The 57,671-nt window shown below is 62.1% G+C and carries 45 protein-coding genes and 1 riboswitch (2 of these 46 running past the window's edge); of the genes, 23 read left to right on the forward strand and 22 right to left on the reverse strand.

Annotated elements, in window-relative coordinates:
- From WH265_RS13715 to WH265_RS13745, 7 genes are all read left to right on the forward strand, one after another.
- Window positions 1-1,906, forward strand: the 3' portion of a protein-coding gene (locus WH265_RS13715) for a TonB-dependent siderophore receptor (protein ID WP_339558637.1). The gene continues 581 nt to the left of window position 1, outside the view; 1,906 of the gene's 2,487 nt are visible here — the last part of the coding sequence; the start codon falls outside the window, past its left edge; the stop codon is at window positions 1,904-1,906.
- A gap of 204 nt (window positions 1,907-2,110) precedes the next feature.
- Window positions 2,111-2,404 (forward strand): DUF3649 domain-containing protein, encoded by a 294-nt coding sequence (locus WH265_RS13720; RefSeq protein WP_339558638.1) that lies wholly within the window; start codon window positions 2,111-2,113, stop codon window positions 2,402-2,404.
- Between the two features lies 1 nt (window position 2,405).
- Entirely contained in the window at window positions 2,406-4,106 is a 1,701-nt protein-coding gene (locus WH265_RS13725; protein WP_339558639.1) for a PepSY-associated TM helix domain-containing protein, read from the forward strand.
- Entirely contained in the window at window positions 4,103-4,453 is a 351-nt protein-coding gene (locus WH265_RS13730; RefSeq protein ID WP_339558640.1) for a DUF3325 family protein, read from the forward strand. The genes WH265_RS13725 and WH265_RS13730 overlap by 4 nt, the downstream gene beginning before the upstream one ends.
- A gap of 232 nt (window positions 4,454-4,685) precedes the next feature.
- Window positions 4,686-5,864 (forward strand): efflux RND transporter periplasmic adaptor subunit, encoded by a 1,179-nt coding sequence (locus tag WH265_RS13735; RefSeq protein WP_339558641.1) that lies wholly within the window; start codon window positions 4,686-4,688, stop codon window positions 5,862-5,864.
- Window positions 5,858-7,879, forward strand: coding sequence for an ABC transporter permease (locus WH265_RS13740; protein WP_339558743.1), 2,022 nt, complete (start codon window positions 5,858-5,860; stop codon window positions 7,877-7,879). The genes WH265_RS13735 and WH265_RS13740 overlap by 7 nt, the downstream gene beginning before the upstream one ends.
- A 2-nt stretch (window positions 7,880-7,881) precedes the next feature.
- Window positions 7,882-9,285, forward strand: a complete 1,404-nt coding sequence (locus tag WH265_RS13745) for an efflux transporter outer membrane subunit (protein ID WP_339558642.1) — start codon at window positions 7,882-7,884, stop codon at window positions 9,283-9,285.
- A 4-nt stretch (window positions 9,286-9,289) separates the two neighbouring features.
- On the opposite strand, the gene WH265_RS13750 is transcribed toward WH265_RS13745, so the two are convergent.
- Window positions 9,290-10,096 carry a carboxymuconolactone decarboxylase family protein gene (locus WH265_RS13750; protein ID WP_339558643.1) on the reverse strand — a complete coding sequence of 269 codons (807 nt, stop codon included), beginning with the start codon at window positions 10,094-10,096 and terminating at the stop codon, window positions 9,290-9,292.
- A complete protein-coding gene (locus tag WH265_RS13755; protein ID WP_339558644.1) occupies window positions 10,074-10,541 on the reverse strand; it encodes a (R)-mandelonitrile lyase in 468 nt (155 codons plus the stop codon). Before WH265_RS13755 ends, WH265_RS13750 begins: the two co-directional genes overlap by 23 nt.
- Window positions 10,542-10,904: 363 nt before the next feature.
- Here WH265_RS13755 and WH265_RS13760 point away from each other — a divergent pair, with 363 nt between their 5' ends.
- On the forward strand, window positions 10,905-11,528 hold the full coding sequence (locus WH265_RS13760) for an HAD family hydrolase (RefSeq protein WP_339537415.1): 624 nt from the start codon (window positions 10,905-10,907) through the stop codon (window positions 11,526-11,528).
- Window positions 11,529-11,647: 119 nt separating this feature from the next.
- Here WH265_RS13760 and WH265_RS13765 read toward each other — a convergent pair whose 3' ends face one another.
- Genes WH265_RS13765 through leuC form a run of 3 tightly spaced genes read right to left on the reverse strand, consistent with a single transcriptional unit; the run spans window position 11,648 to window position 14,617 of the window.
- Window positions 11,648-12,526, reverse strand: a complete 879-nt coding sequence (locus tag WH265_RS13765; protein WP_339558645.1) for an alpha/beta fold hydrolase — start codon at window positions 12,524-12,526, stop codon at window positions 11,648-11,650.
- Window positions 12,526-13,209, reverse strand: coding sequence for a 3-isopropylmalate dehydratase small subunit (leuD, locus tag WH265_RS13770; protein ID WP_339558646.1), 684 nt, complete (start codon window positions 13,207-13,209; stop codon window positions 12,526-12,528). The genes WH265_RS13765 and leuD overlap by 1 nt, the downstream gene beginning before the upstream one ends.
- On the reverse strand, window positions 13,202-14,617 hold the full coding sequence (leuC, locus tag WH265_RS13775; protein ID WP_339558647.1) for a 3-isopropylmalate dehydratase large subunit: 1,416 nt from the start codon (window positions 14,615-14,617) through the stop codon (window positions 13,202-13,204). The genes leuD and leuC overlap by 8 nt, the downstream gene beginning before the upstream one ends.
- Before the next feature lie 97 nt (window positions 14,618-14,714).
- Between leuC and WH265_RS13780 the strand changes: the two genes are divergently transcribed.
- Window positions 14,715-15,635, forward strand: a complete 921-nt coding sequence (locus WH265_RS13780; RefSeq protein WP_339558648.1) for a LysR family transcriptional regulator — start codon at window positions 14,715-14,717, stop codon at window positions 15,633-15,635.
- Window positions 15,636-15,719: 84 nt separating this feature from the next.
- Here WH265_RS13780 and WH265_RS13785 read toward each other — a convergent pair whose 3' ends face one another.
- The 4 genes from WH265_RS13785 to WH265_RS13800 form a co-directional block, all read right to left on the reverse strand.
- The gene (locus WH265_RS13785) at window positions 15,720-16,511 is read right to left on the reverse strand and encodes a DUF4198 domain-containing protein (RefSeq protein ID WP_021025468.1); all 792 of its coding nucleotides are present in this window, start codon (window positions 16,509-16,511) and stop codon (window positions 15,720-15,722) included.
- A gap of 3 nt (window positions 16,512-16,514) precedes the next feature.
- The gene (locus WH265_RS13790) at window positions 16,515-17,033 is read right to left on the reverse strand and encodes a hypothetical protein (protein ID WP_339558649.1); all 519 of its coding nucleotides are present in this window, start codon (window positions 17,031-17,033) and stop codon (window positions 16,515-16,517) included.
- Window positions 17,034-17,063: 30 nt separating this feature from the next.
- Window positions 17,064-19,436: a TonB-dependent hemoglobin/transferrin/lactoferrin family receptor gene (locus tag WH265_RS13795; protein WP_339558650.1), complete on the reverse strand. Its 2,373-nt coding sequence runs from the start codon at window positions 19,434-19,436 to the stop codon at window positions 17,064-17,066.
- 203 nt (window positions 19,437-19,639) lie between these two features.
- Window positions 19,640-20,581, reverse strand: a complete 942-nt coding sequence (locus tag WH265_RS13800) for a LysR family transcriptional regulator (protein ID WP_021025471.1) — start codon at window positions 20,579-20,581, stop codon at window positions 19,640-19,642.
- Between the two features lie 199 nt (window positions 20,582-20,780).
- On the opposite strand from WH265_RS13800, the gene WH265_RS13805 reads away from it, so the two are divergent.
- The gene (locus WH265_RS13805; protein WP_052329756.1) at window positions 20,781-21,179 is read left to right on the forward strand and encodes a hypothetical protein; all 399 of its coding nucleotides are present in this window, start codon (window positions 20,781-20,783) and stop codon (window positions 21,177-21,179) included.
- 179 nt (window positions 21,180-21,358) lie between these two features.
- Window positions 21,359-22,351, forward strand: a complete 993-nt coding sequence (locus tag WH265_RS13810; RefSeq protein WP_312987804.1) for a linear amide C-N hydrolase — start codon at window positions 21,359-21,361, stop codon at window positions 22,349-22,351.
- A 51-nt stretch (window positions 22,352-22,402) separates the two neighbouring features.
- On the opposite strand, the gene WH265_RS13815 is transcribed toward WH265_RS13810, so the two are convergent.
- On the reverse strand, window positions 22,403-23,392 hold the full coding sequence (locus WH265_RS13815; RefSeq protein WP_339558651.1) for a LysR family transcriptional regulator: 990 nt from the start codon (window positions 23,390-23,392) through the stop codon (window positions 22,403-22,405).
- 42 nt (window positions 23,393-23,434) lie between these two features.
- Between WH265_RS13815 and WH265_RS13820 the strand changes: the two genes are divergently transcribed.
- Complete coding sequence (locus tag WH265_RS13820) at window positions 23,435-24,448, forward strand: NAD(P)H-quinone oxidoreductase (RefSeq protein WP_339558652.1); 1,014 nt, start codon at window positions 23,435-23,437, stop codon at window positions 24,446-24,448.
- Window positions 24,449-24,463: 15 nt separating this feature from the next.
- The gene (locus WH265_RS13825; RefSeq protein WP_021025475.1) at window positions 24,464-25,672 is read left to right on the forward strand and encodes an MFS transporter; all 1,209 of its coding nucleotides are present in this window, start codon (window positions 24,464-24,466) and stop codon (window positions 25,670-25,672) included.
- 13 nt (window positions 25,673-25,685) lie between these two features.
- Here WH265_RS13825 and WH265_RS13830 read toward each other — a convergent pair whose 3' ends face one another.
- On the reverse strand, window positions 25,686-26,051 hold the full coding sequence (locus WH265_RS13830; protein ID WP_021025476.1) for a VOC family protein: 366 nt from the start codon (window positions 26,049-26,051) through the stop codon (window positions 25,686-25,688).
- A gap of 386 nt (window positions 26,052-26,437) precedes the next feature.
- Between WH265_RS13830 and WH265_RS13835 the strand changes: the two genes are divergently transcribed.
- Window positions 26,438-28,864 carry a TonB-dependent siderophore receptor gene (locus WH265_RS13835; protein ID WP_339558653.1) on the forward strand — a complete coding sequence of 809 codons (2,427 nt, stop codon included), beginning with the start codon at window positions 26,438-26,440 and terminating at the stop codon, window positions 28,862-28,864.
- A 357-nt stretch (window positions 28,865-29,221) separates the two neighbouring features.
- Window positions 29,222-30,535: an Ig-like domain-containing protein gene (locus tag WH265_RS13840; protein ID WP_339558654.1), complete on the forward strand. Its 1,314-nt coding sequence runs from the start codon at window positions 29,222-29,224 to the stop codon at window positions 30,533-30,535.
- A gap of 101 nt (window positions 30,536-30,636) precedes the next feature.
- On the opposite strand, the gene WH265_RS13845 is transcribed toward WH265_RS13840, so the two are convergent.
- Window positions 30,637-31,383, reverse strand: a complete 747-nt coding sequence (locus WH265_RS13845; RefSeq protein ID WP_021025478.1) for a GntR family transcriptional regulator — start codon at window positions 31,381-31,383, stop codon at window positions 30,637-30,639.
- Between the two features lie 117 nt (window positions 31,384-31,500).
- On the opposite strand from WH265_RS13845, the gene WH265_RS13850 reads away from it, so the two are divergent.
- From WH265_RS13850 to WH265_RS13865, 4 genes are read left to right on the forward strand one after another with little or no spacing between them, the layout of a single operon-like run.
- Window positions 31,501-32,877, forward strand: coding sequence for a class-II fumarase/aspartase family protein (locus tag WH265_RS13850; protein ID WP_339558655.1), 1,377 nt, complete (start codon window positions 31,501-31,503; stop codon window positions 32,875-32,877).
- Window positions 32,878-32,899: 22 nt separating this feature from the next.
- Window positions 32,900-34,288: a cation:dicarboxylate symporter family transporter gene (locus tag WH265_RS13855; RefSeq protein ID WP_339558656.1), complete on the forward strand. Its 1,389-nt coding sequence runs from the start codon at window positions 32,900-32,902 to the stop codon at window positions 34,286-34,288.
- A 53-nt stretch (window positions 34,289-34,341) separates the two neighbouring features.
- The gene (locus WH265_RS13860) at window positions 34,342-35,742 is read left to right on the forward strand and encodes a class II fumarate hydratase (RefSeq protein ID WP_339558657.1); all 1,401 of its coding nucleotides are present in this window, start codon (window positions 34,342-34,344) and stop codon (window positions 35,740-35,742) included.
- Between the two features lie 25 nt (window positions 35,743-35,767).
- On the forward strand, window positions 35,768-36,748 hold the full coding sequence (locus WH265_RS13865) for a tripartite tricarboxylate transporter substrate binding protein BugD (protein WP_339558658.1): 981 nt from the start codon (window positions 35,768-35,770) through the stop codon (window positions 36,746-36,748).
- Between the two features lie 729 nt (window positions 36,749-37,477).
- Here the strand turns inward: WH265_RS13865 and WH265_RS13870 are convergent.
- The 6 genes from WH265_RS13870 to WH265_RS13895 are packed head-to-tail and all read right to left on the reverse strand — an operon-like array spanning window position 37,478 to window position 47,521.
- Complete coding sequence (locus tag WH265_RS13870; protein WP_339558659.1) at window positions 37,478-38,626, reverse strand: Wadjet anti-phage system protein JetD domain-containing protein; 1,149 nt, start codon at window positions 38,624-38,626, stop codon at window positions 37,478-37,480.
- On the reverse strand, window positions 38,623-42,276 hold the full coding sequence (locus tag WH265_RS13875; protein WP_339558660.1) for an SbcC/MukB-like Walker B domain-containing protein: 3,654 nt from the start codon (window positions 42,274-42,276) through the stop codon (window positions 38,623-38,625). Before WH265_RS13875 ends, WH265_RS13870 begins: the two co-directional genes overlap by 4 nt.
- Window positions 42,273-42,959, reverse strand: coding sequence for a DUF4194 domain-containing protein (locus tag WH265_RS13880; protein ID WP_339558661.1), 687 nt, complete (start codon window positions 42,957-42,959; stop codon window positions 42,273-42,275). Before WH265_RS13880 ends, WH265_RS13875 begins: the two co-directional genes overlap by 4 nt.
- A complete protein-coding gene (locus WH265_RS13885; RefSeq protein WP_339558662.1) occupies window positions 42,956-44,395 on the reverse strand; it encodes a Wadjet anti-phage system protein JetA family protein in 1,440 nt (479 codons plus the stop codon). Before WH265_RS13885 ends, WH265_RS13880 begins: the two co-directional genes overlap by 4 nt.
- A gap of 34 nt (window positions 44,396-44,429) precedes the next feature.
- The gene (locus WH265_RS13890; protein ID WP_339558663.1) at window positions 44,430-45,692 is read right to left on the reverse strand and encodes an ATP-dependent helicase; all 1,263 of its coding nucleotides are present in this window, start codon (window positions 45,690-45,692) and stop codon (window positions 44,430-44,432) included.
- Entirely contained in the window at window positions 45,689-47,521 is a 1,833-nt protein-coding gene (locus tag WH265_RS13895) for an ATP-dependent nuclease (RefSeq protein ID WP_339558664.1), read from the reverse strand. The genes WH265_RS13890 and WH265_RS13895 overlap by 4 nt, the downstream gene beginning before the upstream one ends.
- A 1,130-nt stretch (window positions 47,522-48,651) precedes the next feature.
- Here WH265_RS13895 and WH265_RS13900 point away from each other — a divergent pair.
- From WH265_RS13900 to WH265_RS13910, 3 genes are all read left to right on the forward strand, one after another.
- Window positions 48,652-49,461: a restriction endonuclease gene (locus WH265_RS13900; protein WP_339558665.1), complete on the forward strand. Its 810-nt coding sequence runs from the start codon at window positions 48,652-48,654 to the stop codon at window positions 49,459-49,461.
- A gap of 97 nt (window positions 49,462-49,558) precedes the next feature.
- Window positions 49,559-50,395, forward strand: coding sequence for an abortive infection family protein (locus tag WH265_RS13905; RefSeq protein WP_339558666.1), 837 nt, complete (start codon window positions 49,559-49,561; stop codon window positions 50,393-50,395).
- A gap of 291 nt (window positions 50,396-50,686) precedes the next feature.
- The gene (locus WH265_RS13910) at window positions 50,687-51,661 is read left to right on the forward strand and encodes a phage exclusion protein Lit family protein (protein ID WP_339558667.1); all 975 of its coding nucleotides are present in this window, start codon (window positions 50,687-50,689) and stop codon (window positions 51,659-51,661) included.
- Between the two features lie 169 nt (window positions 51,662-51,830).
- On the opposite strand, the gene WH265_RS13915 is transcribed toward WH265_RS13910, so the two are convergent.
- Window positions 51,831-52,391 carry a hypothetical protein gene (locus WH265_RS13915; RefSeq protein ID WP_339537388.1) on the reverse strand — a complete coding sequence of 187 codons (561 nt, stop codon included), beginning with the start codon at window positions 52,389-52,391 and terminating at the stop codon, window positions 51,831-51,833.
- Between the two features lie 24 nt (window positions 52,392-52,415).
- A riboswitch (ZMP/ZTP riboswitch) is annotated at window positions 52,416-52,494 on the reverse strand.
- Window positions 52,495-52,570: 76 nt separating this feature from the next.
- Window positions 52,571-53,494: a LysR family transcriptional regulator gene (locus WH265_RS13920; RefSeq protein ID WP_339558668.1), complete on the reverse strand. Its 924-nt coding sequence runs from the start codon at window positions 53,492-53,494 to the stop codon at window positions 52,571-52,573.
- A 103-nt stretch (window positions 53,495-53,597) separates the two neighbouring features.
- On the opposite strand from WH265_RS13920, the gene WH265_RS13925 reads away from it, so the two are divergent.
- Window positions 53,598-54,332 carry an SDR family oxidoreductase gene (locus tag WH265_RS13925; protein WP_339558669.1) on the forward strand — a complete coding sequence of 245 codons (735 nt, stop codon included), beginning with the start codon at window positions 53,598-53,600 and terminating at the stop codon, window positions 54,330-54,332.
- An 89-nt stretch (window positions 54,333-54,421) separates the two neighbouring features.
- Here the strand turns inward: WH265_RS13925 and WH265_RS13930 are convergent, their stop codons facing one another.
- Both WH265_RS13930 and WH265_RS13935 read right to left on the reverse strand, forming a co-directional pair.
- Window positions 54,422-55,843: an IPTL-CTERM sorting domain-containing protein gene (locus WH265_RS13930; RefSeq protein ID WP_339558670.1), complete on the reverse strand. Its 1,422-nt coding sequence runs from the start codon at window positions 55,841-55,843 to the stop codon at window positions 54,422-54,424.
- A gap of 127 nt (window positions 55,844-55,970) precedes the next feature.
- Window positions 55,971-57,671: the 3' portion of an error-prone DNA polymerase gene (locus WH265_RS13935; protein ID WP_339558671.1), read on the reverse strand. It continues 1,428 nt past the right edge of the window; only the last 1,701 of its 3,129 coding nucleotides appear in the window; its start codon lies beyond the right edge, outside the window — the gene reads right to left on this strand; it ends in the stop codon at window positions 55,971-55,973.

Consider the following 57,671-nt stretch of genomic DNA (forward strand, 5'->3'; position numbering starts at 1 on the left):
TTTCGAGTCGACCAATTTCTTCTCGCGGGGCTTTCAGATCGACAGCATGCAGGTGGACGGCGGCGCGCCGCTGAACATTGCCAGCTATACCTACAGTGCCACCCAGAACATGGACTTCTATGACCGGGTCGAGGTGATGCGGGGGGCCTCCGGCCTGCTGGGCGGCGTGGGTGATCCGGGCGGCATCATCAATGTGGTGCGCAAAAAGCCTTTGGCCGAACCGCGCGTCACGGTGCAGCAGTCGCTGGGCAGCTGGAGCAACTACCGCAGCATGCTCGATGTGACCGGTCCGCTGGCGCTCGACGGCCGGGTGCGGGGCCGTGCGGTGCTGTCCTATATCGACAGCGACTCCTACATCGACATCAAGCACAAGCGCTCGCCCCAGTTCTACGCCATCATCGAGGCCGATCTGACGCCCGACACCTTGCTGAGCGCCGGCATGAGCCGCGCCAACACCCGCACGCGCGGCGAGGGCGGGGGCGATGTGCCGCGCTACAGCGATGGCAGCGACATTGGCCTGCCGCGCAACGCCAGCCTGACCCAGCCCTGGGCCACGGGCCGCACCCAGAAAAATGAGCTGTTTGCCGCGCTGGAACACCGGTTGAACCCGAACTGGCGCGCCAAGCTGAATGTGACACGCAGCACCTCGGACTATGACGGCACCACCGCCTTTGGCTATGGCGCGCTGGACCGCGAAACGGGCAGTGGTGTGACCTGGAACGGCGGCGGCCACTATCTGTACAAGAACACCCAGACGGTGGCTGATGCCAGCCTGTCGGGCAACTTCTCGCTGCTGGGCCGCACGCATGAGCTGGTGCTGGGCGTCGATCGCCAAAGCGTGGAGAGCTTCTGGAATGTGGGCTACTCCAGCGATCCATCAGGCGTGGTACCGATTGATGTGTTCAACCCTGGCTACTGGCAGCCGGCGGCGGCTGGCCCGGTCTCGCGCCGCTACAACCCCTGGGGCCAAAAGCAGCTGGGCGGCTACGGCGTGCTGCGCCTGCACCCCACGGACCGGCTGCATGTCATCCTGGGTGGGCGCTACGCCAAGTACAAGTTCAACCAGGTGTATGAGGCTATGGATGCGGCCGGCAACTGGGAGCTGGCATCGGGCAGCCGCTTTAGCGAGCCTGGCAAGTTCAGCCCCTATGGCGGTGTGATCTATGACCTCAATGGCCAGTGGTCTGCCTACCTGAGCTATGCGTCGATTCTCAAGCCGCAGGCCTTGTCCAAGTCCGGCCCGCCGCCCGGCGATTCGCTGGCGCCTGTCAAGGGCAAAAGCTATGAGGCGGGCCTCAAGGGCGAGCTGATGGAGGGCAAGCTCAACGCGACCTTCAGCCTCTTCCATGTGGAGCGCAGCGGCACGGCCGTGCTTGACACGCGCTACCCCAACAACCACGAGGAATGGTCGGGCAACTGCTGCTACCTGCCACAGGGCCGGGTCACCAGCCGGGGCTTTGATGTGGAGGTGGGCGGCGAGCTGCGTCCGGGCTGGCAGGCGTCTGCGGGCTACACCTATGTTTCCACCCGCGATGAGACCGAGGGTGCGCCTTTCAGCAGCATCACGCCGCGCCATCTGCTCAAGCTGAGTACGGCGTATACCTTGCCGGGTGAGCTGTCTGCCTGGCGCGTGGGGACCAGCGCCCACATCCAGAGCAAGCACTATGTGAAAGACACCTTGTACGACGCCAACTGGAACCCGGTGCGCAACTACGACTTCAGCCAAGGCGGCTACGCCGTGTGGAATGCGATGCTGCAGTACCGGGTCGACCCGCGCTGGACCGTGACCTTGAACCTCAACAACCTGTTCGACAAGACCTACTACCAGTCGGTGGGTTATGCGAGCGGCAGCAACTACTACGGCAGCCCGCGCAGCGCGATGCTGACCTTGCGGGGGACCTTCTAAACAAAAAACCGCCGGGCCACTGGCTTGAACCCGTACCGTTTGAGGGCCCAGCCGCTGCCACAGGCGGGTGGATCCTCGACAGGTGCTTACAAACCAGCTGGCCCTTTTTTGCATCTCGTTTGTCATGTAAGAGGAGGGGCCTGAAAAGGCCCATTGGCGACTTAAAAAATTGTTTATCCCGCAACCACCACGATGCCCCTATCCATGAACCCCATTCCTAACGCCCCCAGCGCCCACCCGGGCCTGTCTGTCCTGAGCCGCTTGCTGGCCGCCGTGTTCGGCGGCTACCTGCTGGCCAGCGCCTTGGCCGTCTTTTTGGCGGCCGTGCTGCCCGCTGCCCGGGCCGAGGCAGTGCTGGCCGGCATGCAGTGGAGCTTTGCGCTGCATGCGCTGGCGGCGGTGTGGGCGTTCTCGCCGGTCTCGCCGGGTAAGGTCTGGCTGGGTATTGCGCTGCCCGCGCTGCTGCTGGCTGCGGGCGCTTGGGTGCTGGGGCGCTGACATGGGCAAGACCGTGATCGACAAGCGGCCGGGCAGCGGCGCAGGGCGGGGCGGGTTTCGCCAGGCGCAGGCCTGGCTGCACACCTGGTGCGGGCTGTGGTTCTCCTGGCTGCTGTATGCGGTGTTCCTGACCGGCACCCTGGCGGTGTTCCAGGAGGCGATTGGCCACTGGATGACGCCTGAGCACCATGCCGAAGAAGCGGCGCATGAGGCCGAGCAGGCGGCTGCCGAGGCCGCTGGCCTGGCCTCCAGCCGGGGCCAGCGCCTGGCCTGGGGCGCGGCCTTTATGGAAAAGCACCACCAGGGCGCCGAGATGTGGGAGATCTGGCCGACCGATGCCAAGGGTGGCGGCGACCTGAAGGTCTACTGGTTTGACCAGCAGCGCCAGTACGCCGATGCCGAGCTGGACACCCGCACGGGCGAGCCTCTGGATGAGCACCACCATGGCGCGATGCGGGCCACGATGGGTGGCGAGCATTTTGTGCATTTCCATTACGAGCTGCATGCCGGCCAGGCCGGGCTGTGGGTGATCGGTGTTGCCGGCATGGCCATGCTGGTGGCGCTGATCAGCGGCGTGATTACGCACAAGCGGATCTTTCAGGACTTTTTCACCTTCCGCGCCCGCAAGGGCCAGCGCAGCTGGCTGGATGCGCACAATGCCGTGGCGGTGTTGACCCTGCCGTTTCAGCTGATGATTGCCTACACCGGCATTGCGATATCGGCCCTGACCTTTATGCCCGCTGGCATCTGGAGCCAGTACGGCACGGCGCCCGGCGCCGTCCAGACTTTTGCGGCCGAGCTGGGCGAGCCGGGCAAGCCGCCGCGCTCGGGCGAGGCCATGGCGGTGCCCGATCTGGAGAGCTTTGCCGCACGTGGCCAGGCGCTGATCGGCCAGCCTGTGCGCGCCGTGGTCGTGAACCACCCTGGCGATGCAGCTGCGCGCGTTGGCATCTACGGCTGGAACAGCGATGCCAACGCCGACAAGCGCCTGAGCCCCAATACCGGCATGGCCATGTTCTCGGCCGCCAGCGGCGAGCTGCTGCAGCTGCGCATGCCCGGCGAGGCCGAAGGCGGCGGCGCATCGCTCGCCCAGTCGGTGATGGGCGGGCTGCACATGGTCAAGTTTGGTGGCTGGGTGATGAAGTGGCTGTACTTTGTCTGCGGCCTGGCAGGCACCGCGATGATGGCCACTGGCGCCATCCTGTTTGTTGTCAAGCGCCGCAGCAAGCACATGGGCGAGTTTGGCAGCGCCACGGCCGCCGTCTACCGCCTGATCGAGGGGCTGAATGTGGCGGCGATTGCCGGCCTGGGCGTGGCCTGCATTGGCTACCTCTGGGCCAACCGCTTGCTGCCGGTGGAGCTGCCGCAGCGCGCGCAGTGGGAGCTGGGTGTCTTCTTTGGGCTGTGGTTGGCCGCGTTGCTGCATAGCCTGCTGCGCGCCCCGGCCAAGGCCTGGCTGGAGCAGATGGCGCTGCTGGCTGCGCTGTGCCTGCTGCTGCCGGTGCTGAATGCGGTGACCGTGGGCGACCACTGGCCCGCGCAGCTGATGCGCGGCGATTGGGAAAGCGCCGGCGTGGAGCTGGGCGCCTGGGCCTTTGGCCTGGCCGCCGTCTGGGCCTGCAGCGTGCTGTGGCGCCGCCGCGCGCTGGTCACGGGCAAGGCGGCATCTTCAACCGCTAACAAGGTACAGGTGGGCGCATGAACAGTTGGCAAGCATCCGCGTATGCACTGGCGCTGGCCTTTGCGGGCATGACGGCCCTGGCCTTTGCGATGGAACGCCACCATGAGCAGTTGACGGGCGAGCGAGAGATACCCAGGCGGCGCAGCCAGCTGCTGCGCCTGCTGGGCAGCTTGCTGCTGGCGGCCGCCGTGCTGCCCAGCGTGGGAGGCTGGGGTGTCACCGTGGGGGTGGTCGCCTGGCTGGGTTGGATATCGGCCGGCGCCTTGGTCGCCGTGCTGTGGATTGCGGCTGCGCCGCGCTGGGCAGCGCGTGCAGCGGCTGCGCTGGCGCCGCTGGCCTTGTTGGGTTTGATGTGGCGGTGGGCCTGATGGCTTGCTGATGAATGAGAGTCGCTAGCACGGCCCAGCAAACCGAAGGTTTGCGGTTGAGACTAGGCGCCAAGCCGCAGGCAGTACAGACGTACGACAAGGCTTGGTGCGGCCGGCCAGGTAATGACGTATCAAGGGTTGTGTTAGTGACTCTAAGTGAGGGAGCTATGGTGGGGGAAGAAATGATGGGTGTGCAGAAGCAATGGCTGGGCGTGGCTGAGGGAGACATCTCATGAAGGTCTCGCGTGTGGGAGTGGCAGCAGTCGCCGCTGCGGCGGTGGTGGCCGGGGCGTTGCTGTGGTGGTCGGGCCGCCCGGCCATGGCCTACCAGAGCGAGCCGGTGGCGCGCCAGGATATCGAGGCCACGGTGACGGCGATTGGCACCTTGCAGCCGCGCAGCTATGTGGATGTGGGCGCGCAGGTATCGGGCCAGATTCTGAAGCTGCGCGTGCAGCCCGGTGCCGAGGTGGCCAAGGGCGATCTGCTGGTGGAGATTGACCCCAGCGTGCAGCGTGCCACGGTGGATGCGGGCCGTGCCTCGTTGGCGGGCCTGCGCGCCCAGCTGGCCGAGCAGCAGGCCCAGCACCGGCTGGCGGGCCAGCAGCTGCAGCGCCAGCAGCAGCTGAGCGCGCATGAGGCCACGCGCGAGGAAGACCTGCAGACGGCGCAGGCCAACTTGGCGATGGCCGTGGCGCGCATGGATCACTTGAAGGCCCAGATCAGCCAGACCCAGGCATCGCTCAAGGCCGACGAGGCGCGCCTGGGCTACACCCGCATCTATGCACCGATGGCGGGCACCGTGGTGTCGGTCGAGGCGCGCGAAGGCCAGACGCTGAACGCGACCTACCAGACGCCCAATATCCTGCGCATTGCCGATCTGTCGGCGATGACGGTCTGGACCGAGGTGTCCGAGGCCGATGTGCGCCGCGTCAAGGAGGGCATGCCGGTCTACTTCACCACCTTGGGCGGTGCCGGCCAGACCAAGCCGCGGCGCTGGAAGGGCCAGGTGCGCCAGGTGCTGCCCGCGCCCGCCGCCAGCCAGGCCCAGCCGGCCGGCAATGCGCAAACGCCGGCACCCGCCACCAAGGCCGTGGCCTATACCGTGCTGTTTGATGTGGGCAATGAGGACGCCGAGCTGATGCCGCAGATGACGGCGCAGGTGGTGTTTGTCAGCGCCAGTGCCAGCCAGGCGCTGGCCGTGGCGCTGACGGCGGTGGAAGAAGACAAGACCCGCGAAGGCGCCCATGTGGCCCGGGTGCTGGATGCCAACGGCCAGCCCCAGACGCGCAGCGTGAAGCTGGGCATACGCAGCCGCCACCAGGTGGAGGTGCTCGAGGGCCTGGCCGAAGGCGAGAAGGTCGTCATCGGCGAGACCGCGCTGGAGCGGGGCCCCAGGTGGCTGCAATGGTGAGCGGCCCGGTTGACGCAAACCAGCCACTAATCGCACTGCGCGGCATTCGCAAACACTATGGCGACCCGGCCAGCGGCCAGCCGCTGGTGAGCGTGCTGCATGGCATCGACCTGGAGATCGACGCGGGCGAGTTTGTCGCCATCGTAGGCAGCTCGGGCTCGGGCAAGTCCACCTTGATGAACATCCTCGGCTGCCTGGACCGGCCCAGCGGCGGCAGTTACCACTTCCAGGGCCAGGATGTGGCGCAGTTCGACTCGGACGCGCTGGCCTGGCTGCGGCGGGAGGCCTTTGGCTTTGTCTTCCAGGGCTACCACCTGATTGCCAGCGAAAGCGCCAGTGAGAACGTGGAGATGCCGGCGATTTACTCCGGCCTGCCCAAGGGGGAGCGGGTGCAGCGCGCGCAGGCGCTGCTGCAGCGCCTGGGCCTGGGCGAGCGCCTGGGCAACCGGCCCAACCAGCTCTCGGGCGGGCAGCAGCAGCGCGTGTCGATTGCGCGCGCGCTGATGAATGGCGGCCATATCATCCTGGCCGACGAGCCCACCGGCGCGCTTGATTCGCACAGCGGTGCCGAGGTGATGGCGCTGCTGCGCGAGCTGGCCGCTGCCGGCCACACCATCATCCTGATCACGCACGACCGCGATGTGGCGGCGCAGGCGCAAAGAGTCATCGAGATCAGCGATGGGCGTATCGTGGGTGACAGTGCCAGCCAGCCCGAAGCAGCGCCGGCCGCCGCAAGTGCAACTGCAAGTGCGCGCACAGGCGAGGGCACCCGCATGCAGCTGGCGCCGGTGCCCCAGGGCGGCAGTGCCTCGGCCGCGCCGCTGGTCGCCGAGCTGCTGGAGGCCGCGCGCTCGGCCTGGAGGGGCATGCGAATGAACCGCGTGCGCACCAGCCTGACCTTGTTGGGCATAGTGATCGGCGTGGTCTCGGTGATCGTGATGCTGGCCATTGGCGAAGGCGCGCGGCGCAAGGTGGTCGAGCAGATGGGCACCATGGGCACGGCGATTCTCTATATGGGCAGCAAGCCGCCAGCCACTGGCGGGCCGGCAGGCCAGATAACAGAGGAAGACCTGGCCGCGTTGCGCGAGCTGCCCGAGATACGGCGCGTGATGCCGGTGATTGGCGACCCGGTCACCGTGCGCTATGGCAATGCGGACAAGCAGGTCTATGTGTTTGCTGCCAGCCAAGAGATGCCGCTGGTGCACCACTGGAAGCCCAAGCTGGGCCGCTACTACACGGACACCGAGGACCGCGATCTGGCGCCGCTGGTGGTATTGGGCCACAAGGCGCACAAGCACTTTTTCCCCGACACGCCCAACCCGCTGGGGCGGCAGCTGATCATCGGCACCTCGGCCTTCGAGGTGATTGGCGTGATGAGCGAGCGCGGGGCCGATTCGGGCGCGCAGGACTATGACGACATGGTCTTTATCCCTTACCAATCGGGCCGGGCACGCGTCTACCAGGCGCAGACCCAGCCGGACTATGTGGTGGTCGAGGCCATGTCCTCAGCGGTGGTCAACGAGGCCGAGACGGCTATCCACCGCGTGCTGCTGGCGCGGCACGGCGGCCGCGAGGACTTTGGCATCGGCAATGCGGCAGCGCGCATCCAGGCCGAGGCGGCCACGCGCCAGAGCATGGCGGTGATGCTGGGGCTGATTGCAGCGGTGTCGCTGGTGGTGGGCGGCATTGGCGTGATGAATGTGATGCTGATGACGGTGCGCGAGCGCACGCGGGAGATCGGTATCCGCATGGCGGTGGGCGCGCGCCAGAGCGATATCCTGCGCCAGTTCTTGACCGAGGCCAGCCTGGTGACCCTGTCCGGTGGCACCGTGGGCCTGGTGGTGGGCGCGCTGGTGGGCGCCGTGCTGGTGCTGGCCGGTGTGCCGGTGGTGTTTTCCATCCGAGCCATGGCCGGTGCCTTTGCCTGCGCGGTGGTCACCGGTCTGGTGTTTGGTTATATGCCGGCCAAGACGGCCGCGCGCCTGGACCCGGTACGGGCCCTGGCAGGAGAGTGAGTATGCAGATCTTCCCAATCGCCAGCGCGCTGGCAGCGGCCCTGGTGCTGGCCGGCTGTGTGTCGGCACCCAGTCAGGTGCAGCAGTCGCAGTTGCAAGCCCTGGATGTGCCGGCCCAATGGCAGCGCAGTGACGCTGCCCAAGGCGATGCCGTCAGCCAGGGCTGGTGGCGCAGCTTTGGCAGCGCGGAGCTGGATGCGCTGGTGGCCGATGCCCAGCAGCACAGCCTGGATGTGGCCGCCGCCATGGCCAGGGTGCAGCAGGCACAGGCCAGCGCCCGCTATGCCGGGGCCGAGCTCTTGCCCACGGTCAATGCCACGGCCCAGGCCGGGCACCAGGGCCGGCTGGGTGGCCACGCCGAGACGACGGGCCGCAACCTGTCCGTCGGCCTGGCTGCCAGCTATGAGCTGGACCTCTGGGGCCGCCTGCAGTCGCAGCGCGATGCAGCAGGCGCTGCGCTGCGCGCCAGCAGTTTTGACCACGACACGGTGCGCCTGTCGGTCACCGCCGCAGTGGCTGATGCCTGGCTGCTGAACGTGGGCCTGCGTGAGCGCGGCGAGATTGCCCAGCGCAATCTGCAAACCGCCGAGCGCCTGCTGGCGCTGGTCGAATCCAAGGCCAGTTTTGGCGCGGCCACATCGCTGGAGCTGGCGCAACAGCGCGGCCTGGTGGCGGCGCAGCGCCGAGCGCTTGCGGCCCTGGACCAGCAGCAGGCCGATGCCCAGCGCAGCCTGGCCTTGCTACTGGGCCAGGCGCAAGGCCCTGCCGTCAGCCAAAGCAGTGTGCTGGCCTTGCAGGTGCCCCGCATCGACCAGGGAGAGCCCATCGAGCTGGTCACCCGCCGGCCCGACATTGCCCGCGCCGAGGCCCGCTTGCAGGCGGCCGATGCCGACCTGGAGGCCGCACGCGCCGCCATGCTGCCCCGCCTGAGCTTGACGGCCGAGCTGGGCGCACAAGGCCGGCAACTGCACCGTGTGCTGGACAACCCGCTGTACTCGCTGGCCGCTGGCCTGGCTGCGCCCATCTTTGATGCCGGCCGCCTGGCCGCCAACCGCGACCTGGTGATCGCCCAGCGCGAGGAGCTGCTGCTGGCCTACCGCCAGAGCATCGTCCAGGCCTTCAGCGATGTGCAGACCGCCTTGAATGCCGTGGCCGGTGTGCAGCAGCAGGCGCTGGCGCAAGAAGAGGAACTGCGCCAGGCCCGCAAGGCCCTGGCGCTGGCCGAGGCCCGCTACCGCGCCGGTGCCGAAACCCAGCTGGTGCTGCTCGACACGCAGCGCTCGCTGTACCAGGCGCAGGACTTGGCGGTGCAGTTGCACCAGGAGCGCCTGCGCGCCAGCGTGGCCTTGTACAAGGCGCTGGGCGGCGGCTGGGGCCAGGTGCAGGGCGAGCCTATCAAGGGCTAGCGCTTTAAGGCGTCTGGCCAGCCAACGCGGCCAAGGTGTTGGCAAGGGCCGTGCTGGCACGCTGGCCATGGGCGCTGCCCACGCGGCTGTCCAGCAGCTCCACCGCCTGCTGCAGCTGGGCGGCGCTCAGCCCTGCATTCAAGCTGATGCGCATATGCGATTGCAGCTGCGCCTCGGCCCCTGGCAGTGCCGACAGCATGCCGACGGTGGCCAGCTCGCGGCTGTGCCAGTCGAGGTTGTCGCGCTCAAAGATGGCGCCAAACAGGTGCGACTGCAGGTACTCGCCAATGGCAGGCGCAAAGTCAAACAAGGGCCCTTGCACGGGCGCCCCCGCCAACTGGGTCTGGTTGGCGCGGCCGGCCGCGCGCAGCGCATCGCCTTGCGCAATGGCGCGGCTGGGTGGGCAGCCGGGTGCATCGACCATGCCGCTTTTTTCGCGCTGCTGCAGCAGCTGCATAAAGGCGATCAGCGCATTGAGGCTGCGCGGAAAGCCGGCATAGGCGTACAGCTGTACGAGGACTTCGCGGATATCGCTGATAGTCAGGCCGGCCTCCAGCCCGGCCTGCAGGCTGGGCGTCAGCCGCTCCATGTCGCCTGCGGCCGCAAATGCTGCGATCGGCAGGATGGCCTGCTGCTGGGCGCTCAGCAGCTGCGAGGGGGCTTGGGCTTTGCCGTTGGCCGTGCAGGCCTGTGCGCTCGCGGCTGCCGGGCGGGTGGCCGTGCTTTGTGCCGCAGAGTCACCCGCCATTACCACCAGCCCGGTGGCGCACAGCAGCTGCTGCAGGTATTTAGCGGGGGTTGTATTGCGCATCGCTGACGAGCTCCTTCCAGTCGGCGTTCTTGCCGTTCTTGAGATAGGTCACCGCCATATGGCGCATACCGGTAGTGGCGGCGGCGCCATGCCAGTGGCGCACATCGGCATCGATCCAGACGACATCACCGGCCTGGATGTTCTGCCGGGGCTGGCCGTCCTGCTGTATCCAGCCTTTTCCATCGGTGACCACCAGCAGCTGCCCGACAGGGTGGGTGTGCCAGGCGGTGCGGGCGCCCGGCGCAAAGTCGACCATGCCCACGCTGCCCTGCTGCGCGCTGTCGCCCGCGGCCTTGATGTCAACGGCCACATGGCCGCTGAAGTTCTGCGCCGCGCCGATCATCGTGGCCGGTGTGCCGGCCGGGCTGATATGGATGCCCTGGGCCTGCGCGATGCTGCTGCTGATCAGCATGGAGGCGCCTGCTGCAATCAGGTGTTTGCTCATACGGCCTCCTGTGGGGCCCAGTGCTGGCTTCTGTCAGGGATTCGGGTGGGCACAGGCGTGCCTGGGGTGTGGGCTGTATAGCCGTTTATCTGCATATCAACTCCAGGGAAGGGCCGCTGGCGCGGCCGGGTGGTCCATGGCTTGCATGCTAGAGAGGGAACGGCTTTTGATTGAGCCCTTTGGGGCGCATGCCGCCATGAGCGGGGCTCATGAATGGAGGCTCTACGAGGGTGGATTGTGATCAAGCGCAGTCATCTGCTGAGCCGCAATGCGTTGAGCAGCAGCTACCGAGCCCCACGCAAGCGGCAACAAGATCCATCGTTTGGTGTAAGGTGCAGCGGTTCTACTACTTTGAGCGATTGCATGAACGGACCGCTGATAGATACCGTGATTTTTGACCTCGGCAATGTGCTGATCCAATGGGACCCGAGACACTTGTACCGAAAGATTTTTGGCCTGGACGTTGCAGGTATGGAAGCGTTCTTGGCAGAAGTGTGCAGTCCTGATTGGAACGAACGTCAGGACCAGGGCAGGCCATGGAGTGAAGCCATTGCAGAAGCTATTGAAAGGCATCCGTCCCAGGAGGCGAACATTCGTGCCTTCTACGATCGATGGGAGGAAATGATGCCTGGTGCGAACAACGATGTGGTGGACATTTTGAGGGAGCTTGGGCAGCGCCATCTGCGCTTGCTGGCACTGACCAACTGGTCTACCGAAACCTTTCCTATCGCGCAAGCGCGGTTTGACTTTCTCAACTGGTTCGAGGGCATCGTTGTCTCGGGTCTCGAGGGACTGGTAAAGCCTCAAGCCGAGATTTTTGAGCTCACCATCCAACGATTCGGTTTGAGCCCCAGATCCACCCTCTTCATTGATGACAGCCTGCGTAATGTGGAAGCGGCCAGGCGTGTGGGGCTCAATGCCATCCACTTTGTGGGAGTCGATGATCTACGTGCTCGGCTCAGGGAGGCTGGGTTGGATCTTTCTTAAGCGTCTGCCACGCGACGCTTGTTGGTGAGGCTATTGGTGACACCAACGCTCCAGCCAAACCCAAGAAAGCCCGCTGATACCCTCAGCGGGCCTCGCAACGACCACCGCCATCCTGCCCATCAGATGGCAAAAAACTCCCGCATCTCCTCCAGCAACTGTGCCGGCTGCTCTTCGGCGATGTAGTGGCCGCAGTCGAGCGCTTTGCCGCTGACGTCAGCAGCCGCCTCGCGCCACAGGTCCAGCACCGCAAAGCAGCGCCCCACGGCGCCTTCCGCGCCCCATAGCACGCGCAGCGGGGTCAGCACCTGGTGCCCCTTGTCCCTATCGGCCCGGTCGTGCTCCAGGTCGATGCCGGCGGATGCGCGGTAGTCCTCGCAGATGGCGGTGGCGGTGCCCGGGATGGCGATGCAGCGCAGGTACTCTTGCAGCGCCTCGGGCGCGAAGGCGGCCAGGCCGGCATGGCGGCGTCCCATGACATCGCGAATATAGGCGGCAGGGTCGGCGTCAATCAGCCGCTCTGGCAGCGGCGCTGGCTGGATCAGAAAGAACCAGTGCCAGTAGGCCTTGGCGAAGGCTTCCGTGGTTTGCTCGTACATGGCCAGGGTCGGTGCAATATCGAGCAGCATGGCGCGCGTCACCCGGCCCGGATGGTCCAGCAGCAGCCGGTGGGCCACGCGGGCGCCCCGGTCATGGGCGGCAAGGCGAAACTGCGCAAAGCCCAGGCGGGTCATCAGATCGGCCATGTCCTGGGCCATCGTGCGCTTGCTGTAGGCGGCGTGGTGCGGGCTGGCCCCGGGGCGGGCCGAATCGCCATAGCCGCGCAGGTCGGCGCAGACGACGCTGAACTTCTCGGCCAAGGTCGGGGCCACGCGGTGCCACATCACATGGCTCTGCGGATGGCCATGCAGCAGCAGCAGCGCGGGGCCGCTGCCCCCGACGCGGCAACGGATCACGGTGCCATTGACGGCTATATCGCGGGTGTCAAAACGCTCGAACATCAGGCTTTTCCTCCAAAGCTGGCCGGTTGCTGGGCGCGTGGCGTCGCGCCCAATTGCTGGCGGGTGCGCAGGGCCACATCTTGGAGCCAAGGATAGGCCGCCCAGTGGCGCTGCGCAAAATGTGTGATCTCTGTCTGGTACGTCAGTGACATGCCGATCAGGTCTCTGCGTTCCAGCTGCATGCGGTGGTGGCGCTCCGACAGGCTAAAACGCGCGTCCACGCCCGGGCTCTTGACCCGGAGCGTCTGCAAGTCGATATGGACCTGTGAGGTCTCCAGGCTGCCTGCATCGGCCATGAGCTGGGCGATGTCTGCCTCAGGCAGCATGACCAGCAGCAGCTGGTTGTTCATCGCATTGGAGTAGAAGATTTCTCCAAAGCTGGGCGCGATGATGGCCTGTATGCCGTACTGCTGCAGCCCCCAGACGGCGTGCTCTCGGCTGGAGCCGCAGCCAAAATTGGCGCCAGCCACCAGGATCTCGACATCGGCGCGCTCGGGCTGGTTCAGCACAAAGCCTGGGCGCCGGTGGCCTGCGGCATCAAAACGCAGGTCATACAGCAGGCCCTTGTCCAGCCCGGCCTTGTCGATGCCGTGCAGAAACTGCTTGGGCATGATCTGGTCGGTGTCCAGGTTCTCGATGGCCAAAGCGGCCATCTTACCGCTCAGGATATGTTGCTCACGCATGGCGGGTCTCCAGACGGCGAACGTCGGTAATGGTGCCGGTGATGGCGGCGGCGGCTGCCATCGCAGGGCTCATCAGGTGGGTGATGGCGCCGCGTCCCTGGCGCCCTTCGAAGTTGCGGTTGGTGGTGGAGGCGCAGCGCACACCGTCTGTCAGGATATCGCCGTTCATCGCCAGGCACATGGAGCAGCCAGGCTCGCGCCATTCAAAGCCAGCCTCCAGCAGCAGGCTGGCAATGCCTTCTGCTTCTGCCTGCTGCTTGACCGCGCCGGAGCCCGGCACCACCATGGCACGGACCCCTTGAGCCACCTGGCGCCCGCGCACCACCTCGGCCACGGCCCGCAGGTCTTCCATACGGGCGTTGGTGCAGGAGCCGATAAAGACATGCTGGATGGCGATGCCTTCGAGCGGTGTGCCTGCGGCGAGCCCGGTATAGCGCAGCGCCTGCTCGGTACTGCGGCGCAGGGGCCCGGCGGCCTGTGTCTCGGGATCGGGCACTGCACCGCCAATGGGCGCGACCTGGTCCGGGCTGGTGCCCCAGGTCACATGCGGGGGCACGTCGCTGGCGTCAAAACGGTGCTCCACATCGAACACCGCGCCTGCATCGCTGCGCAGGCTGGCCCAGTGCTGCAGGGCGGCCTGCCGGAGGGGGCCGTTCAGGTCTGCGGAGCGCGCCAGCACGTAGTCTGCGGCCTTTTGGTCGGGCGCAATCAGGGCGCCACGGGCACCTGCCTCGACGGCCATGTTGCACACGGTAAAGCGGGCTTCGATCGACATGGCGTCAAATGCCGTGCCGCAGAACTCGATCACATGGCCCCGGGCACCCTGGGCGCCGATATGGCCGATGACCATCAGGATCAGGTCCTTGGCGCTGGTGCCCAGCGGCAGCACGCCATCGACCTGGATGCGCATGTCCTTGGCGAGCCGGTACACCAAGGTCTGCGTGGCCAGCACATGCTCGACTTCCGAGGTACCGATGCCAAAGCCCAGTGCGCCCAGCGCACCGTAGGTGGTCGTGTGCGAATCGCCGCAAATGACCACCATGCCGGGGCGGACCATGCCGTGCTCAGGCGCCACCACATGCTCGATGCCTTGCAGCGCATCCTGGGTGTCGAACATGGGAATGCCGTGCTGCTCGCAGTTCTTGCGCAGCTTGCTGGCCTGCAGCGCGGGTGCGGCATCGCGGATGACCCGGATGGCGCCGGGGTCGGTCGGAATCACGTGGCTGACGACGGCCATGTTCTGGCCGGGCATCAGCACATTGCGACCTTGTTCGTCCAGGCCGGCAAAGGCCTGGGGGCTGGTGTACTCGTTCATCAAGTGCAGGTCGCAGAACAGCAAGACGTTCTGCGCGTCGAGCTGGGCGACGGTATGGGCGTCGACCAGCTTGCGGTAAAGGGTTCGGTGCATGGGGGTGCTCTGTGTACGCGATGGCTCCGAGTCTCACAGCTGAGGCAGAAATATACAATGCGCGGCAGAGCACGACTTTCGGTCGCTGGAGTTACGAATGGATGGATTTTCTGACATCGCCTTTTTTGCGCTGCTCAGCAAAGAGGGCAGCATGCGCAGCGCGGCCCAGCAGCTGGGTGTCACGGGCCCCGCCGTCAGCAAGCGTCTTGCGGCACTCGAAGCCCGGCTGGGTGCCCGGCTGATGCAAAGAACCACCCGCCGCATGAGCCTGACGCCTGAGGGCGAGCGCTACCTGGTCGAAGGTGCGCGTCTGCTCTCCGAGCTTGGTTCGCTGGAGCGCGCCATTGGCGGAGCCGCCGCCGTGCCGCAGGGCCTGTTGCGGGTCAATGCCACCTTTGGCTTTGGGCGCCGGCATATTGCGCCAGCGCTGGGAACATTCGCACAGCGCTTTCCAGAGGTGGAGCTGCAGCTGCAGCTGAGCGACCGGCCTGCCGACCTGCTGGAGGACCGTTTTGACCTGGTGGTCCGCATGGGCGATATGCCGGATTCCCGCTGGACGGCGAGGGTGCTGGCACGCAACCGCCGTGTGCTTTGTGCCTCGCCGCGCTATCTGCAAGCAATGGGCGCGCCATCATCGCCCCAGGAACTGACGCGCCACGCCTGCCTTTTTATCCGCGAGGGCGACGAGGCGTTTGGCACCTGGCATCTGCGCAATGGCGCGCAGACAGAAACCGTGAAGGTGCGGGGGCCGCTGAGTGCCAACGATGGAGAGTTGGCCACGGCCTGGGCGATGGCCGGGCACGGCATCTTGATGCGCTCGGAGTGGGAGGTGGGCCCACTGCTGCGCGCGGGCCAGCTCCAGCCGGTGTTGCCGCAATGGCGGCTGCCACCGGCCGATATCTATCTGCAGTTCCATGGCGGGGCCCATCTTCCCGCCAAGACCAAGGCCTTGGTGGACCATCTGGTCGAGGTGTTTGCGCCGCAGCGCCCGCCGGGGAGGGCGGATGCCAGCTGGTGATGGGCGATGGAAGGCGGGCCGTGACCCGCAGGGAGCTTGCCCGGGATGGAGCAAGCGCTGCGAGTGCCACAGCCCTGAGCAACACTACTGCGCCAGCACGCGGAAGGTCAGCGTGTAGTTGTAGCCATAGGTCGGCGCGGCAGCGCCTTCGGGGGCTGGGGCGCGGTGGCGCACCAGGGCCATGTAGATGCCTGGCTTGCTCGGGGTCCAGCTGATGTCGCCTTGCGCGTCGGTGCTGAGCTCATCCACGCTGTTCTGGCCTTGCAGGTCCATCGCTGAGCGGTAGATGCTGACCTTTTGGTCTGCCAGCGGCTTGCCATCAAAGTGCACCGCAAAGTTGAATTTCTCTGCGGCGAACACGTCGCTCGGGTGCGTGCTGGGCACGATCTCCAGCCCTTTGCCGTAAGGCTTGATGGGGGTGGGCGCACCGGCGGTGACATAGGCATCGGAGACCGACAGCGACTGGTAGTGCAGCTTCATCACGCCACCTTCGGGCATGACCGCCTTGGGGTCGCGCACGACGATGGTTTTGCCATTCACTTCCCAGCTGCGGAAGATGGCGCCCAGGCGCGGGCCGCTGGAGAGGCGGTACGTGCCTTTTTCGTCGGGCAGTTTTTGCTCCGCCACTGTGCGGGTCTTGAACTGGTGCACATCGCCAAAGGGCAGTGTGGTGCCCGAGGGCGTGGTGATGCTGAACGGCGTGGCGCCAAATTGGACTTCGGACAGGAAGAGTTTTTCTGCAAAGCCCGCATCCACACTGAGGGTGGATTTGGGCTGCACATCAAACACGCTGGGCAGCAGAAAGGGCATGTGGGCCTGGGCGGCGTTCAGGCTGAACGTCGCGGCAAGCGCAGCAAACAGGTGGCGCGCTTGCATGGCTTACTGGCCTGCCATATCGGCTGCGTTGACCACGCCGTCGCCGTTGCGGTCGGCGTTCTTGAAGGTCTTGTTGGCGATATCGATTTCCTCTTCGATGCTCAGCTTGCCATCCTTGTTGGTGTCGAGGATGTGGAAGCGCACGTGGGCCTGCTTGATGCTGCCTTCGTACTGCTGGTCGGGCTTCTTGCCTGCGGCGGCGTACTGGGCCTTGAGGCGTCCTTCAAACTCGGCCACGTATTCGTCCTCGCTCAGCCAGCCATCCTTGTTGGTGTCGGCGGCGACAAAGCGCTCTTTGCGCAGGGTGTCGTATTCGTCCCGGGTGACGACGCCGTCGCGGTTGGCGTCATAGCCGCCCATGAAGGCATTGTGGCCGTGGCCGCCCACGGGGGTGGCCGGGCCCTTGGCTTCGGTTTTGGCGGCAGCGGCGGGCGCTGCGGTCTTGCTGTCGTTGTTGCTGGCGCAGGCGCTGAGCAGCGCGGCGGCTGCAACGGCGGTCATGGCGGCGGAAAAGCGGTTCATGCTGGGGTCCTTTCGTGGTGGGAGAAAAGCTTAGAAATTGACGTTCAACGACACGGCGTAGGTGCGGCCCGGGTTGGTCAGCAGCTGGATGTCGCGCTGGTCCTTGGCAACGGAGGGCTGCAGGCTGCGGCTGCTGGCGTAATCCCAGTAGCGCTTGTCCGTCAGGTTGTAGATGCCGACATTGAGGCGCGCGTTCTTGTTGATCTGCCAGTAGCCCGACAGATCGAACAGCGCATACCCGGGCACGCGGAACTGCTCGATGCTGGAGTCGGCAATGTCGGTGCCGGCATTGGTATAGCTCTCGCGGTTGGTCGCCTGGGCCTGCTTGCCGGCTACAAAGGTGCCGGTCATGTTGACGCCCCAGGCGCGCATGGGCGCGTCATAGCCTACGCCGATGACGGCCTTGCGCGGCTGGACGGTATCCAGCGGCACATCCTTGTCACCCGCGTAGTTGGATTTGGAGGTGCCATGGGCCAGGCCCAGCGCCCAGGTCGAGTACAGGCCCTTCACGGCGGGTGCCCACTGGCCGTGGTCCAGGCGGGCGCTCATTTCCAGACCGTAGATCGTGGCTTCGTCGCGGTTCTCGGCCTGGTAGATGGTGCCGATGTGTGCGGGTACGTTGCCGAACTTGTCCGGCGCGCTGGCGCGGGTGTAGCGGGTGTAGCCGATGAAGTCCTTGTAGCGCGTGTAGAAGGTCGATGCATTGAACAGCACGCCGTCGGTGGGCGATCCCTTGACGCCGATCTCAAAGGCGTTGCTGGTCTCTTGCTTGAGGTTGCTGTTGCCGATCAGCGCGTACTGGGCGGAGCCCGCGTAGTTCTGGTCCATGTTCCAGGAGCCGAACACTTCGCCAGCGGTCGGTGCACGGCCGCTGCGCTTGTACTGGCCGTAGGCGATGAACTTGGGCGTCAGCTCATAGGTCAGGCCCAGGCTCGGGCTCCAGATGGTGCTGCTGAGGTTGCTGTACAGCTTGGAGGCCGCGTCTTCGGTCAACGCGCCTTCGGCAAAATCGCCCAGGTGCTTGGGTTCGACCTTGACCCGGTCCACGCGCAGCGCCGGGATCACGCCCAGGCGCTTGCCGCCCACATCAAAACCAATGTCATCCTGGATAAAGGCGCCCAGGCGCGTGGTGTCGGTGTCGGGCTGCGGCTTCATGTAGCCGGCCACGTTCCAGGGGCGCTCCTGGCTTTGCGTCTGTGCGTTGAAGCCAAAGCTGATGCGGTGGCGGTCGATGCGCTTGTCGCCGGTGGTCGAGAGGCCCCAGGCCTTGGTCTTGTTTTGCGACAGGTTGCGCGTGGTGGCGCCGCTCGCCAAGGTGGTGGTGTCGGTCACGTCTTCGGTATCGGTGTTCTGGAAGAACAGGCGCGTGTCTAGCTGATCGACAAAGGCGCTGCTGGGTGTCCACAGGTGCGACAGCTGCAGCGTGTTGCGGCTGGTGTCACTGTCTTGCATATTGTTTTGCGTGATGGCGCTGTTGTCGGTGCTCCAGCCATAGAACTGGCTCTGGTTGCTGCGACGGTACAGGTCGGCAGACAGCTCCAGGCGGTTCTCGGCATCGATCTGCAGGCCGCCCTTCATCAGCAGTGCGTTGGAATGCCAGTCTTCCGGCGATGCCTTGATGCCCAGGGCGCTGTTGTTCTGCGTCTCCTTGCCATCACGGCGCGAGAAGGCGATCAGGCCATCGAGGCTGCCCGACTTGCCCGCTGCGGTGATGCTTTCGTTCCAGGAATGGTCGGCCGAGTCAAAGCCGAGCTTGCCGCCGAAATAGCGGGTGTTGCCATTGCGCAAGAAGTCACTGGCCGACTTGGTCTTGAAGCTGACGGCGCCGCCAATGCCGCCCGCTGCGCGCCGGGCCGTGGTGGTGCCCGACTGGATGCCGACCGAGGAGAACATCTCGGGGTCGATAAAGTCGCGGCCAATGCCAAAGGTGTTGTTGCCGGCGCGGCTCACATAGGGGCGGGTGCTGGCATCGGGCATTTCAATGCCGTCCACATCCATGCCGATGCGGTTGCCTTCGATACCGCGAATGTTGTAGCCCGTGGTGCCCGAGCGGTCAAAGCTGCTGCGGTTGCGGCTGGTGCCCGATGCGGTGCCGGGGGCCGACACCAGGGGCTGGTAGCGCGAGATGTCCGCCATGCTGTTGGCTTTTTCCAGCTCCTCGCCGGAGATCACGGTCACCGTGCCGGGGGCCTTCTCGGCCTTGCCGAGCACCGTGACCTGCGGCATGGTCGATTCTGCCTGCCCCAGTTGCGCCAGTTGCATTGGCTGATCCGGCGCAGCCTGCTGCGCCAGGGCGCCGGCAGACACCAGCGCGGCCACAGCGGCGGCCAGGTAACGGGGTTGGAGAGTGGAAGTGGCGCGCGCAGAGATACGCTGCGCCTGGGAAGAGGTGCGAGAAGCCATAGGGTCCAGCCAGTTAAAGCAAGGGGGAAGAAAAGACTGCTGGCTACTGACCTGGGCTGCATGCGGATGATGCAGGCTGAGGGGTCTGCTGCGGAACCCTTATAAGGGGTGGTGCAGGAGGCCCTGGTGGCATGGTGTTGTTATTGCTGGCGCCTGTAAAACGCCATTCTATATAAAAATGATTATCATTTGCGTCGAATTTCTTACATGTGCGTAGTTCGCAACACGGCGGGCAGATCGGCTACGGTGGCCACCTCGCTGTGGCGCAATGCATCCACCACCACGCGCATCGCAGGCGACATGCCGCGCCGGTGCGGGTAGTAGAGGTGGTAGCCGCTAAAGGGCTGGCACCAGTCGTCCAGCACCCGCACCAGTTCACCGTGCGCAAGGTGGGGCGCGGCCATGTCTTCGGGCACATAGGTCAGGCCGTATCCGGCGAGTGCTGCGCGCAGCATGGCGCGGCTTCCGTTGAACACCCATTGGCCCTGCACGCGCACCTGCACGGCGGCGCCATCTTTCTCCAGCTCCCAGGCCATCAGCCCGCCATGGGTGGGCAGGCGCATGGTGATGCACTGGTGGGCGGCCAGGTCCTGTGGCGTCTGGGGCGGGGGCATGCGCTGCAGGTAGTCGGGCGTTGCGACAATCGCCATGCGCCAGTCGGGCCCGATGCGCACCGCAATCATGTCCTTGGCGACCTGGTCACCCAGGCGTATGCCCATGTCAAAACGCTGCGCGACGATATCGCCCAGTCCATAGTCGACATTGATCTCGATGGACACATCCGGGTAGCGCTGCATCACTGGCGCCAGCTTGGGCCACAGCACGGTGTTGGCCGCATGCTCGGCCGTGGTGATGCGGACATGGCCGCGCGGCGTGTCCCGAAAATCGCTGAGCGCGGCGACGCCAGATTCAATCTCGTCAAAGCCCGGGCCGATGCGGGCCAGCAGATAGGCGCCCGCCTCGGTGGGCGAGACGCTGCGCGTGGTGCGGCTGAGCAGGCGCACGCCCATGCGGGCCTCCAGGCCCCGGATGGTGTGGCTGAGCGCCGACTGCGATACGCCCAGTTGCGCAGCGGCTTTGGTGAAGCTGCCTTCCCGCGCGACCGCGACAAAGGCCAACAAGTCATTGATGTTTTCGCGCGGCATGGCGGGGTCCTGCTGAGGGCTGGCTGGCGTTGCTGAACGTCATCGTCATTTTCATAGGGTGGGTAGATCAGACTATATGGAATATGATCAACTCGCTGATAACGCGAGTCCAGGTGAAGCGCGCAGGGCCAGCCCGCGTGGGAGGCCTGAAGCTTCGCTGCTGATCGCACCGAACAATTCAATGAGAGGATATGACACCATGAAAAAGCCTGCTGCACGCCAACTGCCCGCCTTGGTACTGGCCACCGTCCTGGGTAGCCTGGCCTTGGCCGCGTCTGCCGCGCCCCTGTCGTTTCTCAACCAGACCATCACCGCCAGCGTGCCGGCCAAGGATGTGCCCGCGCTGCGCAAGGCCGTGGGCGATGTGCTGAACAATGCCGCTGACAAGAGCACCACGCAGTGGACCAGCAGCCAGGGCCCGCGCCACCGCCAGGTGCAGATGGCGCTGACGCCGCTGCAAACCAGCCAGACCCAAAAGGCCGATACCTGCCGCCTGCTGAATGTGGAAGCGAGCCGCCCCACCGGCAAGCTCAAGGAGGAATGGCAGTTCTGGTTCTGCAAGCAAGCAGACGGCAGCTGGAAGGCCAGCGCCCAGTAAACAGGCAGCCGGGGCGCCGCTGCCTGACCCGGTAGGCGCGGCCTGCTGGCGGGTCTGATATTGCCAATCCACCGGTGGGGGAGTGACTCATGATGCAAAAAAAGAGACTGCTGCCCGCGCGCAAGCTGGGCACCGCATGGCTGGCCGGCGTGCTGAGCCTGGGCACCATCAGCAGCGCGATGGCCTGCACGCGGGTGGTCTACCTGGGCGCGCATGACCAGGTGATCACCGCCCGCTCGATGGACTGGAAAAACGACATCACCAGCAACCTCTGGGTCTTGCCACGCGGCATGGAGCGCACCGGCCAGGCAGGGCCCAACTCGCTGCGCTGGACCTCTCGCTACGGCAGCCTGGTGACCTCGGGCTACGACGTCTCCACCACTGACGGCGTCAACGAAGCGGGGCTGAGCGCCAACCTGCTGTGGCTGGCCGAGTCGCAGTACCCCGCGTTCGATGACAAGAGCAAACCGGGCCTGACGATTGCCGCCTGGGCCCAGTATGTGCTCGACAACTTTGCGACCGTGGCCGAGGCTGTCCAGGCGCTGGAGCAGCAGCCCTTCACCATCGTCTCGGACAATGTGCCTGGCGAGGACCGGCTCACCACCTTGCACCTGTCGATGTCGGACGCCAGTGGCGACAGCGCCATTGTCGAGTACATCGGCGGCCGCCAGGTCATCCACCACAGCCGCAGCTACCAGGTGATGACCAATTCGCCCACCTTTGACGAGCAGCTGGCGCTCAACAGCTACTGGAAGCAGATTGGCGGCACCGTCATGCTGCCGGGCACCAACCGGGCGGCCGACCGCTTTGCCCGCGCGTCGTTCTATGTGAAAGCCGTGCCGCAGGACCAGGAGCCCAACAAGGCGCTGGCCAGTGTGTTCAGCGTGATCCGCAATGTCTCCGTGCCCTATGGCATCACGACCCCGGACCAGCCCAATATCTCCTCGACGCGCTGGCGCACGGTGTTCGACCACCAACGCAAGCTTTACTTCTTTGAATCGGCCCTGACGCCCAATACCTTTTGGGTGGACCTGAAGGCGCTGAACTTCAGCCGCGACACCGGCAAGGTGATGAAGCTCGATCTGGGCCCGAACCAGAACCATGCGTTTGCTGGCGATGCCACGGCATCGTTCCAGCCCTCGGAGCCGTTCAAGTTCTTGGGGCTGCAGTAAGGCGGTGCTTGACGAGGTCCGCCATCTGGCGGGCCGCGCAGGCTGTTCAGCTCACACCGCCCAACGATGGGGCTCGCCGATAAAGCGCTTTAACTGCTCGGTGAACACGCGCAGTTTGGCACTGGGCTCCACTGGCGCGCGCAGCAGATGGATGTCGGAATGCAAGCAGGTGCTGTCGCTGGGGCCGGCATTCAATTTCAGCAGATGCCCCGTGGCAATGTCGTTGCCCACTACCCAATCGGGTAACAGCGCAATGCCCACGCCCGCCAGCGCAGCCAAGCGCATGGCTTCAAAATCATCACAACGAAAAACGGCCTGGTCTGGCAAAACGCCATGTCCGAGAAAGTCAGACCAGCCCAGCAAATCTGCGCCATGCAGTTTATCGATGAGCTGGTAACTTGGTAAATCGTCCAGGGATTTTGGTGCACCCACTGCGGAGATGTACAAAGGGCTGGCACACAGCGTACGGATTTGCGTGGCGATCTTGGTGGCGACCAGAGAACTGTCCGGAAGTTTGCCTATCCTTATCACCGCATCCAGGCGCTCAGCCACAGGATCTGCAAGCCGCTCTGTCAAATCCAGCTCCACGCGCAATTGGGGGTGGGTCTTGGCCAGCAAAGCCACCACAGGAATCACGTACCGCTTGCCGAATGTGGGAAAGCAGGCCACGCGCAAAACACCATGGGCTCCACCACTCAGGGCCGCAATTTCCTGTTGCGCATCTGCCAACTCGTCCAGCACGCGCTTGGCTCTGACAAGCAGCGCAGCACCAGCCTCGGTCAAGGTGATGAGCCGCGTAGAGCGCCTGAAAACAGGCGTTCCAAGACGCGCTTCGAGCGTGTCAATGCTGCGCGTGATCGACGAGGGGGCGACCCCCATGCGCCGAGCTGCTGCGGAGAAGCTGCCTTCACGGGTAACGTGGACAAACACCTCCAGAAACTCAGCGATGCGCTCAGCGCCCATATTTGCATTTCCCGCAAAACCGTTAACGAATTCTGGCCAGTTATCACGCGGGGCCTGGCCCCGTACCATCGAATCCATTGTAGTTGAGCTGATTTCGCTCGAAGAAGGAGTCGCAAGTTGATGAAAGCCGTTGTTCAAAAAGTCTTTGGTGGTCCTGAGACGCTCCAGATCGAGGAATTGCCGATTCCAGAGGTACGGCCCCATGACCTGTTGGTGCGAGTCGGTGCCGCTGGCGTCAACCGGGCCGATGCCTTGCAACGCATGGGCCGCTATGGCCGGGCCAACTTTGGCGACTCCGAGCTGATGGGGCTGGAGGTCGCTGGCGAGGTGGTTGAGCTTGGTGCATCCGTTTCGGGTTATCAAATAGGTGATCGGGTGATGGGGATCGTCGGTGGAGGGGCCTACGCCGAATTCGCCCGCATGGACCACAGGATGGCTATGCCTATTCCGCGCGGAATGGATGATGTGCGAGCAGCAGCGATTCCCGAGGTTTTTGTCACTGCCCATGAAGCGCTGTTTCACTTGGGCCGTCTCGAAGCGGATCAGTCCGTCCTGGTGCATGCCGCCGCTGGAGGGGTTGGCTCTGCTGCCGTGCAGCTCGCCCACCGCGCTGGTGCTCGCATCTTTGCCAGCACTTCCGCTGAGAAGCTGCAGCGCGTGTTGGCCTGGGGTGCAGATCGGGTCATCGACTACCGCGCCGAGAGCTTCCAGCAAGTGATCGACGCCGATACCGATGGCCAAGGCGTCAATCTGGTTGTGGACTTTATTGGTGCGCCGTATCTGGCCGCCAACATCCATTCGCTGGCCGAAGGCGGGCGAATGATCCAGGTGGGCATTCTCGGGGGCGGCAGCGGAGGTGAGTTGCCATTGGACCGTTTTCTCTACCGTCGTCTCTCCATCATGGGGACGGTGATGAAAAGCCGCTCGCTGGAGGAGAAGTGCGCCATGGTGGAACGCTTCTCAGAGCGTTGGCTAGCGCTGTTCGACGACGGAAGGCTGCATCCCGTTGTCGACAGTGTCTATGCACTTGAAGATGCGCAAGCGGCCCATCGCCGATTGGAATCCGGTCAGGCAGTCGGAAAAATAATCCTGTCGACGGCAGCGCTGGGAAATGACCGGCTGGCTCAAGAGTAGACGAGGGGAGCCTTCATGCCAAAAACCATTCTGCAAAAGGTTGACGCATGCATGCATCGTCACCAGCTGTTTGCAATGACCTGGTGCTGTGCATTTGCAGTATCTGCCATCTACTACCACCAGCCGCTGCTGCCACAAATGGCGGATACTTTTGGCGTTTCACTCGGCAGCGGAAGCTGGATCGCGACCATCACGCAACTCGGTTATGCGTTGGGCCTGCTGCTGTTTGTCCCTCTGGCGGATCGGATCGAGCCGCGCACTTTGGCCGCAAGAACCATCAGCGTCAATGCGCTTGCACTGCTGGCCTGCTCCTTTGCCCCCAGTTTTACCTGGTTGCTGATCGGCTGCGCCGTGGTCGGCATGACCGCGATCACCGCGCAAATCATCATACCGACGATGGTCAGTGCGTCTCCACCGGCAGCGCAGGGAAAGGTGATTGGTTCGCTGTTGGGTGGACTCTCGGCAGGGCTGTTGTTGGCCAGAATGCTGAGCGGCTATGGAGGCGCAGAGCTTGGCTGGCATGCCATTTTTGCAGTCGCTGCGGCGCTCAATGGCGTCATGCTTTTCATGGTGTGGCGCACGCTGCCCGTGATACATCCCCAGGCATCGGTGTCTTACGCAGGCCTGTTGAAATCCATGGTCGCCATGCTGCGAGAAGAACCCCTTATCCGCCTGGCATCTGCCTCGGGTTTTTTGATGTTTGCCGCATTCAGTGCCCTCTGGGCCTCATTGGCCAGCATGCTTTCTCAGCCGCCATACCATTTCAATCCTGCAGCCATTGGTGCATTTGGATTTGTCGGCTTGGTGGGTTTGTTTGCTTCCAAGAAAATTGGCATGCTGGTCGACAGATTCGGCGCCCAAAGAACCATTCTTTATGGCTGCAGCCTTATCGCATTGGCCTATGTCTTTGTGGCCCTCTCCGGCTTGAGTCTGGCCTGGTTGGTGGTTGGCATGGTGTTGATGGATGTGGGAAATCGAGCCGGATTGGTGGCCAATCAATCCAGAATCTTTGCGACACATCCCGAGGCCAGGAACAGGACCAATACGATTTTCATGGTGTCCTATTTTCTAGGTGGTGCCGCAGGCGCTGCACTGGGTGGCTACAGCGCCCATGTAGATGGATGGCATGGCCTGGCACTCGTCGGTATAGCGCTTGCCGCCATTGCTGGGGTGATGAACTGGGTCGCTCAAGCCTCGTATGGCCGCAAGGTCTTGAAGGGTTGAGCTTGCGTGGTGCCTATCCCGCCCGGTATTGGCGGCTCGACACGCTGATCGCGTTGCCGTCCGGGTCCTTGGTGTTGGCAAAGGCGTAGCCATTGGCCTGGTGCACCGGGCCAAAATCCAGCCCCTTTGCGGCGGCCTTGGCCACAAACTGTTCGACATCGGCCACGCTGAAGGAGAGCTTGAGCACCGCGGAGCCAAACTTCAGGCTCTTGGCGGCCTGGTGGACCAGGATCTCCGCGCCGCCATGCAGAGGCTGGAGGGCGATCAGGCCATCGACCACGGCGCAGTCGGAGGCGTAACCAAAGTGCTCGACATAAAAGCGCGCCGTGCGTTGCATGTCTTTGGCGTAGATGAGCAGGGTGGTGAGCGCGATGGTCATGGCGGGCCATTATGGCAGTGCTGGCTGCGCCTGCGCCGGCGCGCGCACGGAGGCCGGTGACCCCTTGGGTGGTAGACCGGCACCCCTGCTCTGGATGCTTCACCAAACTGTTGCTGAAACACCACTCATTAATATTGAGTATGAGACTGATTCGCATTTGAATAAGTATCATGGGGGCCGCTTTGGCCAGCGGCTGTCCCCAGCGCTGCCAGGCATTCGCGGATTTCAGGCGGTGTACAGCCCACGCCATCCACGCAGGAATCCATCTGACGGTGGCAGCGCCCAGTGTGCTGTGCGCTTTGGCAGCCTGCACTCCAAGCTTCGCACGCGCTTTGCAGCGCTGTCTCGTCCCGTCATCGCTTTTCATCGGACGAGAGCACTCTTTCATGTCTTCATTCACTTTCAAGCCGCGCCGCACCGTGCTGGCGCATGCGGCGGTCTGCCTGGGCCTGGCCCTGCACCTGCAGGCGACGATGGCGCAAACTGCCAGCTTCGATATTCCGGCGCAACCGCTCGCTAGCGCGCTGGCGCAATTTGCCCGGCAGGCGAATCTGCGCTTTAGCGCAGCGCCGGAGGCAGCGCAGGGCCGCCAGGCGCCAGCACTGCAAGGCGCGCAGGATGTGTCGCAGGCTTTGCAGGCCTTGCTGCAGGGATCGGGCCTCCAGGGCCGGGTGGAAGGGGGCGTGTTGATGGTGCAGGCAGCCGAGCCTGCGCCCGCTACCGCAGCATCGGCTGCCTCCTCATCTGCAGCGGGAGGGGAAGTCACGCTGTCCGAAGTGACCGTGCGTAGCAACCAGCTTGGCGAGATCACCGAGGGCTCGGGCTCTTACACGCCTGGCGCTGTGGCAACGGCAACCCGCCTGGTGCTGACGCCGCGTGAGACGCCGCAGTCCGTCAGCGTGGTGACGCGCCAGGTGATGGATGACTTCCAGCTCCATTCGATTGACGATGTCATCAACCACACGCCGGGCGTGAGCATCGTGACCTACGACAGCGAGCGCACCGAGTACTACGCGCGTGGCTTTGCGATCCAGAACTTCCAGTACGACGGCATTCCGATGTCGCGCAACTCGGCCTATTCCGCGGGCAATACGCTGACCGATATGGCGATCTACGACCGGGTGGAAGTGCTTAAGGGGGCCACCGGGCTGCTGACTGGCAGCGGCGACCCGGGCGCCACCATCAACCTGGTGCGCAAGAAGCCAACCAAGGAATTCAGCGGCCATGCCAGCATCAGCGCTGGCAGCTACCAGAACTACCGGGGCGAGCTGGACGTCAGCGGCGCGCTCAACGACAGCGGCAGCGTCCGCGCGCGCGGCGTTGCCACCTACCAGGACAAGCACTCGCAGCTCGACCGTTACGAGCGCAAGGCGGGCGTGCTCTACGGCATCGTCGAGGTGGACCTGACGCCCCAAACGCTGCTGACGGTGGGCGCCGACCGCCAGGACAACAAGCCCACGGCATCGACCTGGGGCGGTATCCCCTTGCTCGATGCGAACGGCCATTTCAACGCCATGCCGCGCTCGTTCAACAACGGTGCCGACTGGAGCCATTGGGACCAGTACACGCGCACCAGCTTTGCCACCTTGGAGCACAACTTTGACAGTGGCTGGGTCACCAAGCTGCAGCTCAACCACCAGATCAACGGCTACAACGCCAACCTGGGCGCTGCAGCCGGTGGCAACCCCGACCCGCTGACCGGTGCCGGCGTGCGCATGTGGCGAGGCCAGTACATTGGCCGCACCACCAGCGATGCGGCCGACCTGTATGCCAGTGGCCCCTTCTCGCTGCTGGGGCGCAGCCATGAACTGGTGGTGGGAGGCAGCCTGGCCAAGCGCCGTTGGAAAAACGATGGCTACTACAACGACAACAGCGGCTTTGACGGCGTGGTTGACAACTACTACCAGTGGAATGGCAAGGTGCCTGCCCCGGTCTGGAACAGTGCGCCCGATTACCGTGATGACGAGAGCACCTATGAGAACGGCCTCTACACCACGGCCCGCTGGAACCTGCGCGATGACTTGAAGCTCATCACGGGCGGGCGCCTGTCCAACTACAGAAACCGGGTGCAGGAGCAAAAGGAAAAGAATGTCTTTACGCCCTACCTGGGCGCCGTGTATGACCTGAACCAGAACTACTCGGTCTACGCCAGCTACAGCGGCATCTTCAAACCGCAGTCCTACCAGACCGAGCAGGGCCGCACCTTGGATCCGCTCGAGGGCAAGAACTATGAGCTCGGTGCCAAGGCCTCGTTCTTTGGCGGCCGGCTCAATGCCAGCGCTGCTGTCTTCCAGACCCTGCAGGACAACTATGCGGTGGAGAGTGGCGGCATCACCCCCAGCGGCAACCCGGCCTACCGGGCAATCCAGGGTGTCAAGACCCGGGGCTGGGAGGCGGAGGTGTCTGGCCAGATCACCCCCGCCTGGCAGATCCAGGCCGGTTACTCGCACAGCATTGCGCGCAAGGATGGCGAGCGTGTCTCCACCCTCACGCCCTCCAACCAGTTCAACCTCTACACCAGCTACAAGCTGGCCGGCAGCCTGAGCGGTTTGACCTTGGGTGGCGGCGCGCGCTGGCAGGACAAGACCTGGGGCAGCATCAATGTACCGACCGGTGGTAATGCCGTGCACACCGTGCCCAATTACTGGGTCTGGGATGCCATGGCCCGCTACGACTTCAACAAGCAGCTGTCCGCCTCGCTCAGCGTGAAGAACCTGTTTGACAAGAAGTACTACACCATCTTCAGCTGGTACAGCACCTACACCTGGGGCGAGCCGCGCACGGTCAATGTGAGCCTGAACTACAAGTTCTGAGCGCTGCTGTAGTCAACGCATGCACCACCGGTCTGCAAAGGCGGGTGGTGCATTTTTCTGCGGGCAGGGGTGGCCTTGCGCAAGGCTGGCGACGCGCAGAAGTCTGCTGCTACATCAATGGCTGGCCACGGGATACATATCGGTCGGTGAAATAGAAACAAATAAATACATTTACACTGGGCGGCGTATGTGGTCTGCGCCACAAACCGCGACAAACCGGATGAAATGGTCATCGATTCACGTTATTTGACCTTCATCATGTGTTTCGTCATGCTTTGCTAAATAGACTTCATCTTTTGCTTTATCGATGCGATCAAATGTATTGATAGTGCCTAATATGATTGCCAAGGAAGTGTTATGACTCGTCAGCGGAACGCCCGGAACATCGTTGTTTCCTCGGCCATGTTGCTGGCCACCTCCAGCCTCTTTGCCCAGGGGCTGATCACGGTGTACCAGAACGATTTTGAAACGCCCAATGCAGCGCAGTACGCAGCAGAGATTTGCAAGGATGGCGGTGGCACCCCGGCGAGTGGCAGTTACGGTACCTTCTCCCAGAACTATGACGATGTAGCCAATGGCTTCATCTTCAGCCAGATCAACACCGCTGATCGCTTGTGCACCAAGGCCATCAACAACCCGACCGACAACCCAACGCATACACCCGTTTGGCAGGGCACGGGCTATGCGGACGACCTGCGGCCTGCCAACAAGTTCACTGGCGGCATCATCCGCCAATCCGTTGACCACCGCTACATCGAAACCATTGGCCTGGTGTTCCCCACGCAAGGCCAGAAGTTCATGGATCTGTCCATGGACTGGTCGGGGCTTGCCATGCAGCTGGCCGGTGAAGATCCCACGAACACTAGCGGCTTTTACAACAAGCTGTGGGTCAACCGTCCCAACAAGGACTACAGCGTCAAGTTCCGCTTTTTCCGGCTTGAAGCCGGCGACACGCTGGGCTTGGTGGACAACGCGGCATCCGATGCCATCGTGAATATCAACGGCGCTCCCGCCACCGCTGTGCGGACGGAAGTGTTTTCGTTTTCGACCGCCTCCGCCAATGGCCTGTCTTTTGACTGGCATGCTATGCACTACGCGCTGGACATGGCCGCCATGGGCTTTACCAGCGCCACCCAGCGTCTGGGGGTGGTCTGGGCTTTGGAGTCTGACAACTCTTACGCAGGGTTCGACAATATCTTGGTGACCGCCTCTCAGGTGCCTGCCACCGAAGTGGTCAAGGGCGTTGATGATGAGCACAGCCTGCCCAATATCTCGGATGCCTTTGCGATTCCTGATGTCACCGCCAACGACTATGTGGAAGGCAGCGGCAGCGCCATCAACAAGGCATCGGTCCAGTTGTTGAGCGCTCCGCAGTATGGCGCGCTGAGCATTCCCGATCCCAGCCACCCCGAGCTGATTCTCTACACGCCCGATGGTGTGTACTTTGGCGATGTGACTTTCCAGTACAGGGTCTGCGATAGGTCGGCCCCTACGCCTGCCTGTACGACCGATCCTGTCACCGTCACCTTGCACATCCCTGCCAAGGTCACGCCACCTGAGCCGGCTGCGCCAACGCCCGTTCCCGGGCTGGCTGGTTGGGGCATTGGCTTGTTGTCGATGCTGACGCTGGGCCTGGCCGGGTTCTTCAGCAGAAAGCGCCACACTGCCTAGTGACCAAGCCCTCTTCGGAGGGTTTTTTGTTGCCTGGGGAAAGCGGTGCATCGAGCGGCGCACGGCCCAAAGAGGCCTTGGCCCCCTTGCGAACGCTGCGCTCACTTCATCCGCTGCAGCCGCATCGACACCCGAAAGCGCTCGGCCGGGTGGGTGGTGATGCTGGCCTCGAACAGCTCGCCGTCCAGGTCCAGATAGCGCCGCACAATCTTCAGCGCCGGCGCGCCCAGGGGGACTTCCAGCACCTGGGCCAGCGCGGCGTCATCGATCTGCACGGCCTGGATGTCCTGGCGGATCTCTGCAATCTGGCGGCCATAGCGCTCCTCGATCAGACTGCTGATCAGCACGCCCGGGCTGGCGCGCACCAGCGCCCCAATGTCCTGGTACTGCGGGTCCACGTAGACATCGGTCCAGCCAATGGGCGGGGCCTTGCGGTCGCCTTCCAGGCGCAGACTGGAGATGCACAGCCACCGCGCGCCTGGCGGGCATTCCAGCTCCTGCGCCAGGCTGGCGCTGGCCATGGTTTCTTCAATGCGCTGCACCTGGCGCAAATGCTCGGCACCAAACTGCACCAGGTCATCCACCGAGGCGAGGGTGGGGCGGAACGGGTTCCTGGGCTTGGAGGCCTCCACGCGCGTGCCCACGTTCTTTTTGCGCGAGACCAGGCCCCGCTCCTGCAGCGCTGTCAGCGCCGCACGCACGGTGTGGCGGCTCGTGTGGTAGTGCTCGCACAGCTCCAGCTCGGTGGGCAGCAGCGCCCCCACCGCGAAATGCCCGGAGGTGATGGCGTCGGTCAGGTGGTTGGCGATATCGCTGAAGTTCAGTTTGCGGGCGGTGGCGTCATTCATGGAGGCAAGGGTATACCCTGTAATGCATATGTCCGAACATATTTATAGTTCATATGTCCGGACATAGTGAGTCCGGACATAGCATGTCATCTACTCTAACGCACTACAGCACCTACCATGAGCGCCACCTCCCTTCCTCTGTCCAGCACGGTTGTCGACTCCATCCTGTTCCGTGACGCCTTTGGCACCCAGAAGATGCGCGACATCTTCTCGGACCAGGCCCTGATCCAGCGCTATATCGATGTCGAGGTGGCCCTGGCCAAGGCCGAGGCGCGGGTGGGCGTGATCCCCGCCGATGCCGCCGAGGTGATCGCGCGCGAATCGCAGCTCTCACGCATCGACTTTGACCACATGCGCCATGAGACCGACATCGTGGGCTACCCCATCCTGCCGCTGGTGCACCAGCTGGTGGAGATGTGTGGCGAAGCCGGCCGCTATGTACACTGGGGCGCCACCACGCAGGACATCATGGACAGCGCCGTGGCGCTGCAGGTACGCGATGCAATCGACAGCATCGATGCCGATGTGCGCGAGCTGCGCGGCATCCTTGCCAACCTGGCCAAGAAGCACCGCGACACGCCGATGGCCGGCCGCACCCACCTGCAGCAGGCGCTGCCGGTGACCTTCGGCTACAAGGTCGCCATCTGGCTGGCCATGTTTGACCGCCACCAGCAGCGCCTGGCCGAGCTGCGCCCGCGTGTGGCGGTGGTTGAGTTTGCTGGCGCCGCTGGCACCCTGGCCTCGGTCGGTGAGCAGGGCTTTGCGATCCAGAAGGCGCTGGCCGAAGAACTGGGCCTGGGCGTGCCGGCCACCACCTGGCATGTGGCCCGCGATGGCTTTGCCGAAACCATCAACCTGCTGGCGCTCATCACCGGATCGCTGGGCAAGATTGCGCTGGACATCATGATCATGGCCTCGACCGAGTTCGCAGAGGTGTATGAGCCCTTCGTCAAAGGCCGTGGCGCCAGCAGCACCATGCCGCAAAAGCGCAACCCCATCTCCAGCGAGCTGATGCTGGCCGCCTCCAAGGCCGTGCGCCAGCATGCCGGCCTGATGGTCGATGCGATGGTGCAGGACTTCGAGCGCGCCACCGGCCCCTGGCATGCGGAGTGGATCGCCATTCCCGAGAGCTTTATCCTGAGCTCGGGCGCGCTGCACCAGGCCAAGTTTGCGCTGGGCGGCCTGATCGTTGATGAGGACCGCATGAAGCACAACCTGGGCATCAGCCGCGGCCTCATCGTGGCCGAGGCCGTGATGATGGGCATGGCGCCGCACATCGGCCGCCAGCAGGCCCACGATGTGGTGTACGACGCCTGCCGCACCGTCAACGACAAGGGCGGCACCCTGGCCGAGGCGCTGGCTGCGCTGCCCGAGGTGACCGCGCACTTTGACCGCGCCACCATCGACCGCCTGACCGATCCGACCAACTACCTGGGCCTGGCGCCACAGATGGTGGACCGCGCGCTGGCCCTGTCGGCGCAGGTGCAGGCCTGAGGCTGCGGTGGAGGAGACAACAATGACGACTACCTCAACTCTGGCACCGGTGCGCAAACTGCCCTGGTACCGCAAGCTCGGCATGCAGGTGCTGGTATCGCTGGTGCTGGGCATTGCCGTGGGCTTTGTGTTCCCGGCCTTTGCCTCCAAGCTCAAGCTGCTGGGCGACATGTTTTTGTCGCTGATCAAGGCCGGCGTGGCACCGCTGGTGTTTTTGACCATCGTGCACGGCATCGCATCGGCCGGCGATGTCAAAAGCGCGGGCCGCGTGGGCTGGCGCGCGATTGTCTATTTTGAGATCGTGTCCACCATCGCGCTGGTTGTGGGCTTGCTCGCGGGCAACCTGATCGAAATCGGCAAGGGCATGGCCCATGTGACCGCCAGCACGGCTGCGCCGGTGGCCAAGGCGGCAGCGCCCCAGGGCTTTTTGGAGTTCATGGCGCACATCGTGCCGGACAACTTTGTGGGCGCCTTTGCCAAGGGTGAGCTGCTGCAGGTGGTGGTGCTGGCCGTGATGGTGGGCATCGGTATCCTGGCCATCCCCGATGCGCGCCGCAAGCCCATCAATGCCGCGCTCGATGGTATCTCCGAAGTGCTGTTTGCCTTTATCAACCTGGTGATGAAGCTGGCACCCATCGGCACCTTTGGTGCGGTGGCCTACTCGGTCGGCAGCAATGGCACGGCAGTGCTGATTGCACTGGCGCAGTTCGTTCTGGGCTTTTATGTGCTGGTGGCGCTCTTCATCTCCGTGGTGATGGGGCTGGTGGCGCGCATTGCGGGCTTTAGCCTGTGGCGCTTTGTGCGCTACATCAAGGATGAGATCCTGATCGTGCTGGGCACGGCCTCGTCCGAGAGCGCATTGCCGCGCCTGCTGGTCAAGCTCGAGCGCCTGGGCTGCGCCAAGCAGACCGTGGGCCTGGTGCTGCCCACCGGCTATGCCTTCAACCTGGACGGCACTTCGCTCTTCATGGCCATGGGCGTGATGTTCATCTCGCATGCCTACGGCGTGCCCTTGAGCCTGGACCACCAGATCGGCATTCTGCTGCTGATGCTGCTCACCTCCAAGGGCGCAGCCACGGTCTCGGGCGGCTCGTTTGTGGTGTTTGCGGCCACCGTCACCTCCACCGGCATCCTGCCTGTGGAAGGCCTGGCCGTGATCTTTGGCGTGTACCGCTTCCTGTCGATGGCGATTGCCACCTGCAACACCCTGGGCAACAGCGTGGCCACGGTGGTGGTGGCCAAGTGGTCGGGCACCTTCGATGCGCAGGCGGCCGAGCGCCACCTGTACCCCGAGCGCTACCCGCAAACCCAGGCGGCCGATGCGGCGATGGAGGGCGGCAACCTGCTGGCGGCCGATGCCCATGACAGCGCTGCCAGCGCCGCCCTGCAACGCAGCCCCAGCGCAGGCTGAGCCCACTGAACCCCCGAGGCATGCACCGCTGGCATGCCCCATGGAGACACAGCATGAACGACAGCCGTATCGAGCATGACGCCTTTGGGCCGGTGGAGGTGCCCGCCGCGCGCTACTGGGGCGCGCAGACGCAGCGCGCGCTGGGCGTTTTTACCATCGGCACCGAGCGCTTTCCCAGCTGCCTCATCGAAGCCTTTGGCCTGCAGAAGATGGCCGCCGCTAAGGCCAACCAGCGCTGCGGCGTGCTGGATGCGCGGCTTGCCGATGCCATTGTGCAGGCGGCGGCGCTGCTGCGCGACGGCGCGCATGATGCGGATTTTCCGCTGACGGTCTGGCAGACGGGCTCGGGCACCCAGACCAATATGAATGCCAACGAGGTCATCGCCAACCGCGCCAACGAGCTGCTGGGCGAGCCACGCGGCACCAAGGCGCCGGTACACCCGAACGACCATGTCAATGCCTCGCAGTCATCGAATGACAGCTTTCCCACGGTGATGCATATCGCCACGGTGCGGGAGCTGGAAGAGCGCCTGCTGCCAGCGCTGGCGGTGCTGCAGGCCAGCCTGGCTGGCAGGGCGCAAGCCTTTGCGGGCGTGGTCAAGATCGCGCGCACCCACTTGATGGATGCCGTGCCGATGATGGTGGACCAGGCTTTTGACGCCTATGCCCGGCAGCTGGCATTGGGCATGGAGCGGGTGCGGGGCACGCTGCCGCGCCTGCTGGTGCTGCCCCAGGGCGGCACGGCAGCGGGCACCGGCCTCAATGCGCCGCCGGGTTTTGATGCCGCCTTTTGCGAGGAGTTGCAGGGCCTGATCGGGCTGGCCTTTGTGCCCAACCCCAGCAAGTTTGAAGGCATGGCCGTGCACGATGCGCTGGTCGAGGCCTCGGGCGCGCTCAACACCCTGGCCAGCTCCCTTGTCAAGATCGCCAATGACCTGCGCCTGCTGGGATCGGGCCCGCGCTGCGGCCTGGGCGAGCTGCACATTCCTGATGACGGCCTCACCTCATCGATCATGCCCGGCAAGCGCAACCCCACCATTGCCGAAGCGCTGGTGCAGGCCTGCCTGCAGGTGATGGGCAACCACAGCACCATCACGATGGCCAATGCCTCCGGGCTGTTTGAGCTGAACGTGGCCAAGCCCGTGCTCATCTACAACCTGCTGCAGTCGATCCGGGTGCTGAGCGATGCGGCAAGCGTTTTTGCGACCCGCCTGGTCGATGGCCTGCGTTTGAACGAAGAGCGCCTGGCTGCGAATGTGGACAGCTCGCTGCTGGTGGTGACCGCCCTCAACCCCGTGCTGGGTTACGACCAGGTGGCCCGCATCGTGCGCGAGAGCCTGGCTACCGGCCGGCCCCCGCGCGAGGTGGCCCTGGCGCTGGGCCTGCTCAGCGGCGAGGACTACGACCGGCATGTGGATGCCAAGGCCTTGGCAAGGCCCCATCCAGCGCCCTGATTTTTCTAACGACAAGGAGACAGACATGACATCGTTTTTGAAGAGCGGTATGGCGGCGCTTGCCCTCATCAGCGCTGCAGCCGGGGCCAGCGCCCAGGGCTACCCATCCAAACCCATCACCTGGATCGTGCCGTTTGCCGCCGGAGGCCCCACCGATGCGCTGGCCCGCAGCTTGGCCGAGCGGGTGGCGCGGGAGGTGGGCCAGCCCATCATCATCGACAACGCGCCCGGCGCGGGTGGAACGGTGGGATCGGCCAAGGCTGCGCGCGCCAAGCCCGATGGCTACACCATGCTGGTCGGCCACATGGGCTATATGGGCGCGGCGCCCGCGCTGTACAAAAAGCTCAGCTACGACCCGGTGAAGGATTTCGCGCCGGTGTTCCGCTTTCCGGACACGCCCCTGGTGCTGATGGTGCGCAAGGAGCACCCCGCCAAGGACATCAAGGCCTTGGTCGAATGGGGCAAGGCCCACCCGGACAAGCTCTACATCAGCAATGCGGGCATCGGCTCCAGCTCGCACCTGATCGCCGCCTTGTTCGCCACCTCGGCCGGCATCAAGGTCACCCTGGTGCCCTACAAGGGCGCGGGCCCGGCCTTGCTCGATGTCATCGGCGGTCAGGTCGACGGCATGTTTGACCAGACCAACACCGCCCTGCCACAGCTCAAGGACGCCAAGCTGCGTCCGCTGGCCGTCACCTCCAGGCAGCGCTTGCCGCAGCTCAAGGATGTGCCCACCTTGGACGAGACCGCCCTGCCAGGCTTTGAAGCCAGCACCTGGTATGGCATCTATGCGCCCAAAGGCACGCCACCAGAAGCGCTGGACAAGTTCCAGGCGGCCTACCTGAAAGTCATGGGCGACAAGGAATACACCGACAAGCTCGTCAGCCAGGCCATCCAGCTGCTGCCGCCCGAGCAGTACAGCGGCCAGGCGCTGGGCCGGCATACCGAGGCGGAGGTGGCACGCTGGAAGGAGGTGGCGGCGAAGACGCAGATCGCGTTGGATTGAGAGGGGCGGGCACTTGATGGGCTGGCTGGGCGGATGCCGGCTTTCGAGTGCTAGCGGCGCTGAATGGGTTGTGTTCAGCCTGACTTGGTTCATGTCGCTTTTTTGCTGGGCCAGGTTTCCTATCTGCTTCGGCGCTGATCTAGCTGTTGTGTTTGGGTCATTTGTCTGGCTGCAAACGAGCCGCTGCTGTTGTTCACACCTTTGATGCCAATGTCCGCTGCGCAGCGATTGCGGGCACTGGCCGATGAAGCTCGAATGCGCGCTGCTCGGCCTCAAGCGGTCATCTGGCTCAGCGGCGGACGATGCTGACTTACCGACGTCAGGCAGTGCTAGCGACTGCAGGCTCGCGCATCCTCTGCTTCCTTGTCCAAATGACGTACAGCGTCCCCTCCGACTCACTGTCCTGCTCATATGCGAAGAATTCAGTATTGACTTTCGTGGCTCTGCCTTCGGTAGAAGCCGGCGTCAACAGACTTCGCGCAGAATGCTTTGACAAGCAGTCTTCGCGTGCTTCGGCTTGACGACTCCGTCCTCAATTCGATCACAATTGGACATGAGGTGCATGCTCACTGAATAGCAGAAGCACACTTGGGACAAATTGTCTTTTCGCGCAATGACAGTAGCGACTCGAAGAAGCTCACTTACGATGGAATCGGGGGAGTACTCAGTCAGTAAATCTTCCTGCGTGTTGACGACGTGAATTTGGTAGTACTGGAAAACTTTGGTTCTCTATAAGCTGAAAAGCTCTTGGTCAACAAAGCCGAACGTATCTAGCAGCGGCACCAATTGAGCGTCCGCGTAAAGGCAGCCAGTGGCGGCAATGGACCGCTGGCCCCGTTTGTCTGCAGCTTCTGGGCGGTGTCCACCTCCGGCTAGCAGGCGCTCTCGCATCGGATCATATCCGGGCTGCCACGCCTCGACATTCCCAAAACTTGCGCGCAAAGTGGCCAAGATGCGCATGCCCTCCCAGTCCAAGTCACCCCAAAAATAAACCGCCGGCATCTGATTGCCTTGGAAGAGCCACTGCTCAAACCGAGCAACCTCGGTGGGTTCCATGCAGCCACGACGGCTGTAGAACAGCGAAGCGCCTTCTTCACTTCGAAGCCGCGTCGCACTGGCTTTGAAACCCGATGCGAACACGAGGGCCAAGCCGCGGTATTCCACCGAGGTACGGCGCGCAGCCTTCTCAAACGACATTGCGTTCTCGACGAATAAGACGCCGGATGTTGACCCCTGCGATAGGTTAACTTGCAGTTGTATGGGTGACGCAGGAAATGGGCACTCATCGAGGCCCAGGACAGCCGCAACGAGACGCTCGCGTTGGTCCAGCACTTTGGACATGCCCCAAAACAGGCGTGAAGAAACCTCGCGAAGCAGCAAGCCAGAGGTTTTGGCTTCGCTGTGCAGTTTATTGATACGCTGCACGATGCTGACGGGGGAGTGCCCTTCTATTTCAATGTTATAGCCGGAAACCACCTTCTTGGCCGATTCGTCTCCCTCCAAGTGGGTATAGACTGCCTCACGCCAGAGTTCGCCAACCGACTTCACGCGTTCAAGCCGGCCAACCGCCGCTCGCAGACGGGCAGGATCGGGCATGCCGATTTTGGGCGACATGTCGTAGCCAACTGTGGCGCGCGCTGCTCGTTCCGGTGTCAGGGCGATGAGCCCGAGCGTTGCAAGCTCGCGTGCCTGCAGCCACAGCGCTTCACGGTCCGACTCGAACGGCTGGCTATAGAAGGAAGGCCACAAGGCCTTGCTGAGGGACACGGCTTGCGCTTTGGCGCTGCCACGGGTCTGCGCGGAGTCGAGTCGGTCTACCAGTGCATTCAGCAGTTCCTGGACCGGATCTGAGTCGATCCATGCTGGCAAGGCATTCATTTCGCTTCCGCCTCCACCGACTCCGAAGCCACTGGCGGCGGATATTGCTCGTCAAAAAGCTGCTTTGCTTTCTCACGAACTTGTGCGCGCTGCTTAGCCCACAGTTCACGCATCTTGTCCTGCTTGAATTCAAGTTCCTTCACTTCGGTACAGAAATCGAGCTCGCCGTTGGTGACCGGCTTGAGTTGGGTAAAGTTGTACTCTCGGTTGAACTCGTCCTTGAGCGGCCCGGCCTTCATGGTTGGCATCGCGCTTACGACCTGCAGGTTCAGGTTGTCGCGCATGAAGCAAAGAACGGCACGGGCTCGCGTTTCGTCCATCTTCGAGAACGCTTCGTCATTGACCATCAAGCGCAGGCTTGGACCTTTCTCGAAAATCTTCAATCGGTTGGTCACGACTGCCGCACGCACGATGTACGCAGGCGTCTCCATCTGCCCTCCAGAGCCAGTGCCCCAGGTAGACAGACGCACGCGGCCACCGTTGGGACTCTCGCAAATAATGTCGTAGCGACGGTAGTTGCGGTAGTCTGCGATACGAAGCAGCTCCTTTCGCGCACGCTCTTGGTCTTCGGCAAGTAATAAGCCAACGAGTCTGTCGCGAATTTCGACATGCCGCGCGGGCAGCTCGTTGTCACTAAATAGGTCGAGGTTCTCTGCGGACTCGGTGAGCTCGGCCACTGCCTCGAAGAATTCCAAGTAATCCCGAAGCTCCGGTTCCCACTGCGAATATTCGATGGTGTAGCTGTCCTGACCGAAGCTCAGGTTGCGCAACTCATTGTTCATTTGGCGCAAAGTACGGACGCCTTCGTCGACGCGCGTTTTGATTTCCACGCAGAAGTGCTTGGTAAACACGTCGTTGAACGACTTGGTCGCCTTCTCCAGCTCCAGCTGGTTGTTGTAAATGCCCGTACCGCGCAAGGCAGCGACGCGCTCAATCGCTGCAGATATAAGTGCGATGACCTGTCGGTAGGTCTCATCGAACGAGAAGTCCTGCATCGGAAAGACGAGTGCGTCTTGAAACCGATCATCATTGCGGCAGGACTGGTGGTACTCCGACAAGGCGTTGAGCGCGTTTGTCAGATGGTGCCGTGCTTGAAGATCGTAGCCGCGGGCCGTTCCCTTCGCGGCTGCAACGTCCTTGCCAGGTGCCGCCAGCAGCGCCTCTACACGTCCGCTCAGTCCGGTGTAGTTCAACACCGGGTTGCTCGTTACCAGTTCTCCAAGCCGATGCGTTTGCGCTTGGACCGCTTCCAGCAGGCCATCACGCCGCCCCAGCAGCTCTGCGACTACGCGTTTTGCGGCCCTGATGTCACCGTCTGCATTACTGATGGCGGCCACATCCTTGTCGTTCTGCTCATCGATTTCGGCGATTTCGGCCACCAGTTCGTTCAGTCGACGCTGCATGTCCTCCAACTCAGTCAGGTCGAGCGCTGCCATTGCCTGCTGTGCCGCGGCCAGTTCGTTGGCGATGGAGAGGAGGGGCGTCGCATCAAGCTTCACCTCACGCAGACCGGTCAAGATCGCACGCATGTCGGCAAGGCTCAGTTCCTGCGCTTTGGCCGTCGCCAAGTCGACCTCAGCTTGCGCCAATTGTTTGATGACCAAGTTCAGTTGGCGCTCGCGAGCCTTCTTGCCGAAAACGAGTTCCTTGGCGTCGGCCAGGAAATACGTGCGGCTACCGGAGGCCTTGCCGTCCTTCATGAGGCCACGCTTGGCCATCTGCAACTCGTCGAGGGACTCGACCTTCTGGACGCTCCCATACTGCGACGCAAGGTAGGCCCAGGCGATGTCATTAGGGGCGACCAATTCGTGCACCACAGAGTTCGGCGGCGGCGGTCCGTTCTTCTCCAGGTCCTTTAAACACAGACGTCCTTGCAGAACCCGCACCTCGCGCCAGTCTTTCTGACGCGCGAAACTGATGATGTCACGTTCCCACTCCGGCTTGACCAGGATGCTAAAGCGAGCACCCTTGATGTAGCCCTCAATGGCAGCCTGCCACACCTCAGACTTGGGCTCCACCAGGTCACAAAGCACCTGCGGCATGGCATCGGGAAATTGCTCGTGCAGGATGCGCATGGCAACTTTGACCGGTGTCGGATACTCCACCTCTCCTCGGGCAAGGACCGCCTTGCGGGCTCCCAAATCACGCACATTTTTCTCCGCATCGACGACCGTCCTCTCGTGCAGTACAGCCTGTTGCGTGACGGCATGCTGGAGACTGTCCTGCGGTGCGGCCATGGCCGCAAACAGATTGGGAAGACCCAAGTCGTTCTCGTTGTCTAGGGTCAGTGCAATTTCGCGCAGAATATCGGCCGATAACTCCTTGGCTTGGACCTGTTCGAAGACTTTCTGGCTGACCTCACTCAGAGGCGCGAGGTCGGTAACGCGATAAGCATCCGCAACGATGGCCAAGGCCGCCGACACCCGGTCCATTGATTCATGCGGTTTTGCCGCAAGGGCTTTCTGGGCGCGTCGGTCCAGCAAGGAGGCAGCAGACAGCGACTGAGTCAGCTCGTGCAGGACCCGACGTGCCTCGATGCTTGCTGCGTTGATGCGCGCCTCCAGGGTGACCTTCTGCTGCTGCGCGGGCACCCCGAGCATGCGTGCGGCCAGATTGGTGCGGTCCGCATCCAACTCTTTCTTGCGATCCTTGCGTGCGGTGCTCGCCTCGAAGCGGGTCTTCTTGTCCTTCTCGGCCTGATCCACGCGCTGACGCTGGCGGTACTCTTCGGACTTATCCGCCTCCAGACTCAACCGGGCAGCGTAGGCATCATGGACGACATGTTCTTCGTGCGCGCTGGCGGTCTGTCCAAGCCAGTCCAGAAGTTTGTCTAGGCGCTGCGAGTCTTCATGCAATCGTGCGCCCTCGCGGCGAAGGGTTGCAACGTCTTTCATCAGGCCACTGATGCGCTCGATATCGCCCTGTAACTGCTTCTGGTCCATGTCCAGAATTTCGTCACGCACCAGCGCGTGCACCGCGCCAATTTTGCGGTAAGCCACTGACTGCACCCAGGCTTTCGCCGCTAGAACTGCTTCGTCCTTGGTGACAGTTGAGCGGCCGCGAAAGCGCCCGTACAAGGCGCTCAGGTAGTCTACTTTGCGGTCATTGAACTCGTGGACCTTGTACTTCAACCTCAGTCCTCTGTGAATGTGCTCCACCGAAACCACTTGGCCAGCTTCTATCGATACGAGGAAATCTTCTTGAACCACGGCTGCGTCGACAAGATACAGGCTGAAGCTTTCCAGCTTGGGCTGACGTGAATCCCCGATACCATCCACCCGAGCAGATGCGGCCACGAGGGCAGTGAAGGTCTGGCACTGGTGTTCGCCCGCATCGGGCTGGAATACGGCGGCGATGTAGCCATGTGCTCCATCCGGGCGGGCAAACAGATTTTTCTCCGCACCAACGAGGTATCCCTCGACGCTTCTGCGTGTCTTCTCGCGCGGGGCACCGCCCTGCCCGGTCTCATCCTGACCAGGATTGAGGTTCATGATGTTCCTGTTGGCCGCGGTGAGCACCACCTGCATCGCGTCCAACATCGTGGATTTTCCCGCTCCAGTCGGACCGGTCAGCAAGGTGAGGTTGCCCATCTCATAGGTACCGGAGGCCATATGGCCCCAGTTTACGAAAACCAAGCGGTCAAGTTTCATTCTGCTTCGCCTGCGGTTATGGTGTCGGATTGGGCATCCAGGGGTTCGATGACGCCGTCGGCGTCAAGAGCATTGGCCAACGCTTCGTTGGAAACGACGCCAAGGATTAGCGGCCGAATTGCGAGGAGCGCATCTTCATCGGCGATACTGAAGTTCGAAGAGTACCTGAGCAGCCTATGCCGTTTTAGCTCCCCCAGCAGCGCCATTCGCTCGGCGGCGTTCTCCGGCAGCGACCGTTTCAACTGCGTCTGCAGGGCAGCAGCGATATCGTCGAAGCTGACCAAGGCCTCCCCTTGCGCATCCACGTAGCCCTGGTTCAGTTTCTCTTGGTACAGGAAGCGCAGCGTGAGAGCAATTGCAACGAAGTTGGCCGAAACACGGGCGCGCAGCGCAGGCACCGGCTCATTCGGGTCTTCAGCCACTCCGTCGATGGACGCACCAGGCGGATACAGGCGAAAGAACTGCGCCGCCAAGTCGTGGTGCAGATAAAAGCCTGCAATCGAGAAGTAGTCGGAGAGGAGTTTCTCAACGCGACGTGCATCGTCGTAGATGGTCTGCTCCGTGCGGTCCTCGTCACGCACGACGACACCATAAGCCATCAGGCGAACTACCAGCTCCTTGAAGCGGTCCATCGTCACGCCTTCATCGGCGAGCTCTTCCCTCAGAGCAGTTGTTATGGTCATGTTCTCTTCTTGAAAGTAATTTCGTAGTCCGGACCGATGAAGAATTCGTTCTCCACCCTCCCCGGCAGGCGACGTACCACCATGTCGCTCTCGTGGTCCGCGCGCACCGCTTCGACCACCTGCATGGCCCCGAGGACAGCCGTGGCTGATTCCAGGGGAAGAGCTGAGACGCGCACTGGGTGCTGAAAGAGACGCAGGCGTTTGCGCATGTCTTGCACCAATTCCGTGTTCGCCACAGAAAACGCATTCTCCTCAGCCGCATTCAACGCCGCTGTCATGCGAGCTTCTCGACTGGCCCGCGGCGGCACCGACACGGTAGACGCGTTTTTCCGCTGCCGTGCGGTTCTCAGCTTGAAGCTGGCGGGGTCCAGTAGGCGAACTTCGGCAGGAGTCAAGTGCAAGCCAATGTGCAGCAGCAGTATGTCTTGTTCAGCAGACGCTAGGCTCGCCACCTTGGCGACAGCCGCCATATAGGCATGTCTGTTCTGCCCTGTGCGCAGCATCATGGACTGTTGCACTAGGCCAGTGACTCGCTTAATGTACGTGTTCATGGCGCGCATAAAGCCTGGCTGCTTGGACTCGTGGGCCGCAGCTACGATTTCCTCGATACGGTCTAAAAGCCATTCGAACACCGAAGGCCCCGAACACTCCTTGACGGCCCACGTGGCGACTTCGCGTAAGTCGGCCTCCATGCGTTGGCGCCGGTCGTCATCGAGTTGGGTTCGCAGAGCTTCCAACCGGTTTCGGATTGCGTTCTTGTTCAGGGTGGCGCTGTCCACTGTGAACTGCTTAGAGTAGCTGCGCTGGAACTTATCCAGAAATTCAACAAAGTCTTCCCATTGGTTATGCATGGAGGCTTGTCGCATGAGCAAACGGATGCGCTCTTGCAGCATGTCGATGCCCTCGGTTAGGTCTTCGATGACCTTTTCTGCATGTTCATAAGCATCCAGAAGGTCGTCTGCACTGCCTTTCGCGTGCAACGCTGCTTCCAGCGCATTGCGGCAGCTGCGCATGTTCTGCTGGCGTGCCCGGGAAGGTCGATTAAGCGACCAAAATGCATGCGCGAAAAGTTTTGCAGGCCGGGTCAGTCGGAATGCGGTGATGAGACCGTGGCGATCGGGAAATTGCTCTAACCATCCATCACGCGTAAGCACACGAACAACCAGATTGACCAATTGCAATGGGTCGCTCGATTCAGCCTCTGTGAATTCGTCTGGCTCCTGGTCGCTTTCGAACGCGCCCTGATTTTCGCGTACGACCGGCAGCAGCAACTCCTTCAAGGCCTCCCGTGTGAGGTTATGCGAGTAATCGGCAGCCGGGCCATGCAGTCGGTCATAGAGTGCCCGGAGGCAGGCCACAACGAGTTCGCGCCGAGAGCTGTTAACGGGTCGAAAAAACCTGCTGCGCTCACCATTAAAGAACAGTGTATCAGTCATATGAGAAAAATCAGGGTGTGAGCCGATACTGTGTTTAGGCAAAGGGTGCTCGTCCTATATGGGCAGCCGCCTGCACAAGGACAATGCACCGCTCTTTCGCGCGTGTCACTGCGTTGTAGAGCAAGCGCCGCTTCTGGTCGTCGCTGCCGCCGACCGCAGCAGGCCAAAGAACGATGACGTTGTCGAATTCTCGGTTCTTGGCTCCGTGAACTGTCATCCCCTTCCATCCATGAACATCGCTTCGTCGAATTTGGCGGCGCTGAGAAAAGGACTGTTCGACCAACTTCACGACCTCATCCCTTGTGAACTGCACCTTCGCCTTAGTCCGACGTTGAATCTCAAGCCATTCGGTCACATCCCTGGCCGCTCTGGCATCACCAGCAGCGGCGAGGACCGCAGCGATGGAAGCAGCGTCAGCCTGGTCGGCCAATTGGATCGTGGTGAGGTACTCGGCTGCAGCTTTTGCTTCCGACTGTTCCCAAGCGACGTTGTAAGGGCCTGCGCCTTTCTTGGTCTTGTTTGCGGCTGCCCAGGCCAATGCAGCCCTTGAAAACGCGCCATGTGTTGGGGTGATGATCGCAACACGCTTTCCTCCGCCGTACCAGCTCAAATTGGAGTTGATCCACGCACCAGCCAGCGGCGCTGTAGACGTCAGTGCAATCATGAAGAGTTTCTCTGACTTAGGCGCTTCGCTGGCGCGAATCGCACGTGCTGCATTGAGCAACTCGTCCACGTCGGTCCTACGGGGCTGCTTAAGTTCCTCCGGGGCGCATACTTGAGAGATCCATGCACATGCCGGATTGGGGCGAAGCTCCTCGCTGAGACATTGAAATTCATCCGCGGCGACGAAGACCTCCAATCTGTTGGCCAGGCCCGCGACCATGCCGAGACGATTTACAGTCATGTCTTGGGCTTCATCCACGACGAGGATAGGGAACGTCGCCGCCACCCAGTTGTGGACTTCCTTGATCTGTGCAAGGGCGCCGGCAGCTTCGCATACACGTTCGTACTCAGCTGGTTCGATGTTTGCGAAGCCGAGTGCCGCGGCGAGGGAACGCCAACGCCGAACCAGACGCCATGCGAAACTGTCGATGGTCGTGCATTCCGTCTTGCCCTTGAGGTTCTGAAGCATCCCAAGACGCTCTTCCAAGCGCCGGCGAGATCCGTGCATGAACGTGAGCGCCAAAACTTTCTGACCGGCATGCAAAGGTGCAGCGTCAAGATGCGCTGATAGTGAATCCATAAGCATGTGCGTCTTGCCACAACCAGCGCCGCCGGTGAATGCGCGAACCGTCATGGCTGAAACACCCACACCCCATTGGCGTCGCGAACGAAGCGCTGCGTCGCAGCATCGCCAGCGCAAGCACAAGCCAGACCACCCAGTAGGTCTGCCGCCCGCGCCCTGCAGGCTGGCGTCGTAGCGATGGCTTCCGCAAGGCTCTCGTAGGCGACGATGTCCATCTTCTTAGTCTTCAGATACGCGACCACCGCCGCGGTCGAAGCGGGAGGTTGAGGGGATATCTCCGCCAACTTCCCGACAACCGCCGCCTCGTCTGCATTGAGGATCCACCCGACAGCGTCTTCGATCATCGCGCCATCGTTCCAGCGGATGACCGCGCTCGGCGGCGCGGCTTCTTGCCGCAGTCGATCCGCATAGTCCAGCCCAACTGCGTCACCATCAACAAGGCAGCACACGCGTCTGTGGATCCGCTGCATCAGCCGGTGGGTTTCAACGACGTTCGCGTCTTCTGTGGGAACCACCCCGACTTCGATGGCGAAGGGGCGTTGCATCGTATCGATCCACCCTTCGGTCATCATCAAAGGCCGAAGGATGCAGCGTAGCAGCTGGAAATCGGCTCTGCCTTCTGGAACGAGAAGGGCAGGCTGCATCAATGCACTTAGTACATCAACCCGGCTGTGTTGGAAAAACTTACGCTTCCAGTTTGGGGCCGCTGCAGGGAGTGGGCTGACCAAAAATGGCTCGGCAGAGAGAACTCCATCATGTCTCTTCAAGATCAGCACCGAGGTTGGGTCTGCCATGCTGGCAACGAGCGGCGAATGCGTTGTTACGAAGGTCTGGGTAGACAGAGCTTGGACCCGCTGAACCAGCCGCTGCTGTGCAGAAGGCGGGAGATGAACTTCAGGCTCTTCCAGCGCCATGAGGAACTCTCTACCGCTTGCAGCACGAGCGCGGCCAAGCTCAAGCAACAGCAATAGGCCTTGCATGGAGACCAGCCCGCTGCCCTGTCTCCCGGCGGGTATGCTGAAGCCATCCGTTCCTGCGAAGTGGGCTGAAACGGCTTCCATAACCGACCGGCTGTCCGTACTGGTGAGCCTCAACTGGACCTTCGGAGCATTCGGAAACGAGCGCGCAAGTTCGTTATTCAGATTCTCGATCAGAGGTTGAATGCCCGGGTCAGTATCGATCGGCTGGGCCGGTGCCCTTAGACGATCGCGCTCGGCGAGCAATGCACCTGAAGGCTGAGCTGCGGCTGCCAGTACAGTCCGTTTGAAAAGCTCGTTCCCCCAGGAAAAGACTTTGTCCCATGTCCTGCTCGCGCGCACGAGATAGAAACTCAGTTCCTGGATGAGCTTGCCTGGAACAGGGGCCGGAGCCTCGTCGGCGAAAGGATCGATGGGCTCATCGTGGTCATGAAAGTAGCGCACCGTCTCAACAGCCAAGCTCTCTTGGTCGAAGCGCGCCTGAACGCCGAGTTGACAGCACAGCTTCCACGCGGGGTTGTTTCGTGCCGGATGCACATGGCCTGTTACCTCGTCAAGCCATTTAACGACCGCGCGTTCATCACGAAACCACTGGCTACTCTGCTCCGGGTCGTCTCCGGGAAAATCAGTGATCGTTGCTACGACTTTAATCCTGTCGGCCGCCTGTGGGTTAGATCCGAAGAAGTCATGCTCAGTCAGTTCGCGAACTAGCCGATCTCTGCCAAGCACGAGTGTCAAAGCTTCGATCAGGGTAGTCTTGCCAGTGTTGTTGTCTCCGACAACCACGGGGTGTCTGCCGAACTGCACGAAACCACTTCTTACGCCCCGAAAGTTCTCGATTTTCAAGTTGGCTATTCGCATTTTTCTCCTCTTTTTTTGTAGCGGGATAAACCACAGATCCATCCGCCACCTCCTCTGGCCCGCTAGAAGGCATCAGAGCCTTCTTCTTAGCCATGCCTTGCGTCAAGTATCGATCTAGCGCGACAATTTTGTCTTAACTCTTCAGTTCCACCCTAATGGTCTAGCAACTATGCTTTCCGGGACGAGCAGTCGGTAGACGAGGGAACGTATGTATAAAGATCATTCTCACTGCCGCACCCTCCATGAAGTCGGACCTTCTTTTAGCGGCATCGTGGCAAAGTCCCTTACGCGATCAATGCATGCGAGTTTAAGACGTAGGAATCAATATTTCCAATCAGTCGACGTTAGCAGTGCAGGTGGATCAATAGCTACAAGGCAGTCATCCATCGATTCTATTAAGGGGCCGCAGCACTAGCGCAGCTGTCATGAGAGGCCGCTAAAGCATTTCAACTCACTGTGATCCAGTCAGTTTCCGGGTTATGGCGCACAGCGGACTCCTGAGCAGATAGCAGGTCAACGTCTGGTATGAGCGGCAGCGATCACCGGTTTGCCAAATCTCAGCGTCTGCAACCAGCCTGATGCCGACTTCTGATTTCGAGGTCAGCTTTGCAGCTGTTGCAGCCGCTGATTGCGGCTGGGTGAACTACCGCTCACCTAGTCATTGCGCTCTTTCTGAGCGCTAAAACAGTCACTTCACCAATGACTGTTTTCAGGTCCGGAGTAGCTTCGCTCACAGCGGAAGCTGGAAGTCCGCTATGTCGGCCCGCGAATGAGTGCTGTCGAACTTGAGCCGCCATTCAGCGAGAAGCTAGAAAGCCGTCATTCATTGGCCAACATGGTCTGAAAACCTCGACTTCGTGCAGTTCCATAACACGCGAGTTCGCAAACCATATCACTGCAAATAGGCATGCCCGTGCGTAGGATATAGTGCTTGTTGAAAATTCGCTCGGGGATCTGATTCAACAACCGTGTGGCGCATAACACAGGATAGGCGGCAAGTTTCATGGCTGAATTTAGTACTGTATTTTCGTCCAGTGCATCTTCCAAAAGGCCCGGCTACAAGCCCCTTGTGGCATTTTTTCATGCCAATTTAGAACGCAAGCACCACATATGGCCTGCGCTTTTTAGCGGTCTACATTACGTTCGGCATCTCTACAAACGCGCACTGGCCAATGAATTCACGAGATTCCGCAATAGACGCTCGCTACAAGAACCCGGACAATGATCCGAGAGGGCCATACTTCCTTGCCGATGTCACGTCATCGTTTTATCGGCCGACGCTGCAATATGAGTGGCATGGTCACATGCCACCGCAAGGTCGATCTTGGCGCTATGCAAAAGAGCGTGCTGCGGGGTTAGAAGCCGAAGGTCGCATTGTCTTTCCGCCAAATGGCAGGCCTCGACTAAAGCGTTTCTTGAGCGAAGCTGCATCGGAAAGCAACGTTGAATCTGACCTTAAGCTCCCGTCGCGGCTTGAAGTTATCGTTCGGACGGCTATGAAAGCGATTCCGCTGGAAATCGCTAAGAATCCGAAGTGCCTCCGTGAAGTTGAGTGGAGAGACCTAGAGCGAGCTATGCGAGAGGTTTTTGAGCAGCTTGGATTTGAAACCGAATTAACTCGATCAGGGAAAGATGGAGGCTTTGATCTTCGACTTGAATGTGAAGAAGATGGAGAGAAACAAATCTTCCTGGTTGAAGTGAAGCACTGGCTTGCGAGCGGAAAAAAGCCAGGAAGCGAGGCTTTATCGGCCTTAGTTGATGTGGTAGCCAAAGCAGGCGGCACGACGAAGGGGCTGCTTGTCTCTTCGTCGGGCTTTACCGGAAATGTTCTGAGTGGGCGAACTGAAGTGGAGCAGCACACCGTCAGGATTGCTGGTCAAGAAAAGATTGTGACCCTGTGCCAGAGCTATCTTGAGAGTCTCGAAGGGTTTTGGGTCCCAACCACAGAGCTATCGGAAATGCTTCTCGAAGGGTCGAGCTAACCATGTCTACTTCGCTGAGATGCCGAACCCATCATTCCACCGGACCTGCGCGAATAGCCGCACAGGCCGGTGAATTAAAACGTTAGAACTCACAATCATGCGCGTCGAGATTCCGGCACCCGTTATCGCTGCATGCTCTCAGATCATGCTGGATCGTGAGACTCACCCATCCCTCAACCGGCTCTTCATGCATTCGGGAGCTCCGGGCGACCCGCCTGAAGGAAGCAAGCCCATCAAGGTCCAAGAATGGCTGCGACGTATAAACAGGGACGTGTCGGTCGAACCGTTGAAGATTCTCGGTCGACTCATCGAGACGTACATGGAGGAGCCACCTCCAGAGCCAAGCCCTTTTAGCGACTTGCCCCCTCCGACAGAAACTGAAACTCAGGAGAAATTGCGCAAAGCATTGGCTCGCTACGACCTGCAGTACGTGAAAGGCGGGAAAATCTCCAGCGCTGTCGGATCTCCCTCTCGATCCTTAGAGGACTTCGTCCGTGAGATGGATGTTCCAGCCATTGACCAGGAGTTCACTCGGGCACTGACCAACGTAGATGTGAACCCGCGGGAGGCCGTTTCGGCCGCGAGCAACATTCTGGAGAGCATTTGCAAGGTCTACATCGCTGAAGAGAGGCTGGACATGCCGGCAAAGCAGGACCTGAAGCCGGTTTGGAACGTTGTGCGCAAAGACCTAGGGTTCGATCCAAGTGTCGTGGAGGACCAAGACTTGCAGGTCATTCTCACGGGTCTCTTTGCCGTGGTCGATGGAATTGGAGCTCTACGAACCCATGCTAGCTCAGCTCATGGAGCTGGCAAGACAAGCTATAGATTGGAGCCGCGACATGCCAAGCTTGCCATTCACTCCGCGCACACAGTGGCACTCTTCGTCTTGGAGTCGTGGGAACGTAAGAAGCGGAGAGTGTCACCTAGCCGATGATCCGGGCGGTGAGTTCTAACATGGCGGTCAAGACCGACACACAACAGCACCTCGCGGCGCCTTGCAGTTGGTTGCGGCTCACCTCTACGTTGAGCGTCCGCTTTACTCGCAACTATCGCCCGCTCCTGGCCGAGGGCCGTCGTCTGATTGTCTCCGCTGAACGTCGGCAACCCGCTTGGACTTGCCGCTCGCGGCTTCTCGCCAGACGACAATTGAGGGCCGGAAATTTTAGTACACCGGCATGCTCTGGGCTACACCCGATGGCATACCGCCTTGACCGAAAGAACAAAGATGCCCGAAAAATCCAGCAGCCCTATTCACGCGCTTGCCAACAACATCCTCCATGCATTCGAAAATCCGCATGAGGGCTTCGTTGACCGATTGAAAGTGTCCGTGGAGAGGGGACACGTGCTCCCTGAGATTGCACTTCGGGACGACCTAGTCTCGCCTGTCGGGCCCAAAGCGGTCGATGAACCCGCGGAAATTCACCTGCACATCACCCATCTTGAGGTGCTATGGTGCTTCATCTATGGCTGGATGGTGCGCTACGAGGAAGGTTACCAGAAGCGTGCGCTTGCGCTTGAGAAAGGCACTATCTACATTTCTGCTGAACGATTGCTTTCCCGAGCGAACTTACTACTTGAGTGGGCCCAGTCAGTCGCCGACGAATACACGCCTTGGCCCACAGAGCTCCCCTCTCCAGTTTTTTGGGATAGCTCGACCGAGCACTGGTACACCGAAAAAGCAAACCTAATTTTTCAAGAAGCCGCCGCATTCCTTCTGTTCCACGAATGGATGCATGGGACGAGCAACCACATGGCGATCTGGCGCGGCCTGTCTCGGAACGAAAAGATCGAATTGGAAAAGGACGCCGACAACGGAGCATACGATGTCATTGTTGGTGATCAATCCGACGAAGAAAAACTGCACCTGGCGTGGGCAGTCCTGAGCGCCGTGCTTAGTTCGTACTACTTGTTTTCGACAAACACACCCGTTAAGCAACTCCGTCATCCGGAGTTGCATCATCGCGCTCAGCACCTACTCTTGGGATTTGATTTCACCGAGGAGCGGCTTCTGGCCTACTTTCATGGTCTTTGCGTGGAAGTGCTTCGGGACATATTCAAAGACGTCCCGTGGGACGACCCAGATGACGGTTACGAGACGGCAGAGGAGTTCCTCCAAGCGACTCTGGACCAACTCGACAGGATGTTGGACGAATCTACCACCACGCCACTACGTAGGTCGTCCCGCCTTCTAGCCAGTTAACTTGGCTGGGTCACCACGAAAGATGTCAGCTACTGCAGAGGCATTCATGGGCTGCTTGTCATCGCTGAGCGGCCGCTGGCGTGCGTGCCCCAACAGGCCGTAATCAGCCTGCACCAGTCGTTGAAGTGAACTATGCGGCTGACCGATGTTGGCCATGCATGAGCTGTCATCAGCCTTGCAAATTAAGCGATAGTTCTCCCGTTGCCTTGGCGACGGTGCATACACCAGCCCTCCTTTCATTTTTCGCCCCGCCAACGATGTCACGAAACCGGCAGCGCTTGAACCCAATCAGGTGTTGGTAGTAGGGGCGCGCCATGACCTCGGCCAATGTCTCCACGGCGGGCCTGCCAATGCGGATCGAAAGGTGCAGGAAAAGATCGCTCTCCACTGCAACCATCACATGGGCACCCCATGCGTCTGGGCGGTCATGCACCAGGGCCAGATCAAAGGCCTGTGGTGTGGCAACTTCATCCGTATATTCCGAGTCTTCCCACAAGTTGCTGGAGCGCAAATCGCCAATGGAGAATCCGTGCTCGCGTAAAAACTCATAGGCGTATTGCTGGCAGTTGGCGCCACCGGTCAGCCCACTGACACCAGGGGCGCCAGGGTAGCGCTCAAATACAAAGGGCACACCGTGGAAGCGTGAGGGAACAAGAAGTGGGGATCTGCGCAGGTCCAGTGCCTCGGCAGAGCAGAAAGGGGCGTTGAGGGGATGGGGGGCGTTGGTCATCAAATCTCCGGAATGGAAGGAATACCAAAACGCCCAGGCGAACGGCTCATGCATCATGCTCCCTGATGGTGCTCCATCTTTTTCGCCAGTCACATGACCCGGCCAGCATAGCCAAAAGTGATTCGGCGAACAAGCGCGGGCCTGCAGATCACCTGCAGCTTGCTGATCTCTCTTGCTACTTAAGCCGATATGGACCCGGGCAAAGATCCGCCCACCGGCACCCAGCCTTTCACATGCTCCACCAAGGCCCTTAGCTTGCGCGGCTGGTTTCTGCGGTTGGGGTAGTAGAGGTAAAAGCCGGGAAAGTAGGGCAGGTAGCTGTCCAGCACCGAGACCAGCTCCCCGCGTTCCAGGTAGGGCGCAAAGGTCTCCTCCATGCCGATGGTGATGCCGCCATCGGCCAGCGCGGTGCGCACCATCAGCAGCATGTCATTGGTGGTGACACGGGGGGCGACCGCGAGGCTGAAATCGCGGCCGTTTTCCTGGAATTCCCAGCGGTATGGGGCGAACTCCAGCTCCGCGCGCCAGCCGATGCAGCGGTGGCCCAGCAGGTCATTGGGGTGCTGGGGTGTTCCCTGTGCGCACAGGTAGGCGGGGGTGGCGACGACCACTTGCCGTTGCGGCCCTGTCAGCGGGATGGCGATCATGTCCTGCTCGATGACTTCACCGAGACGCAGGCCGGCATCGAAGCCGCCGGCAATGATGTCGGATTCGTCATCGGTGACGGTGACATCCAAGGTGATGTGCGGGTGGGCGGCGGTAAAGGCGCTGATCAAGGGACCGGACAGAAAGCGCTCGGCGATGGAGGTGACCGCCACGCGCAAAAGGCCGCGCGCTGGGCCTTCTTCGGATACTTCTTCGAGCGCCACCTGCACGGCAGCCAAGGGGCCGCTGATTTGCTGGTGCAGCGTCTGGCCGGCCTCGGTCAGGCGCACATGGCGGGTGGTGCGGTGGACCAGGGCGATGCCCAGCTGGTCCTCCAGCTTGCGCATGGCTTGGCTGACGGCAGAGCGTGTCACACCCAGTTGGTCGGCGGCAGCACGGAAGTTTTGTGCTTTGGCCACCGCCAAAAAGCAGGGGAGGAGCTGGAGTTCGTCTTTCATTGGTTAGAAAGTCTAACCAAATTGTGCAGCATTGGCGCACTTCTCTGATCAAGCCAAGCTGCCTACAGTTTGAACTTTCCAACGCCATTGCAGAAAGTTCGCTATGAAAAACTTGCTCGACAAAGTCATTTTGATCACCGGTGCCAGCAGCGGTATCGGTGAGGCCAGCGCCAAGCTGCTGGCCGCCCATGGCGCCACCGTTGTGCTCGGCGCCCGCCGGGTCGACAAACTGGGCCAGATCGTGGCCGATATCCAGAACGCAGGCGGCGCGGCCGAAGCGCTGGCGCTGGATGTGACCCAGCGTGCGCAGCTGCAAGCCTTTGCCGACCATGCGATGGCGCGCTATGGGCGCATCGATGCCATCATCAACAACGCTGGCGTGATGCCGCTGTCACCGCTTGCCGCATTGCGGGTGGACGAGTGGGACTGGATGATCGATGTGAACATTCGCGGTGTGCTGCACGGCATTGCGGCGGTGTTGCCCACCATGCGCCAACAGGGCTTTGGGCATGTTGTGAACATTGCCTCCATCGGTGCGCATGCGGTGTCTCCAACTGCCGCCGTTTATTGCGCTACCAAGTACGCGGTATGGGCCATCTCGGAAGGCCTGCGGCAGGAAAGCAGCGACATCCGCGTGACCACGATCAGCCCCGGGGTGACGGAGTCGGAGTTGGCGGAGACCATCACGGATGCCGCTGGCCGCGAAGAGATGAAGGAGTTTCGCAATGTGGCCATCAGCGCATCGGCGATCGCGCGGGCCATCCATTTTGCAATCTCGCAGCCGGCGGATGTGGATACCAGCGAGATCATCATGCGGCCTACGGCGAGCCCGCATTGAAGAACCTGGCGGTGTAGCTAATCACAATGCGCGGTATTGGCTGAACACCGACCTGACCATGGCTGGGCAGGTCGGTGCTGACAACTTGTTTATCCCTGCATCTTGCTTCGCCGCTGCAGTCCCAGGCCTGCGATGAGCACGCCCAAGAGCGCCAGGGCCCAAGTGCCCAAGGTGGGGACCGGCGTCGCCGTGGCCGCAGCAGGTGAAGCCACCACCTGCAAGCTGAATTGCTGCGCAGGGCTTTGAAGCTGTGGATTGCTGTTGTCAGTGACCTGCACGCTAAAGCTAAACACACCGGTGGCCTTCGCCGCAGTCGCTGTTTTCTGCACCGCCACTTTAGGCACCGTGCCACTGATGACTCCGGTGGCCGTATCTAGTGTCATGCCAGGCGGCAAGCTGCCATCCACCACCGCCCAGGTGTAAGGAGCAGTGCCGCCTGTTGCGGCCAAGCTTTGGCTATATACCTGCCCTTCGGTCGCATCGGGCAAGTTGCCCGTGGTCGTGATGACAGGCAGCGCCGTAAATGCTGCTGATACGGTGACCGCTGCGGTCACATTGTTCAGTTCGCAGTCGTTGGAGGAGGCTACGCGTGTGCAACCCGAGAAACTGGCCACCGTGAACCCCGCATCTGGGACAGCCGTGCAAGTGCCATTGCTGCCATGCGCAACTGGATTGGGCGTACAGCTCATGGTGCCGTTGGCGGGTGGGGTGACCGTGATGGGGTAAGTAAGGGCTGCAAACGTGATTGCCACCGTAGCTGTTGCAGTCACATTGTTCAGTTCGCAGTCATTGGTGGAACCTACGCGTGTGCAACCCGAAAAGCTGGCTACAGAGAATCCAGCATCGGGAACTGCGATGCAGGTGGCGTTGCCGCCATCGGCTACTGGATTGGGCGTGCAGCTCATGGTGCCGTGAAGAGATGGTGTTACTGTGATGCTGTGTATGGGACCCCGAACGTAGCTAAGGTCGTCCATCGCAAAATGAGTTCCAGCGCCGGTGTATCCTTCATGTGGCGTACCACCTGATGAGGTAAACACCACGCGGTCAACATTGCTGGCCGTGGTAAAGGTAATCAAGCTGGGGGCCGTTGCAATCAAGGTGATGGTTTGCACCCCGACACTGGTGCTGCCATCAAAGCCTTCAATCTGGACTTGTAGATTGTCATTCCATGCGCCAGTCATTTGTGCTTGGACCAGGGTAAACAAACCACCGCCTGTTTTGGTCAACGTCATCGGGTTTCCACCGCCGTTGTAGATGACATTTGAACCGGAGGTGACTGCAGGCCTGTAACCGGACATACTTATTTCAGGACGCAGTCCATTTTGGCAAAATCCATTTGTCCACATCAGACCAGCGGTTCCATCAGGAATTTGATCGCCAGAACAAGATATTCCTTCAAAGTCTTCAGTCATGGCTTGCGCTTGGACATGACCACTCGCTAGAAGCAAAACAAAGGGGAGGATGGCCAGCCAGGGCCAGCGAGAGCGGATGAATTTTGAAATTGAAAACATGTTGATTTGAAATATTTGTTTACATTTGCCTTTATATGAAAAAAGGAATGCCTCTGTCTATCCCGTGAACTAGGTAATTGGGTGGAGACTGATGGATCTCCATTCCTTCTATCAATCCCACTCCCCCTCACCGAAAATCCCGGCTCCGAATCCGCAGGCTGTCATACCAGTCCGACACATCCCGCAGCTGGTGCGCGATCAGGTTGCCCACCTCGCCGCTGCGCTGCCAGCGGCCTTGCACGGCCAGGAACTGGGCGTGCAGCAGGGCGTCGCGCTGGGCGCTGCGCAGCTGGGGCCAGCAGATGACTTGCAGGTTGCCGGTTTCGTCCTCCAGGGTGATAAAGACGACGCCTTTGGCGGTGGGGGGCTGCTGGCGCAGGGTGACGATGCCGCAGGCGCGCACCCAGCTGCCGTCGCGGGCTTCGCGCAGCTCGGCCTGGGTTTGGAAGCGGTGGCGCTGCAGGCGTTCGCGCAGCAAGGCCATGGGGTGGCGGCGCAGGCTCAGGCCCAGCGCGGCATAGTCCCAGTGGATGTCTTCCTGCTCGCTGGCAGCGGGCAGTTGCAGCTCGTCCTCATCGATGGGGGCTGCGCGCAGCAGGCGGCTGTGGTGCAGCGGGGCGGAGGCCTGCCAGAGCTGGTGGCGGCGGTGGCCTTCGAGGCTGGCCAGTGCATCGGCAGCGGCCAGGTTCTTCATCGCCGGGGCGTCCAGCTGGGCGCGGCGGGCCAGGTCCTGGGCGCTCTCAAAGGGGGCGGCGTCGCGGGCCTGCAGCAGGCGCTTGACTTGCGTTTGCTGCAGCTGCTTGACCAGGCGCAGGCCCAGGCGCACGGCGGGGTGGGGGCCGCTGGCGGCTTCTGTAGTGCAGTCCATGCCGCTGTGCATCACATCGACGGGCAGCACCTGCACGCCATGGCGCTGGGCGTCCTGGATCAGCTGGCTGTTGCTGTAAAAGCCCAGCGGCTGGCTGTTGATCATGGCCACCAGAAACTCGGCCGGGTAGTGGCATTTGATCCAGGCACTGAAGTACACGAGGATCGCAAAACTGGCGGCATGGCTCTCCGGAAAACCGTATTCCGAAAAGCCCTGGATCTGCTGAAAGATCGATTCGGCAAAGGCCTGCGAATAGCCATTGCCGGTCATGCCGTTGATGATTTTGTCGTAGTACTTTTGCAGGTTGCCGGTGCGGCGCCAGGCGGCCATCGAGCGGCGCAGCTGGTCGGCCTCGCCGGCGCTGAAACCGGCCGCATCGATGGCGATCTGCATCACCTGCTCCTGGAAGATGGGCACGCCCAGGGTCCGCTCCAGTGCCGGGCGCAGCAGCTCGCTTTCGTACTGGATTTCTTCCAGCCCCTGGCGGCGGCGCAGATAGGGGTGAACCATGCCGCCCTGGATGGGGCCGGGCCGCACCAGCGCGACCTCGATCACCAGGTCGTAGAACGCTCGCGGGCGCAGGCGCGGCAGCATGCTCATCTGGGCGCGGCTCTCGATCTGGAAGACGCCGATGGTGTCGGCCGCGCAGATCATGTCGTAGGTGGCGGTGTCTCCGTGCGGGATATCGCCCAGCGCAAAGCTGCGGCCCTGGCGTGCGCCCACCAGGTGCAGCATTTTTTGCAGCGCGGTGAGCATGCCCAGCGCCAGCACATCGACCTTGAGCAGGCCGACGGCATCGAGGTCGTCCTTGTCCCACTGGATGACGGTGCGGTTTTCCATGCTGGCGCGCTCGATCGGCACGATGCGCGAGAGCGGGCCGCGCGTGAGCACAAAGCCGCCCACATGCTGGGACAGGTGGCGCGGAAAATCGCGCAGCGTCTCGACCAGCTCCTGCAGCTG

The sequence above is a fragment of the Comamonas sp. MYb396 genome (assembly GCF_037479555.1).
Lineage (GTDB): Bacteria > Pseudomonadota > Gammaproteobacteria > Burkholderiales > Burkholderiaceae_C > Comamonas.

Excerpts from the sequence above, each read along its gene's own strand:
- WH265_RS13750 (WP_339558643.1), bottom strand. The coding sequence starts at position 10,096 with ATGCGCAATACAACCCCCGCTAAATACCTGCAGCAGCTGCTGTGCGCC.
- WH265_RS13860 (WP_339558657.1), top strand. The coding sequence starts at position 34,342 with ATGAACGACAGCCGTATCGAGCATGACGCCTTTGGGCCGGTGGAGGTG.
- WH265_RS13800 (WP_021025471.1), bottom strand. The coding sequence starts at position 20,581 with ATGCCGCGCGAAAACATCAATGACTTGTTGGCCTTTGTCGCGGTCGCG.
- WH265_RS13890 (WP_339558663.1), bottom strand. The coding sequence starts at position 45,692 with ATGACGGTTCGCGCATTCACCGGCGGCGCTGGTTGTGGCAAGACGCAC.
- WH265_RS13900 (WP_339558665.1), top strand. The coding sequence starts at position 48,652 with ATGAATTCACGAGATTCCGCAATAGACGCTCGCTACAAGAACCCGGAC.
- WH265_RS13930 (WP_339558670.1), bottom strand. The coding sequence starts at position 55,843 with ATGTTTTCAATTTCAAAATTCATCCGCTCTCGCTGGCCCTGGCTGGCC.
- WH265_RS13825 (WP_021025475.1), top strand. The coding sequence starts at position 24,464 with ATGCCAAAAACCATTCTGCAAAAGGTTGACGCATGCATGCATCGTCAC.
- WH265_RS13810 (WP_312987804.1), top strand. The coding sequence starts at position 21,359 with ATGGCCTGCACGCGGGTGGTCTACCTGGGCGCGCATGACCAGGTGATC.
- leuC (WP_339558647.1), bottom strand. The coding sequence starts at position 14,617 with ATGCACCGAACCCTTTACCGCAAGCTGGTCGACGCCCATACCGTCGCC.
- WH265_RS13880 (WP_339558661.1), bottom strand. The coding sequence starts at position 42,959 with ATGACCATAACAACTGCTCTGAGGGAAGAGCTCGCCGATGAAGGCGTG.
- WH265_RS13855 (WP_339558656.1), top strand. The coding sequence starts at position 32,900 with ATGACGACTACCTCAACTCTGGCACCGGTGCGCAAACTGCCCTGGTAC.
- WH265_RS13745 (WP_339558642.1), top strand. The coding sequence starts at position 7,882 with ATGCAGATCTTCCCAATCGCCAGCGCGCTGGCAGCGGCCCTGGTGCTG.
- WH265_RS13805 (WP_052329756.1), top strand. The coding sequence starts at position 20,781 with ATGAAAAAGCCTGCTGCACGCCAACTGCCCGCCTTGGTACTGGCCACC.
- WH265_RS13845 (WP_021025478.1), bottom strand. The coding sequence starts at position 31,383 with ATGAATGACGCCACCGCCCGCAAACTGAACTTCAGCGATATCGCCAAC.
- WH265_RS13735 (WP_339558641.1), top strand. The coding sequence starts at position 4,686 with ATGAAGGTCTCGCGTGTGGGAGTGGCAGCAGTCGCCGCTGCGGCGGTG.
- WH265_RS13730 (WP_339558640.1), top strand. The coding sequence starts at position 4,103 with ATGAACAGTTGGCAAGCATCCGCGTATGCACTGGCGCTGGCCTTTGCG.
- leuD (WP_339558646.1), bottom strand. The coding sequence starts at position 13,209 with ATGCGTGAGCAACATATCCTGAGCGGTAAGATGGCCGCTTTGGCCATC.
- WH265_RS13755 (WP_339558644.1), bottom strand. The coding sequence starts at position 10,541 with ATGAGCAAACACCTGATTGCAGCAGGCGCCTCCATGCTGATCAGCAGC.
- WH265_RS13815 (WP_339558651.1), bottom strand. The coding sequence starts at position 23,392 with ATGGATTCGATGGTACGGGGCCAGGCCCCGCGTGATAACTGGCCAGAA.
- WH265_RS13885 (WP_339558662.1), bottom strand. The coding sequence starts at position 44,395 with ATGACTGATACACTGTTCTTTAATGGTGAGCGCAGCAGGTTTTTTCGA.
- WH265_RS13850 (WP_339558655.1), top strand. The coding sequence starts at position 31,501 with ATGAGCGCCACCTCCCTTCCTCTGTCCAGCACGGTTGTCGACTCCATC.
- WH265_RS13765 (WP_339558645.1), bottom strand. The coding sequence starts at position 12,526 with ATGTTCGAGCGTTTTGACACCCGCGATATAGCCGTCAATGGCACCGTG.
- WH265_RS13840 (WP_339558654.1), top strand. The coding sequence starts at position 29,222 with ATGACTCGTCAGCGGAACGCCCGGAACATCGTTGTTTCCTCGGCCATG.
- WH265_RS13720 (WP_339558638.1), top strand. The coding sequence starts at position 2,111 with ATGAACCCCATTCCTAACGCCCCCAGCGCCCACCCGGGCCTGTCTGTC.
- WH265_RS13870 (WP_339558659.1), bottom strand. The coding sequence starts at position 38,626 with ATGAATGCCTTGCCAGCATGGATCGACTCAGATCCGGTCCAGGAACTG.
- WH265_RS13925 (WP_339558669.1), top strand. The coding sequence starts at position 53,598 with ATGAAAAACTTGCTCGACAAAGTCATTTTGATCACCGGTGCCAGCAGC.
- WH265_RS13875 (WP_339558660.1), bottom strand. The coding sequence starts at position 42,276 with ATGAAACTTGACCGCTTGGTTTTCGTAAACTGGGGCCATATGGCCTCC.
- WH265_RS13920 (WP_339558668.1), bottom strand. The coding sequence starts at position 53,494 with ATGAAAGACGAACTCCAGCTCCTCCCCTGCTTTTTGGCGGTGGCCAAA.
- WH265_RS13795 (WP_339558650.1), bottom strand. The coding sequence starts at position 19,436 with ATGGCTTCTCGCACCTCTTCCCAGGCGCAGCGTATCTCTGCGCGCGCC.
- WH265_RS13760 (WP_339537415.1), top strand. The coding sequence starts at position 10,905 with ATGAACGGACCGCTGATAGATACCGTGATTTTTGACCTCGGCAATGTG.
- WH265_RS13785 (WP_021025468.1), bottom strand. The coding sequence starts at position 16,511 with ATGCAAGCGCGCCACCTGTTTGCTGCGCTTGCCGCGACGTTCAGCCTG.
- WH265_RS13725 (WP_339558639.1), top strand. The coding sequence starts at position 2,406 with ATGGGCAAGACCGTGATCGACAAGCGGCCGGGCAGCGGCGCAGGGCGG.
- WH265_RS13740 (WP_339558743.1), top strand. The coding sequence starts at position 5,858 with ATGGTGAGCGGCCCGGTTGACGCAAACCAGCCACTAATCGCACTGCGC.
- WH265_RS13905 (WP_339558666.1), top strand. The coding sequence starts at position 49,559 with ATGCGCGTCGAGATTCCGGCACCCGTTATCGCTGCATGCTCTCAGATC.
- WH265_RS13865 (WP_339558658.1), top strand. The coding sequence starts at position 35,768 with ATGACATCGTTTTTGAAGAGCGGTATGGCGGCGCTTGCCCTCATCAGC.
- WH265_RS13820 (WP_339558652.1), top strand. The coding sequence starts at position 23,435 with ATGAAAGCCGTTGTTCAAAAAGTCTTTGGTGGTCCTGAGACGCTCCAG.
- WH265_RS13915 (WP_339537388.1), bottom strand. The coding sequence starts at position 52,391 with ATGACCAACGCCCCCCATCCCCTCAACGCCCCTTTCTGCTCTGCCGAG.
- WH265_RS13780 (WP_339558648.1), top strand. The coding sequence starts at position 14,715 with ATGGATGGATTTTCTGACATCGCCTTTTTTGCGCTGCTCAGCAAAGAG.
- WH265_RS13835 (WP_339558653.1), top strand. The coding sequence starts at position 26,438 with ATGTCTTCATTCACTTTCAAGCCGCGCCGCACCGTGCTGGCGCATGCG.
- WH265_RS13790 (WP_339558649.1), bottom strand. The coding sequence starts at position 17,033 with ATGAACCGCTTTTCCGCCGCCATGACCGCCGTTGCAGCCGCCGCGCTG.
- WH265_RS13910 (WP_339558667.1), top strand. The coding sequence starts at position 50,687 with ATGCCCGAAAAATCCAGCAGCCCTATTCACGCGCTTGCCAACAACATC.
- WH265_RS13895 (WP_339558664.1), bottom strand. The coding sequence starts at position 47,521 with ATGGATCTGTGGTTTATCCCGCTACAAAAAAAGAGGAGAAAAATGCGA.
- WH265_RS13830 (WP_021025476.1), bottom strand. The coding sequence starts at position 26,051 with ATGACCATCGCGCTCACCACCCTGCTCATCTACGCCAAAGACATGCAA.